Source organism: Peribacillus sp. V2I11, from assembly GCF_030817135.1.
Lineage (GTDB): Bacteria > Bacillota > Bacilli > Bacillales > DSM-1321 > Peribacillus > Peribacillus simplex.
This window is the reverse complement of the sequence record NZ_JAUSYW010000002.1, coordinates 57672-115342: the sequence shown is the minus strand read 5'-3', so window position 1 is coordinate 115342 and position 57671 is coordinate 57672. Positions and strand designations below refer to the sequence as shown.

The 57671-nt window shown below is 37.2% G+C and carries 50 protein-coding genes, 1 tRNA gene and 6 pseudogenes (2 of these 57 cut by a window edge); 39 read left to right on the top strand and 18 right to left on the bottom strand.

Features of this window, described 5'->3' with window-relative positions; genetic code table 11:
• Positions 1-187, top strand: partial view of a cupin domain-containing protein gene (locus QFZ73_RS27110; protein WP_307273529.1) — the 3' portion only. 227 nt of this gene lie to the left of the window's left edge; 187 of the gene's 414 nt are visible here — the last part of the coding sequence; its start codon lies off the left edge, out of view; its stop codon occupies positions 185-187.
• Between the two features lie 147 nt (positions 188-334).
• Here QFZ73_RS27110 and QFZ73_RS27105 read toward each other — a convergent pair whose 3' ends face one another.
• Positions 335-1861: a glycine betaine uptake BCCT transporter gene (locus QFZ73_RS27105; RefSeq protein WP_307273526.1), complete on the bottom strand. Its 1527-nt coding sequence runs from the start codon at positions 1859-1861 to the stop codon at positions 335-337.
• A gap of 677 nt (positions 1862-2538) precedes the next feature.
• Here QFZ73_RS27105 and QFZ73_RS27100 point away from each other — a divergent pair.
• The 6 genes from QFZ73_RS27100 to QFZ73_RS27075 all read left to right on the top strand — a co-directional run bounded on the left by QFZ73_RS27100 (position 2539) and on the right by QFZ73_RS27075 (position 11092).
• Positions 2539-3192 carry a TetR family transcriptional regulator gene (locus QFZ73_RS27100; protein ID WP_251432904.1) on the top strand — a complete coding sequence of 218 codons (654 nt, stop codon included), beginning with the start codon at positions 2539-2541 and terminating at the stop codon, positions 3190-3192.
• 1086 nt (positions 3193-4278) lie between these two features.
• A complete protein-coding gene (locus QFZ73_RS27095; RefSeq protein ID WP_307273522.1) occupies positions 4279-6711 on the top strand; it encodes a GcvT family protein in 2433 nt (810 codons plus the stop codon).
• A 26-nt stretch (positions 6712-6737) separates the two neighbouring features.
• Positions 6738-7889 (top strand): N-methyl-L-tryptophan oxidase, encoded by a 1152-nt coding sequence (gene solA, locus QFZ73_RS27090; protein WP_048883410.1) that lies wholly within the window; start codon positions 6738-6740, stop codon positions 7887-7889.
• A 76-nt stretch (positions 7890-7965) separates the two neighbouring features.
• Entirely contained in the window at positions 7966-9114 is a 1149-nt protein-coding gene (locus tag QFZ73_RS27085; RefSeq protein WP_307273517.1) for an aromatic ring-hydroxylating oxygenase subunit alpha, read from the top strand.
• A gap of 145 nt (positions 9115-9259) precedes the next feature.
• Positions 9260-10249: a ferredoxin--NADP reductase 2 gene (gene yumC, locus QFZ73_RS27080; protein ID WP_307273512.1), complete on the top strand. Its 990-nt coding sequence runs from the start codon at positions 9260-9262 to the stop codon at positions 10247-10249.
• A 357-nt stretch (positions 10250-10606) separates the two neighbouring features.
• A complete protein-coding gene (locus tag QFZ73_RS27075; RefSeq protein WP_307273509.1) occupies positions 10607-11092 on the top strand; it encodes a hypothetical protein in 486 nt (161 codons plus the stop codon).
• A gap of 110 nt (positions 11093-11202) precedes the next feature.
• Here the strand turns inward: QFZ73_RS27075 and QFZ73_RS27070 are convergent.
• Together QFZ73_RS27070 and QFZ73_RS27065 are read right to left on the bottom strand one after the other, a co-directional pair.
• Positions 11203-11276: transfer RNA gene (locus QFZ73_RS27070), tRNA-Trp, on the bottom strand.
• A 652-nt stretch (positions 11277-11928) separates the two neighbouring features.
• Positions 11929-13164, bottom strand: coding sequence for an IS110 family RNA-guided transposase (locus QFZ73_RS27065; RefSeq protein ID WP_307261933.1), 1236 nt, complete (start codon positions 13162-13164; stop codon positions 11929-11931).
• Between the two features lie 475 nt (positions 13165-13639).
• Between QFZ73_RS27065 and QFZ73_RS27060 the strand changes: the two genes are divergently transcribed.
• Both QFZ73_RS27060 and QFZ73_RS27055 read left to right on the top strand, forming a co-directional pair.
• Positions 13640-14143 carry a DinB family protein gene (locus QFZ73_RS27060; RefSeq protein WP_307273506.1) on the top strand — a complete coding sequence of 168 codons (504 nt, stop codon included), beginning with the start codon at positions 13640-13642 and terminating at the stop codon, positions 14141-14143.
• Positions 14144-14451: 308 nt separating this feature from the next.
• A complete protein-coding gene (locus QFZ73_RS27055; protein WP_307273503.1) occupies positions 14452-14946 on the top strand; it encodes a cysteine hydrolase family protein in 495 nt (164 codons plus the stop codon).
• A gap of 482 nt (positions 14947-15428) precedes the next feature.
• Here QFZ73_RS27055 and QFZ73_RS27050 read toward each other — a convergent pair whose 3' ends face one another.
• Complete coding sequence (locus tag QFZ73_RS27050; protein WP_307273500.1) at positions 15429-16139, bottom strand: DUF421 domain-containing protein; 711 nt, start codon at positions 16137-16139, stop codon at positions 15429-15431.
• 364 nt (positions 16140-16503) lie between these two features.
• Between QFZ73_RS27050 and QFZ73_RS27045 the strand changes: the two genes are divergently transcribed.
• The 4 genes and pseudogenes from QFZ73_RS27045 to QFZ73_RS27030 all read left to right on the top strand — a co-directional run.
• Positions 16504-16668 (top strand): hypothetical protein, encoded by a 165-nt coding sequence (locus QFZ73_RS27045; protein WP_307273497.1) that lies wholly within the window; start codon positions 16504-16506, stop codon positions 16666-16668.
• 108 nt (positions 16669-16776) lie between these two features.
• A complete protein-coding gene (locus QFZ73_RS27040; RefSeq protein WP_307273496.1) occupies positions 16777-17433 on the top strand; it encodes a DUF2238 domain-containing protein in 657 nt (218 codons plus the stop codon).
• Positions 17434-18037: 604 nt separating this feature from the next.
• Entirely contained in the window at positions 18038-18379 is a 342-nt protein-coding gene (locus QFZ73_RS27035) for a YmaF family protein (protein WP_307273494.1), read from the top strand.
• Between the two features lie 124 nt (positions 18380-18503).
• A pseudogene (locus QFZ73_RS27030) lies at positions 18504-18815 on the top strand (transposase); the annotation flags it as partial.
• Between the two features lie 67 nt (positions 18816-18882).
• On the opposite strand, the pseudogene QFZ73_RS27025 reads toward QFZ73_RS27030, so the two are convergent.
• A pseudogene (locus tag QFZ73_RS27025) lies at positions 18883-19014 on the bottom strand (recombinase family protein); the annotation flags it as partial.
• Between the two features lie 41 nt (positions 19015-19055).
• Here QFZ73_RS27025 and QFZ73_RS27020 point away from each other — a divergent pair.
• From QFZ73_RS27020 to ytfJ, 5 genes are all read left to right on the top strand, one after another.
• The gene (locus tag QFZ73_RS27020; protein ID WP_307273492.1) at positions 19056-19601 is read left to right on the top strand and encodes a DUF1697 domain-containing protein; all 546 of its coding nucleotides are present in this window, start codon (positions 19056-19058) and stop codon (positions 19599-19601) included.
• 547 nt (positions 19602-20148) lie between these two features.
• Complete coding sequence (locus QFZ73_RS27015) at positions 20149-20625, top strand: YsnF/AvaK domain-containing protein (protein WP_307273489.1); 477 nt, start codon at positions 20149-20151, stop codon at positions 20623-20625.
• 78 nt (positions 20626-20703) lie between these two features.
• Positions 20704-21234, top strand: coding sequence for a YsnF/AvaK domain-containing protein (locus QFZ73_RS27010; protein ID WP_286125511.1), 531 nt, complete (start codon positions 20704-20706; stop codon positions 21232-21234).
• Positions 21235-21780: 546 nt separating this feature from the next.
• Positions 21781-22140: a hypothetical protein gene (locus QFZ73_RS27005; protein WP_307273481.1), complete on the top strand. Its 360-nt coding sequence runs from the start codon at positions 21781-21783 to the stop codon at positions 22138-22140.
• Between the two features lie 481 nt (positions 22141-22621).
• Positions 22622-23062: a GerW family sporulation protein gene (ytfJ, locus tag QFZ73_RS27000; protein WP_307273478.1), complete on the top strand. Its 441-nt coding sequence runs from the start codon at positions 22622-22624 to the stop codon at positions 23060-23062.
• A 1243-nt stretch (positions 23063-24305) separates the two neighbouring features.
• Here ytfJ and QFZ73_RS26995 read toward each other — a convergent pair.
• Positions 24306-24422, bottom strand: coding sequence for a DUF3231 family protein (locus QFZ73_RS26995; protein WP_307273476.1), 117 nt, complete (start codon positions 24420-24422; stop codon positions 24306-24308).
• Positions 24423-25611: 1189 nt separating this feature from the next.
• Between QFZ73_RS26995 and QFZ73_RS29090 the strand changes: the two genes are divergently transcribed.
• Both QFZ73_RS29090 and QFZ73_RS26990 read left to right on the top strand, forming a co-directional pair.
• Positions 25612-25797 carry an aspartyl-phosphate phosphatase Spo0E family protein gene (locus QFZ73_RS29090; RefSeq protein ID WP_373459041.1) on the top strand — a complete coding sequence of 62 codons (186 nt, stop codon included), beginning with the start codon at positions 25612-25614 and terminating at the stop codon, positions 25795-25797.
• Between the two features lie 77 nt (positions 25798-25874).
• Positions 25875-26288 (top strand): isoaspartyl peptidase/L-asparaginase, encoded by a 414-nt coding sequence (locus QFZ73_RS26990; protein WP_307273474.1) that lies wholly within the window; start codon positions 25875-25877, stop codon positions 26286-26288.
• On the opposite strand, the pseudogene QFZ73_RS26985 reads toward QFZ73_RS26990, so the two are convergent.
• Both QFZ73_RS26985 and QFZ73_RS26980 read right to left on the bottom strand, forming a co-directional pair.
• A pseudogene (locus tag QFZ73_RS26985) lies at positions 26175-27339 on the bottom strand (IS110 family RNA-guided transposase); the annotation flags it as partial. The gene QFZ73_RS26990 and the pseudogene QFZ73_RS26985 sit on opposite strands and share 114 nt — an antisense overlap.
• Positions 27340-27451: 112 nt before the next feature.
• A pseudogene (locus tag QFZ73_RS26980) lies at positions 27452-28032 on the bottom strand (YitT family protein).
• Positions 28033-28857: 825 nt separating this feature from the next.
• On the opposite strand from QFZ73_RS26980, the gene QFZ73_RS26975 reads away from it, so the two are divergent.
• The 3 genes and pseudogenes from QFZ73_RS26975 to QFZ73_RS26965 form a co-directional block, all read left to right on the top strand.
• On the top strand, positions 28858-29289 hold the full coding sequence (locus QFZ73_RS26975) for a CBS domain-containing protein (protein ID WP_307273471.1): 432 nt from the start codon (positions 28858-28860) through the stop codon (positions 29287-29289).
• 372 nt (positions 29290-29661) lie between these two features.
• Complete coding sequence (locus tag QFZ73_RS26970) at positions 29662-29838, top strand: small acid-soluble spore protein H (RefSeq protein WP_251437098.1); 177 nt, start codon at positions 29662-29664, stop codon at positions 29836-29838.
• Positions 29839-30163: 325 nt separating this feature from the next.
• A pseudogene (locus QFZ73_RS26965) lies at positions 30164-30645 on the top strand (transposase); the annotation flags it as partial.
• Positions 30646-30751: 106 nt separating this feature from the next.
• Here the strand turns inward: QFZ73_RS26965 and QFZ73_RS26960 are convergent.
• Together QFZ73_RS26960 and QFZ73_RS26955 are read right to left on the bottom strand one after the other, a co-directional pair.
• Positions 30752-31219, bottom strand: a complete 468-nt coding sequence (locus QFZ73_RS26960) for a hypothetical protein (protein WP_307273469.1) — start codon at positions 31217-31219, stop codon at positions 30752-30754.
• A 584-nt stretch (positions 31220-31803) separates the two neighbouring features.
• Entirely contained in the window at positions 31804-32373 is a 570-nt protein-coding gene (locus tag QFZ73_RS26955; RefSeq protein WP_307273466.1) for a recombinase family protein, read from the bottom strand.
• Between the two features lie 467 nt (positions 32374-32840).
• Between QFZ73_RS26955 and QFZ73_RS26950 the strand changes: the two genes are divergently transcribed.
• The 4 genes from QFZ73_RS26950 (at position 32841) to QFZ73_RS26935 (ending at position 34949) form a co-directional block, all read left to right on the top strand.
• The gene (locus QFZ73_RS26950; protein ID WP_251437093.1) at positions 32841-33128 is read left to right on the top strand and encodes a LapA family protein; all 288 of its coding nucleotides are present in this window, start codon (positions 32841-32843) and stop codon (positions 33126-33128) included.
• A 131-nt stretch (positions 33129-33259) separates the two neighbouring features.
• A protein-coding gene (locus QFZ73_RS26945; RefSeq protein WP_307273460.1) for an IS3 family transposase occupies positions 33260-34380 on the top strand; the annotation gives its coding sequence in 2 pieces (ribosomal slippage) (positions 33260-33509 and positions 33509-34380; 1122 coding nt in all).
• Between the two features lie 30 nt (positions 34381-34410).
• Positions 34411-34635, top strand: a complete 225-nt coding sequence (locus tag QFZ73_RS26940) for a DUF3888 domain-containing protein (RefSeq protein WP_251437091.1) — start codon at positions 34411-34413, stop codon at positions 34633-34635.
• Positions 34636-34805: 170 nt separating this feature from the next.
• Positions 34806-34949, top strand: a complete 144-nt coding sequence (locus tag QFZ73_RS26935; RefSeq protein ID WP_307273453.1) for a hypothetical protein — start codon at positions 34806-34808, stop codon at positions 34947-34949.
• Positions 34950-35847: 898 nt separating this feature from the next.
• On the opposite strand, the gene QFZ73_RS26930 is transcribed toward QFZ73_RS26935, so the two are convergent.
• Entirely contained in the window at positions 35848-36549 is a 702-nt protein-coding gene (locus QFZ73_RS26930; protein WP_307273449.1) for an exosporium leader peptide, read from the bottom strand.
• The gene (locus QFZ73_RS26925; protein WP_307273447.1) at positions 36546-36737 is read right to left on the bottom strand and encodes a hypothetical protein; all 192 of its coding nucleotides are present in this window, start codon (positions 36735-36737) and stop codon (positions 36546-36548) included. Before QFZ73_RS26925 ends, QFZ73_RS26930 begins: the two co-directional genes overlap by 4 nt.
• Before the next feature lie 1365 nt (positions 36738-38102).
• On the opposite strand from QFZ73_RS26925, the gene QFZ73_RS26920 reads away from it, so the two are divergent.
• Positions 38103-38348 (top strand): M24 family metallopeptidase, encoded by a 246-nt coding sequence (locus QFZ73_RS26920; protein WP_307273445.1) that lies wholly within the window; start codon positions 38103-38105, stop codon positions 38346-38348.
• A 381-nt stretch (positions 38349-38729) separates the two neighbouring features.
• Here QFZ73_RS26920 and QFZ73_RS26915 read toward each other — a convergent pair whose 3' ends face one another.
• From QFZ73_RS26915 to QFZ73_RS26900, 4 genes are all read right to left on the bottom strand, one after another.
• Positions 38730-40331 carry an APC family permease gene (locus tag QFZ73_RS26915; RefSeq protein WP_307273441.1) on the bottom strand — a complete coding sequence of 534 codons (1602 nt, stop codon included), beginning with the start codon at positions 40329-40331 and terminating at the stop codon, positions 38730-38732.
• Positions 40332-40796: 465 nt separating this feature from the next.
• Positions 40797-41750: a proline racemase family protein gene (locus tag QFZ73_RS26910; protein WP_307273439.1), complete on the bottom strand. Its 954-nt coding sequence runs from the start codon at positions 41748-41750 to the stop codon at positions 40797-40799.
• On the bottom strand, positions 41747-42784 hold the full coding sequence (locus QFZ73_RS26905) for a proline racemase family protein (protein ID WP_307273436.1): 1038 nt from the start codon (positions 42782-42784) through the stop codon (positions 41747-41749). The genes QFZ73_RS26910 and QFZ73_RS26905 overlap by 4 nt, the downstream gene beginning before the upstream one ends.
• A complete protein-coding gene (locus QFZ73_RS26900; RefSeq protein WP_307273433.1) occupies positions 42781-43956 on the bottom strand; it encodes an NAD(P)/FAD-dependent oxidoreductase in 1176 nt (391 codons plus the stop codon). The genes QFZ73_RS26905 and QFZ73_RS26900 overlap by 4 nt, the downstream gene beginning before the upstream one ends.
• A gap of 372 nt (positions 43957-44328) precedes the next feature.
• Here QFZ73_RS26900 and QFZ73_RS26895 point away from each other — a divergent pair, with 372 nt between their 5' ends.
• The 4 genes from QFZ73_RS26895 to QFZ73_RS26880 all read left to right on the top strand — a co-directional run bounded on the left by QFZ73_RS26895 (position 44329) and on the right by QFZ73_RS26880 (position 47919).
• On the top strand, positions 44329-46002 hold the full coding sequence (locus QFZ73_RS26895; RefSeq protein ID WP_307273429.1) for a sigma-54 interaction domain-containing protein: 1674 nt from the start codon (positions 44329-44331) through the stop codon (positions 46000-46002).
• Positions 46003-46076: 74 nt separating this feature from the next.
• A complete protein-coding gene (locus tag QFZ73_RS26890) occupies positions 46077-46349 on the top strand; it encodes a (2Fe-2S)-binding protein (protein ID WP_144553580.1) in 273 nt (90 codons plus the stop codon).
• The gene (locus QFZ73_RS26885) at positions 46346-46678 is read left to right on the top strand and encodes a (2Fe-2S)-binding protein (RefSeq protein ID WP_307273424.1); all 333 of its coding nucleotides are present in this window, start codon (positions 46346-46348) and stop codon (positions 46676-46678) included. Before QFZ73_RS26890 ends, QFZ73_RS26885 begins: the two co-directional genes overlap by 4 nt.
• Entirely contained in the window at positions 46675-47919 is a 1245-nt protein-coding gene (locus QFZ73_RS26880; protein WP_307273419.1) for an NAD(P)/FAD-dependent oxidoreductase, read from the top strand. The genes QFZ73_RS26885 and QFZ73_RS26880 overlap by 4 nt, the downstream gene beginning before the upstream one ends.
• A gap of 161 nt (positions 47920-48080) precedes the next feature.
• Here QFZ73_RS26880 and QFZ73_RS26875 read toward each other — a convergent pair whose 3' ends face one another.
• Positions 48081-48626 (bottom strand): helix-turn-helix domain-containing protein, encoded by a 546-nt coding sequence (locus QFZ73_RS26875; RefSeq protein WP_251436217.1) that lies wholly within the window; start codon positions 48624-48626, stop codon positions 48081-48083.
• Positions 48627-48945: 319 nt separating this feature from the next.
• Between QFZ73_RS26875 and dapA the strand changes: the two genes are divergently transcribed.
• The 6 genes from dapA to QFZ73_RS26845 all read left to right on the top strand — a co-directional run bounded on the left by dapA (position 48946) and on the right by QFZ73_RS26845 (position 55666).
• Positions 48946-49824, top strand: coding sequence for a 4-hydroxy-tetrahydrodipicolinate synthase (gene dapA / locus QFZ73_RS26870; protein WP_307273416.1), 879 nt, complete (start codon positions 48946-48948; stop codon positions 49822-49824).
• 95 nt (positions 49825-49919) lie between these two features.
• Positions 49920-51398, top strand: coding sequence for an alpha-ketoglutaric semialdehyde dehydrogenase GucD (gucD, locus tag QFZ73_RS26865; protein ID WP_307273413.1), 1479 nt, complete (start codon positions 49920-49922; stop codon positions 51396-51398).
• A gap of 448 nt (positions 51399-51846) precedes the next feature.
• Positions 51847-53160 carry an MFS transporter gene (locus QFZ73_RS26860; protein WP_307273410.1) on the top strand — a complete coding sequence of 438 codons (1314 nt, stop codon included), beginning with the start codon at positions 51847-51849 and terminating at the stop codon, positions 53158-53160.
• A gap of 273 nt (positions 53161-53433) precedes the next feature.
• Positions 53434-53679, top strand: coding sequence for an AbrB/MazE/SpoVT family DNA-binding domain-containing protein (locus QFZ73_RS26855; protein WP_048689328.1), 246 nt, complete (start codon positions 53434-53436; stop codon positions 53677-53679).
• A gap of 1 nt (position 53680) precedes the next feature.
• Entirely contained in the window at positions 53681-54082 is a 402-nt protein-coding gene (locus QFZ73_RS26850; protein WP_307273399.1) for a type II toxin-antitoxin system death-on-curing family toxin, read from the top strand.
• A 540-nt stretch (positions 54083-54622) separates the two neighbouring features.
• Positions 54623-55666 carry a PucR family transcriptional regulator gene (locus QFZ73_RS26845; protein WP_307273395.1) on the top strand — a complete coding sequence of 348 codons (1044 nt, stop codon included), beginning with the start codon at positions 54623-54625 and terminating at the stop codon, positions 55664-55666.
• 410 nt (positions 55667-56076) lie between these two features.
• Here the strand turns inward: QFZ73_RS26845 and QFZ73_RS26840 are convergent.
• Positions 56077-56709 (bottom strand): annotated as a pseudogene (locus QFZ73_RS26840) (IS6 family transposase).
• Positions 56710-57418: 709 nt separating this feature from the next.
• Between QFZ73_RS26840 and QFZ73_RS26835 the strand changes: the two are divergent.
• Positions 57419-57671: the start of an electron transfer flavoprotein subunit beta/FixA family protein gene (locus QFZ73_RS26835; RefSeq protein ID WP_307273393.1), read on the top strand. 524 nt of this gene lie beyond the right edge of the window; 253 of the gene's 777 nt are visible here — the first part of the coding sequence; the start codon lies at positions 57419-57421; its stop codon lies beyond the right edge, outside the window.

Below are 57671 nucleotides of genomic sequence, written 5' to 3'. Positions count from 1 at the left end.
TTTTATAGAGATAAAAGTAGTTACAAAAGGGAAAATGGTAGTGCGTGATGTCGAAGGGAATAAATATGTAGCAGAAGTTGGAGATGTTTTAATCTTTTCTCCTAAGACAACAGTTATTTTCGATGGAGAAAGTGATGGAGAAGCAGTTTATTTTAAGAATGTGGCAGCTAATCCTTCTTATTTATGATAACCCCACCCCACTAAGTGAAAACTTGGAGTGTAGTCTTTCCTTAGTTCTTTCTTTCTAGCAAATACGAAGATTAATAAATTCCTATATAATAGACTCTCGGTAATTACCGAGAGTCTATTTGAAGTATAAAGAAGGAATTACTGCTTAAGAAATTTTTTCTTTTGGGATCGAGGTAAAGTCTTCTTTGACCTCTTCCTTTAAAGCCTTGAATAAAGACCAACACATGATAACCATAATAATCGCAAAGGGAAATGCAGCTGCCATGGAGGCAGTTTGAAGGACCTGCAAACCACCTGCCATAAGTAACACAGCGGCAACCATTGACTGAATGACTCCCCACGTAATTTTAATTTTATTTGAAGGGTTTAAATTACCTCTTTCGCTTAGCATACCCAACACAAAAGTGGATGTATCAGCTACCGTTATATAATAAATCATCATGACTGTAAAACCTACGATACTTAATAAAGAACTTGCAGGAAGATAATCAAAAAAACTGAACACGGATAAATCAACATTTGAAGTAATTTGCGTGGCTAATTCCTTTTGACCTAAGTTATGGATCATATGGAGAGCTGACCCACCAAAGATGGAGAGCCAAGCAAACGTACCAAGTGAAGGAACGAATAATACGCCAATGACAAACTCCTTTATCGTCCTTCCTTTAGAAATTCTGGCAATAAACATGCCTACACAAGGTGCCCAAGCAATCCACCATGCCCAATAGAATAATGTCCAACTCCCAATCCACTTGCTGTCACCAAAGGGCTCTAAGTTTAAACTCATATCAACGAAATCACTTAAATAGCCGCCCATCGTGCTAAAAAACACTTTGAAAATTGTAGAAGTCGGGCCCAGTACTAAGACTAAGAACATGATCAAAAACGATAGGATCATGGCCGTGTTGGATAAAAATTGAATCCCTTTTTCTAATCCAGTGGTTATAGAGATTAAGAATAGGATGGTTGCAACGGCAATAACGGTGATTTGAACCAGAAGAGTGTTTGGAATACCAAATAAGGCATTAAGTCCACCTGAAATTTGCATGGCACCCAAACCGAGAGAGGTAGCTATACCGAAGATGGTGGCAAAAACCGCAAGGATATCAATCGTTTTACCAATTGGACCATGAATTTTTTCCTTTAAAAGAGGATAAAATGCAGAACTCATTGATGCCGGTAAACTCCTGTTAAATTGGAAAAAAGCAAGGGCCAAACCAATAAGGGTGTAAATAGCCCAGGGATGGAAACCCCAATGAAAAAATGTATACTGCATCGCTAAATTAGCTGCTGCTTCTGTTTGTCCTTCTCCAGTAGGTGGACTCGTATAATGAAATACAGGTTCAGCAACACTCCAAAAGACAATTCCTACTCCTGAACCTGCACCAAAAAGCATAGCTAACCATGATGCTGTCTTAAATTCTGGTTTGTCTGTTTCCTTCCCCAACCTAATATGACCATATTTAGAGAATAATAAATAAACAGAAAATAGAACAAAAAAGAGGGCTGAACCAAGATAAATCCAGCCAAAGTAGTCTATGGTACCATTAAAAAAGGTAGTGGTAATCGTTGATAGGCTCTTTGTAAAAAAGATCGCCCAAATAATGAAAGCAACCGTTAATAGGACTGAAACATAAAAAACGATATTTTCGTTTATCCTCTTTTTACTCAAATTAACTCCTCCTTTACTTCGATAAAAGTGGCTCCTGAGAATTCGGTTGTGGGCTGCATCCCGTTTTCTGCTTATTTTTAATCAAATTATTCTAAAGATACTCAAGGTTTATTACTAGTTTAGTAAATAATGCAGTAAGTAAAATTAAAACTCTTAAAATCTATTGTGGAGTATTGAAAACATTATTTTTACATTCTCTGTTTCCTCCTATCAACAAGTAAACGCTTATGTTGTTTTAATTTCTATTTTTTAACAATGTCTAATCATGATAATACCATAATCAAAATTAGAAGAAAATGTGATTATGTTAAAATATCTAAAAATTCAAAAAATATAATAAGCTTAATTATTCTTATCCGTATGATTATACTACCCTTCAGAAAGTCTATTTAATAGGCTATCCCCAAAAATAAACATTACTACAAAATAAAAAGGATTCAAGTTAAGACCCTTTAAAATCCTTAAAAATAGCAAGATATGACAGTTACAAATAAAAGTAGAATAATAATATCAAAACATTATTTGGTATATATTCTAATAATAGGTAAAAATTAAGATCGCAATTTCCATATGCCCTCTCATAAATGAAGGATCCTTATAGGATCCTTCATTGCTGCTATAGAATGCATTTTTATGTTACACTCAAAATTAATTATCATAAATTCGAGGTGGTTAATATGAAAAAACAAACAGAAAAAAATAAAGAAACGCAAACTGTCCGAATGATGTCTTACTTTATTAATGCAACTGCAGATATTATCACAGATGAGGGAATTGATAGAGTTACTATAAGAAAAATCGCTGATTTAGCAGGTTATAACAGTGCAACGATTTATAACTACTTTGAAGACTTATCCCATCTCATTTTCTTTGCTTCTATGAGATTTGTAAAAAAATACACGGATGCTTTACCAACTTATCTTTTGAGAGCAAGAACACCCTTGGAAAGATATTTTTTAATTTGGGAATGTTTTTGTAAATATTCTTTTGAATCTCCACAAATCTACTATGCGGTATTTTCGGCTAATTTAGGTACTCATCCGATTAACCTGACAAAATATTACGAATATTCCCCGACTGATTTGGTAGCATTTCCAGATGATATAAAGCCAATGCTTTTAGAATCTAATTTATCTAAGAGAACTCTTATTGCCTTTAATCAATGTATCAGCGAAGGATACATTCAAGAGAAGAATGCTGAACGGATCGCAGAAAGTCATTATTTAATCTGGCAGGGCATGCTTACCATGTTTATCAATAATAGATCTACTTATACTGTTGATGAAGCAGCAGAAGTAACTGTTAATCATATTCGTAATACCATTCTTTAAACAATAATTGATAAATCAAACGACTTCTTGTTTCGACTTTTGGGACATAAATCATAAGAATGATAAATGGAAATGCTGCTGCAAATGATGCAGGGTGCTTCTTAATAACTGCACGACAGATATAAGAACTCAGAGCAATTCCTTAGCCGAATCGGCAGATAAGCCTGGAATAAATTAATGCATCTAAAACAAACCCTTTGATTGCACTTCCTGAAGCTCCCTAAAAACGTTCCCCATGCTTTCCACCATACCTAATAAAATAATGTCTAGATTGAAGCTTAAGAATTTTCCTAATAGGTTTTTTCTTAAGCTTGTACATAAAATTGGTCTAGATAGATTCCTAATGTGTTGGTAAACACTTAAAAATTTGAGCTGTCATCCTACTATCGCCTAAATGATCATAAGCGAAATGGTAATCAAAAATATTAGTATTTGATATAACTTTCATTCCCAAATCAATGTTATTAACTAATTCACCCTCTTTTTTAGAGAGCGCTTACAATAATTATCACTAATTTATATTTTAAATTTTTAAAATATTTAAAATATTATTTACTTTGTTAAAAAACGGTAATATAATTATCTTAATTATTAAGTAATCATGATTATTTAATAAAATTATAGAGTTGAAATAAGGGGGTTTTCTGTACAGAAGATTGAATTTATATACTTATCATATTATTCAGAAAATTTTCTTGGTGATTTAAGATTCAAAGAACTAGAAATGTAAGTACATCCTTATGCAGATTTTCAAAGTAAAAAAGTTTACCATCCTCCTAGAATACATCTTGCAACTTCCTCAAGATTACAAAAAATTGCCCCATCTTAAATTTCAGCTTATCAGTCTGTAAACAATGCTACTATTTAAAAGTTTAAAAGGAACATTGTACAACTATTATTTTTTTAGTGTAATCGTGCAGGTCAATTAGAAAAATCGGTCAACGTTTTTCGCATGTCAATTTTCAACTTCTTTTGGTATACAAGGAGCAATCGTTATTGAATGTGAACATAGTAATCCTTATAACATATTAAGAATAACCCAACTAGTTACTATGTAGGTAAAAGAGGGGAGTGGGACGGAGAGTTATGGGACAAAAGAAAATTGTCATCATAGGTGCAGGTGTTGTTGGATGTAGTACAGCCTATTATTTAAATAAAATGGGGCAGCGAAACATAACTGTTATTGAACAAGGACCGTTATTTGAAACAGGGGGATCCACATCGCATGCTCCGGGGCTTGTGTTTCAACTTGGTTTTTCCAAAGTGCTAACAAAATTGGCCTCTCAAACAGTAGAAGCGTTCAAAGAGTTAAGTCATGAAGGTCAACCCTCTTTCTATTCGGTAGGTAGTCTTGAAGTTGCAAATACTCAGGAACGTTTAGACGATTTGAAACGAAAAGCAGGCGTTGCTAAATCATGGGGAATGGAGACATTTGTTCTTTCACCAGAAGAATGTGCCCAAAAAAACCCGTTACTCAACTCAGATAACATTTATGGTGGTCTTTATGTACCGTCAGATGGAATTGCCAAACCTCTTCGGGCTGTTGACCAAATGGCTCATTTTTCTAAATCTTGCGGAACTAAGTTTTATGGTCACACAGAAGTAACGGACATCGAGGTAGTGGATGACCAGGTAAAGGCAGTGGAAACAAGTGCAGGACGGTTTGAAGCGGACTTGATCATTTGCTGTGCCGGATTCTGGGGACCTCGTATTGGAGAAATGGTAGGCGTCACCATTCCACTTCAACCAATCGCTCATCAATATGTATTTTCGAATGACTTACAAGAACTTGCTGCTGAAACGGAAGAAGTATCAATGCCGATTATCCGTCATCAGGATAGTGCTATGTATTATCGCCAAGTATTCAATGGGATAGGAATCGGGTCTTATCAACATCGACCATTGCCTGTTGAGGTCAGTGAAATTACGAAATATGGCGAAGCGAAAGAAATGCCATCTGTAAAGCCTTTTACACCTGAAGATTTTGAAAAGCCATGGGAAGATGCTCAGGAACTCATTCCTGCATTAAAACAAGCCGGCGTGAAAAGAGGAATAAACGGGATATTCTCCTTTACACCAGATGGGATGCCGCTGCTAGGAGAATCACAAAAAGTTCGTGGTTTTTGGGCTGCAGAAGCTATATGGGTAACTCATTCTGCCGGCGTTGGGAAAGAAATGGCTGAATGGATTGTAAATGGAGCACCAACCCTCGATTTGGAGTTGTGTGATATTAATCGTTTTGACACTTATGCACAAAGCCCCGCTTATTATAAGAAACGCTCTATTGAAAATTATGAAAAAGTATACGATATTCATCATCCGTTCATGCAGCCGGAAACATCACGCGACATGCGTGTAAGTCCATATTATATGCGTCAACAATCACTAGGGGCTTATTTTAACGAAAAATCGGGCTGGGAACAGCCACAATGGTTTGAAGCAAATGATTCGCTTGTTGCAACGTATGAAAAAAGCATCTTGGAGCGCAAAGGATGGGCTGCCCAGTATTGGTCACCAATTATCGAAGCTGAACATCTGCATACTCGTCAATACGCTGGACTTTATGATGTGACAGCAGTAAAAAAACGGTTGGAAATCAGTGGAGAAGGAGCGCTTGAGTTTCTACAACACCTCACAACAAGCACGATTGATATTCCAATCGGACAGGTGACGAGTACACTGATGCTTCATGAATTAGCTGGTATAAAAGATGAAATAAAAGTGATTCGTACCGCAGCTTCAACATTCTTTGTTCTTTGCACAGGAGCAGTTGAAGCTAGCTGGATTAAAAAACAAGTACCTGTATCCAGCCAGGTTGTGATTCAAGATCTAACGAACGGAATGTGTGGTCTTAGCGTAATAGGTGGAAAGGCGAGCGAGATAATGAATTCTCTTGATTCTCGGGCTTTTGTTAAAAGTGAATGGGAGATTGGACAGGCCAAAGAAGGATTTATCGGTAATGTTCCAGTACTCGCAGTGTACGATTCCTATGCCGGAACAAAGAGATGGGAGCTATTCACAACATCCGATCAAGGATTAAAGTTATGGGATGTCCTATTTGAAGCAGGACGCCACTATCAGATCATTGCTGCAGGAGACCGTGCACTTGAAAGTCTTCGAATCGAATCACTTTCACTAAGAAACGGTAAGGACTTTTGGAGTGAACATAATCCTTATGAAGTAGGACTCGACCATTTGGTCGACCTTAACAAACCAACTTTCATAGGGAAACAATCATTGCTTGACCGCAAGGCAAATGGACCTAACCTATTGTTAACTCCATTACTACTGGATGATCCTTCAATGGTTGTTATGGGGTATGAACCAGTATTTGATGAAGATAAGGTAGCAGGTTTTGTAACAAGTGCTGGCTATGCATACAACTTTGGTAAGGGGATTGTGTATGCCCTGTTATCACCTGAAACTGTCCATAAAAGTAGCCAATTGAGTATTGAATACTTTGGGAAACGCTATACTGCAACAAGAATGACCCAATCCGCTGTGAGGGCTCATCAGTAAAATCAAAACAGCCAGGAGGATTATATATGTCGACACATTATGATGTTATTGTTATCGGTTTAGGAGCCATGGGCAGTACAGCTGCTTATCAATTAGCAAAGAGAGGTCAGCGTGTGCTTGGGCTTGAGCAGTTTGGTCCCGCACATGATCAAGGATCCAGTCACGGCGGATCACGGATCATTCGACAATCTTATTTTGAAGATCCAGCTTATGTTCCATTATTACTTCGTGCATACGAATTATGGGATGAGATTAAGCGAGAGAGCGGAGAAGAGATTATGACGGTTACGGGAGGATTAATGATGGGTCCTCCAGATAGTTTAACTGTATCCGGTAGTATTAAAAGTTCGAAACAGTGGGACCTTGCTTATGAAGTGCTGGAGGCAACTGATATTCGCGGACGTTTCCCGGTGTTTAACCCATCACCTAACACAATCGCATTATACGAAGAAAAGGCTGGATTTGTCAGACCAGAACGTAGTGTATACACCCATCTTCTTCATGCAGAGAAGCATGGTGCCGACCTTCGATTCTTCGAATCTGTTCAATCGTGGGAAGCACATCCTTCTGGTGAAGGTGTCCGTGTTGTGACAAATAACGGAACATATGAAGCTGGAAAAGTGGTCATTTCTGCAGGAGCCTGGGCACCACAAATCTTGAAAGACTTAGGGGTAAACTTACAAGTAGAGCGACATATTCAAATGTTCTTTGAGCCAACAAGAGGAATTGAGCCGTTCCGTGTTGGAAATCAACCGATTTATATATGGGAAGCAGATGACAATGTGCAATTATATGGTTTCCCTTCTGTAGGAATAGGTGCAGAAGGAGCAAAAGTCGCCTTTTTCCGCAAGGGAAAACCGTGTACACCAGAAACCATTGACCGAAATGTGCATAGCGATGAAGTGGACATGATGAGAGAGTATCTGGCCCAAGGAATTCCACAACTAAACGGTCGCTTTTTACAAGGAAAAACATGTATGTATACAAACACACCGGACGAACATTTTGTCATTTCTGCACATCCCAATCATCCACAAGTGGCAGTTGCAGCTGGATTTTCTGGACATGGATTTAAGTTTGCAAGTGTTGTAGGGGAAATATTAGCGGATTTAGTGATAGATGGAAAAACAAATCATCCCATTGATTTATTCAGCCCGCAGCGTTTTGCCTATCAGTAAGTTTTTTACAATAGATAAAACACCTTGTGTCAGACTGACGTTACATGATTCCAAAAGGACCAAGGAGGAATAATAGATGGCAATGGATCAGAGTATCTTAAATGATAAAGGGAAAGTCAGATCTACCTTAAAAGGAGAATTTTATACATCCCCGGAAGTTTATGAACTAGAAAAAAAGAATATTTTTGCAAAATCTTGGCTTTTCGTTGGCTATGAGTATGAGGTATCGGAGCCAGGCCAGTACATTACAATGAAGGTTGAAGGCGAAAATATTCTGATTGTTAGGGGAAAAGACCGTGTGCTGCGAGCTTTCTTAAATGTATGTCGTCATCGTGGAGCAACACTCTGCAGCGACTCTTCTGGAAAGACAGGGATTATCCGATGTCCATATCATTCTTGGAGTTATGGACTTGACGGTTCCTTACTTGGAGTACCCAAATCGAGTGAATGTCGTGAAGAGTTAATAAATAATGATAGCTACGGTTTAGAAGAAGTGCACCTTCAAACATGGCATGGTATGATCTGGCTGAACTTTTCTGAAAATCCAATGCCGGTTGAACAACAATTAGACACACAAATTTTTGATCGTTTCGGTGAACTTGAGACATTTGGTAGATATCAAATCCAAAATCTAAGAGTCGCTCATCGCAAAGAGTATGATGTGAAAGCAAACTGGAAGATCATTGTAGAAAACTTCCAGGAATGTTACCATTGCTCTGCCATTCACCCTGAACTGACAGCGGCACTTCCTGAATTCAAAACAGGCATTGGAACACAAAACGCAGTCGGTATAGGGGCAGAATTCAATGAAAATTTGGAGGCTTTCTCCATAAGTGGAAAAGGATCTCGGCCAATGTTAAAAGGGTTGCTTCCTGAAGATGACCGTATCTATTATGGAATGACCATTATTCCTCATGTATTCATCAACTTAACGCCGGATCATGTGATAACTCACCGGATCATTCCGATTAGTACGGATCGATCGATTGTGATTTGTGATTGGCTATTTGATCCAGAAGAAATGGCCAAACCAGATTTTAATCCACTGGACGCAGTTGAATTATTCCATCGTGTAAATGAGCAGGATTTTGAAGCTTGTCAATGGTGTCAAGAAAACATGGGATCAAAAGCATACAGAGATGGCGGAATCTTAGTTCCGATTGAACATCATGTTTCCCGATTTTACAATTACGTTTTAGAGTCAATCGGTACGGAAGTTGAATAACAGATACTTATAAATTGGTGATGTAATAAAAAAGGCACCTGCTGAAAACAGGTGCCTTTTGTGAATCCAACGGTTGAATTGGTGGAGTACGGTTCCTTATTGTTACTGAGATTTAATCAAGATACTTTTAAATGGGGGGATATGTGTGAAAGAAGATACTAAAGTATACGATATAACAATCATAGGTGGTGGACCTGTAGGATTGTTTACTGCTTTCTATGGTGGAATGCGTCAAGCGAGTGTAAAAATAATTGAAAGCTTGCCACAACTTGGTGGGCAACTTACAGCTTTATATCCTGAAAAGTACATTTATGATGTTGCTGGATTCCCTAAGGTCCGAGCACAAGAATTAATTAACAATTTAAAGGAGCAAATGGCTAAGTTTGAATCAACAATCTGCCTTGAACAAGCTGTAGAAACGGTTGAAAAACAAATAGATGGGGTATTTAAATTAACAACAAACAATGAAGTGCATTATTCAAAAACGATTGTGATTACCGCTGGAAACGGTGCATTTCAACCTCGAAAAATTGAAAATGAGGAAGCTGCTCATTTTGAGAATAGTAACCTTCATTATTTTATAAATGACCTGAATACATTTGCTGGACAAAGAGTACTTGTATGTGGAGGCGGGGATTCAGCAGTGGACTGGGCTCTTATGCTTGAACCGATTGCAGAAAAAGTATCACTAGTTCATAGGCGAGATAAGTTCCGTGCTCATGAACATAGTATTGAAAATCTTTATAACTCAAAAGTGGACGTACGCACTCCTTTCATTCCAAAGGAATTAACTGGTGGTGAAGGAATTGAGCAAGTAGTTTTAGAAGAAGTAAAAGGCAATCGAAAAGAAATATTAGATGTTGATCATGTTATTGTGAACTATGGGTTTGTTTCTTCATTAGGACCCATCAAAACCTGGGGCCTAGAAATCGAGAAAAATTCTATTGTCGTAAATAGCAAAATGGAAACAAACATCGAGGGAATATATGCTGCGGGAGATATTTGTACATATGAAGGGAAAGTGAAGCTAATCGCAAGTGGTTTTGGTGAAGCACCTACTGCCGTTAACAACGCAAAGGCTTATATGGATCCGAAAGCACGCCTCCAACCGCTTCACAGCACTAGTTTGTTTTGAAATCCGTGATTTGATTTTATTTGACTCCGACGACTTAAATATTAAAACCACTATGCTGTTCCCTATCCGGATAGTAAACGACTTGGAATGAAAATTGAAAATCTTATTAGGGGATTTTTAGAATCAGAAGAGCTAAAAAATCAAAAGATGATAAATACCAATCATTGTTTACAGGTATTCACTTTGAAAAAGCGTATATAATACGCTTTTTTTTGCATTTTATAAACACAATAAAGTTGATTTCCTTCAAGTAATTGATTTACTGGAAATTTAGTGGGAGTTATAATGGAATTATAATCCAAAATAAATAGATAAGAAGAATTAAAGTCAGTTATTCACTTTTAGGAGGAAAAAGCTTTGTTTACTTTTAAAAAAATCACCGTAGGATTCCTGGTTATATGGAGTCTCGCTGCTTGTGACAACGAACAAGTAATGATCATCAAACCTGAAAGGGTAGATTTAAAAGAGGTGCAAAAGCCTACACCACAAGACAATGTGCCATCTTACGAAGCACCAAAGTATCATATATATGGAGGTTGGATGAACGATGAATCTTATATACTTATCAAAAGTGATGGTGACGGTAGATCCAAGTTTACACTGGAAAAAATCCCGAAAAAGGGAAAAGGGAAAATCCTAAAGTATTTCCAGTTACCAGAATCAACTGGATCAAAACTAACCGGTATAATATCTAGCAAAGAATCGAACAACACTTCTTTTCTAACCTTAGAATTAAATAAAGAAAAAACGGAAATAACTGTTACGTTACCTAATGAAAAACCCGTTACATATAAAGAAGCAGAAATGGAGCCGCAAGAATTTAATCCTGATTACGAGTGGTAAATAAAACTATAAAAGTGAAAATGCACCTCTGGAACAGTAGGAGGTGTATTTTAGAGGCGGCAATCGGAATCGACCTGTGCCTTAACACTTGGCTATGCCGCTATATATATTGGCAAGGACAGTAGAAATTGAACCCACACCGAAGGTTTTGGAGACCTCTGTTTTACCTTTAAACTATGCCCTTAAATACTAGTTTGATCCTGGCAACAACCAAACTAGTTTAGTCTGTTTTTTTAATTTCAATCTAGATTAGATTAGATCAGATTGTATTGGATTATTATCCGTATTATTATTTGGAACCATGGTTTATTCCTTTTAATAATAAAATATGTTTACTGATAATTACCCCGTACTAGTTCTGGAGAAATCTGAGCGGCTATAAAAGTTTTATTTATTTTAAAATATACCTCGGTAGAATATAGGTTTTATTTGACATCCCAAAATAGCTAATAACTCATTATTCATTTTAGTAGGATGTATTTTGGAGAGGGTGGATGAACAAAACCCTTACGGATGATATATTGCTGCAAAAAGGGTGGGAATGTGATGACCACGGTCCTGTTGAAATCGTTACAATAAACTTAATAAAAAGAGCCTCATACTGAAGTTAAGTTGAAGATCAGGCTGCCATCTGGCATGCATAACGGGTGCATTACTTCATTAAGGGAGTTGCTTTGGCAGCTCTCTTTCTTATGGCACTAAACCAGCTAATAGTTAGTCAACATTTTTCAATGAAAACTTAAAATATTTCATGCTATACTAAATTTGTGCATGCCAAATAACCTTCCAATGAACTGTGTTTGGAAAGTTTTGTACTATTTAGTTATACTTTTAAACTAGGCTAGATCTTGGAAAGTCGAATGGTTTTGTAATAGTGCATAAATCCATTGTAGAAGCTTATTGGCACATGCTATCACAGCTACTTTAAAGGGCTTTCCTTCTTCACGTTTCTTATCATAAAACTCTCGTAATCTCTTGTTCCGAGGGATGATTTTATCTGTCGTTTTCTTCTTGCGACAATCACGAATGGCACAACGAACGGCCATATATAAGGCATGTCGTAGTCTACCAGAACCTCTTTTGGTAATCCGATTTACTGTGCCTTTAAATTTACCTGATTCAAAGATACTTGGATCAATTCCGGCAAATGCCACTAGTTTTTTAGGGTGATTAAACCGATCAATCTCTCCAATTTCAGAAATGATCGTTGCAGCGATTTTTTCACCGATTCCAGGGATGGATTGGATAATCTTATATTCTTCAATTTCTTTTGCCAAAGCATCTATCTCGTCTTCAAACCTGGATAGGTGCTTTTGGTATTCTAGAAGCATTTTTATATACATCTCTAGGCTTAAAATGTGACTCTGATATAAAGTTCTCTGAAAAGGATTTCGAGCTGAGGCAGCCATAAGTTTCTCTGCCTTTGTATTCGCCCACTTTCTAGAACGACTTGGACAAAGTTCATTAATCCTATTTGCTACAGTTTCTTCACCGACTACTAATATGTCTTCAGAAGTAGGGAATTCTAATAGAGTAAGCAAAGAAACAACCGAATACAAATCTCCAAAAACCCCTCTATATTCAGGAAATACTTGATCAAGAACAGCCTGAAACTGTAGTTTTGTTTGTACATAGATACCTGTTATATTTGCATGTTGTCTTGAAAGATTACGAAGATTTAAGAGTTGTATCCCTCGTTTTTTATAAGGCTCTAAATCCTCTTTATAGTACAGCTCGCAGAGGTGACGTGCATCGATTAAATCTGTCTTTACTTTCCGTAAACTAGAGCTCTTCGCACGATAAGAAATGAGTGGGTTAACGATAATTAATAAGTAACCTCTCTCCTCAAAATACTGCACAATGGGCGTATGATAATGCCCAGTAGACTCTAAAACGACCGGAGGTCGAATTCCTGTTATGTTTTCTATCTCTCTAAGATATTGGTGTAAGCTCTCTAGTTCTTCAATGGTATGTGCTACTTTAAAACTTCTTTTATAAGGCTTCTTTTTATCCAAGAACGCTTGAACCTGACTTTCACCTTTCGCTACATCCAGACCAACCACTGGATTCATTTTTTATCTCCTCCAAAAACATATTATTGCCGGTAACCCCTAATCCTTCTTGTAGTATCATAGCTTCGCTTGTTATACGAGATCTAGTCTCAACCAGCCTAATCATGTTTCTACAAGTAGGGGGCGAACTGTTTAGTTGACGGGGTCCAAGCCCCACGGGCAGGAACGTTCTACCCCGGCTACCGTTATCATATATCGATATAAAAATTGTTCAACCAGAAATAACTGGCTGACCTTTATAATACGATCGGGGCAGGTTAGTTGAAGAGTGCTCTTTGACCTTTATTCAACAATTGGGCCAGATTGTAGCATAACGGATGAAGAATATTTTGCTAAAGTAGGAAGGGATTGTGAAGGAGTGTTATTAACCTTTAGGGTAGCTCAATAAAAAAACAAATTAGGTAAAATGAAATTGTAACTTGGTGTATAGTAAAAAGAAAAATTCCCCTTTATATCTAAGGGGTGGGAGGATGCTATGGAAAAGCTAGAATATGAATGGGTAAAACAAACACGTCAGATTTTATTAGACCAGTGTAGAGAATTGAATGAAGATGACTTTACTAAAGAGTTTGAATTTGGTTTTCAGAGTATTAGAGATTCTTTAGTTCATGTGGCAGGTTGCTATCATGCTTGGGTAGGTTCTTTTGTACTTTCAGAAACATCATCACCATTATTTACGAAGGAAGTAATTAATAATATGAAGATAGATGATATTCAACGCTATTTTCAACAAGCTGATGTATATGTAGAGAGTGTGTTTGAACAATTCAAAAACAAATTTGATGAGTTTATCGAAAAAGAGCCTTCTTGGAAAACAGGCAGTGGGTTTGTAAGAAAAACGCCACATCAATTACTAATTCATTCAATTACTCATGAATCGCATCATAAAGGGCAAATTGTAGCAATGCTACGTCTACTTGGCCATATACCTAAAAATACAGACATATTGGGGTTGCCTGAAAAGGAATTCGCTAAATAAAAATAAGGAAGTCTTCCGCAATAGGGCGCAATTCTGCAGCAAGAATTGTGCTTTTTCTTTATGTTTAGGGCGCGATTGCTTAAACAAAGGTAATCGTCTTTTGTTATTGAAGTAATGGGCTATTTAGTTCAATTTGGTAAGATGATTAAAAAAGCTCTGACTCGAGACTTTTGCTAAATCATCTTCTGTTAATAAACGAATGGTACCATCCAAATCATCTGCACCCTTTGAGAAAAGAACATAAGGAAAATTTTATGATATCGTTAAGTAAATTAATTATTAAAAAAGGTATGAGGAGAATAATAATTATGGAAAATACAGCATTAATAATTATTGACTTGCAAATTGGTGTTCAGCCTGAAAATGTTCCACTTTATAACTTAGCGAATGTATTAAATGGGGTTAATCAAAGAATTCGTTTATTTAGAGAAAAAAACAATCCTATAATTTTTGTTCAACATAATGATAGTGATCTGGTTCTTAATTCTCCAGAATGGCAACTATTTCCGGAATTAGATGCTAAAGATACAGATATCTATATCAACAAAACACATGCAAACTCATTTTACAAGACTGATTTGAATGAACAACTAAGGAAATTAAATATAAATAAACTTGAAATTTGTGGCGCACAAACTGAATATTGTGTAGATACAACTATTAGAATGGCTCATGGATTAGGATATAAATTATTTATGAAAAAAGGGTTAACTACCACCCTTAATAGTGAACTTCTAGGAGCCAAAACGATCATTGAACATCATGAGAATCTCTGGAATAATAGATTTTTAACTTTTTTATAGAAATGAATTGCTTTTATCAAGATGAGTAGTCCTTAACAAATACCCTGCTCCGATGGCCATATAATTTTTTTGGTATTTAAAAATATGGGTTCACTCTAGCTAATGGGTGCCTATCTTCAATAAGATTAGATTAATGATCTTCAGCAATCGGGCGCTTTAATGAAGTAACTAAAGCCTAATTTCTCGGTGTTAAAAGCGAGAAATTAGGCTTTTTTATATTTGGATTTCCTTACCGTTGTAAATCTGTATTTTCCTGATGTTACTCCCTTAGCGTAGGAAAAAAGGCTTTTTTTATCCTGAATTTCTCTTAGCGTATGTTTTCCGCGTTTTGTTGGTAGGACCCCATGCCCATCAAGGTAAGATATCATAATACCCCTAGAACGAAAATTTTGTGCATCTTACTCGTTTTTATCGTTTTGGGGTAATTCGTTATTGTTAGCTTGATGGCGATGTGGCGGTACCCCTAAAAGATAATTATCGTCTTATTCTTGATCAATTGGAGACTGCAAATGGTCATTAAATGTATCAAGGTAAAGTTGTCCATTTGCACCTAAAACTCCATAGGTCACGTCGTTTACCCACAAATTGCGTTTCTTTAACTCTTTCTCTAGCCACGAGAGAGTAATTTTATTCTCCTTCAAATTTTTATCAATGATTTTTCCATCCATAATTAATTCAATGGGAAGCCTGTATTCCGGACTGGACGCGATCCATAAATCTTGTCTTGTCACGGTACGATACTGAGGCTTTTTCAATACACTTAATGTTCCGTTAATTTCAAGAATAGCAAAAAGAACCTCCTCAATATCAAATACATTTTTTTCTCGTAGTTCTTGATTTAAGTAATCTAAGGTATAACGCATCTTTCTCATATTATGTTCTAATATTTTTCCATTCTGAATGACAATGGTTGGATCTCCAGCAAAAAACTTACGAGCCTTTTGGCTTTTTAAGCAAATATAGGCAATAAGAAAAGTTATACCAACAAAGATACCGAAAGAAAGCAAGAGATGGTAGGCTTTAATATGAGTATTAAACGCTAAATTCGCTACAATTGCACCCATTGTGATAGCAATAACGAAATCAAAATAGGTCATTTGAGCAAGAGTTTGTTTACCCAAAAAACGGGTAGTAATTATCAAAATAAAAAATGCTCCGAACGTACGAAGGATGATTTCAATATAATCAGGCATATTCTTCCTCCAGATGAGTCAACCATTTCCTATATCATTATAGTCAGGGTCTTTTTTTATAAACATCCGTTTTTTTGCATACAACTAGAAATCCTATCCAAAGGAATCCATTTAGAATACTCGGTTCAAGAAATCATGATTTGGTATCTAAATAGGAACCAGACTTATTGGTTCCGATAGATAGCGCACTTTATGTTAAGTAAGGCTTATAGTGACATAAAAAATTAATCTTTTCGGTGCAACCGTACAAAGATGTACGGTCTTTTTTTGCTTTAAGAGGTGATCACACACAGTTTAAACCAAAAAGAACGCATACTATACATTAGGTTTAACTTACCAGGTATATATAAAGGAGAAAACGCTAATGACTAAGAATAAAAATAATGTAGAAGTGAGAAGGGAACCAGGAGCGCAACACCGTATTTATATGAGGGTAATTCCAGAAATCAACGGGGTGTTTATGAATGGGACAAGGAAAATGAAATCCTATAATTTTAATAGAGAACATTACATACAGGAGAGTTTCTAAGTTGTTATAGTAAGAAGCAAAGTTATGAACGGCTTTCAAAAGAACACAAAAAGTTATGAACTATTGTTAGACCGACGCTAAAAACTCCCCCCTATAGGAGTGAAAAAAGTGATAAGAGGTAAAAGTACAACGATTCATCTATTTTTACTTTTGGTTGTTACAGCAGTTTTTATATGGTCAATTATAAATCCAGCAGGATACTTGAACTGGGCATTGGAGGTTAGTCCTGCCATTGTCGGACAAATCATCGTAATTGCAACATACAGTAAACTTCGCCTTACTACTCTCTCTTATATCATTATTGCCATTCTAACGATTTTAATGTTTGTTGGCGGCCATTACACATACTCAAAAGTACCCCTTTTTAATTGGATAAAAGATGTTTTAAATTTAAATCGAAACGACTACGATCGATTTGGACATTTTCTAAAGGGTTTGTTTGCGATTGTAATAAGAGAAATATTATTACGAAAAACTCCAATAACCAAAGGCCCTTGGTTATTTTTCTTCACTATAAGTATCGCGCTTGCGATCGCTTCCCTGTACGAAATCATCGAATGGTTAAGTACTAAAATAACAAAAGAAGGAAAAGTAGTTAAAAACTTTTTAGGTATGCAAGGTGATATTTGGGATGCACAATGGGATATGTCGTTTGCCTTAGTTGGTTCGATTCTTGCGTTACTCTTTTTTTCAAAACTACATAACCAGCTGTTAAAAAAAGAATTAATAAGAGAGTCGAGGAAAAGTCAATCTAAAAGTGATTGAAGTAAAGTATCAGAATGTTTTACAAATGCGTGCAAAAAGAAAAAGCTCCCCTCAAATGATATAAAAGGGATGTACCATTAACGAGCGTTAATATTATCCCCTCCAATCCTTTGGGTAAAAGAAGGAAAAATTGCAAAAAATTCGCGATATACATATCGCGAATTGCTTCCAAGAGGTCTATGACTAAACGTCCAGAGCACCTGGTTATTCCCTTCTAGGAAGGGAGAACGCCCCCATTACCCCTACTCAGACCAACAGGCGGCTAAATAAGGTAGCAGAGTTCGCCGGCGTGGAACATGTCGGGTTTACAAGGCAACAAAGGATATTGCCATGCTGCAAGGGATTTTACATCATTCTCATCCTTCTATTACCTTACGATATATTGGCATTACCGAAGAAGAAACGAACAACGTATTGAAAACATTTAGTGTGTTTCACTAATAATGACCTTTTTTTACTTTCTGTATTTCTCTTATTGATTCTATTAATCTCCAATTTCTCTTTCTCCTATAGTTAGTTATGTATTCTTATTGTTTTTCGTCATATATTCTTACCAATTCTAATACACTGTACCGAGTCTTATATAAAAGGAGGGACTACCTTTATGGGTAAAAGAGATGGTAGAAAAGATGGTACAAAAAAACAGAAACATGTGCATGAATTTTTAGGCAGTACCAAGTTGGCAGAAGAAGACGAGGAGAGACATAATCATCGTTTTGCAGGGGTTACGGGTGAAGCAATCCCCAGGGGGAATAGTCATTTCCATGAAATAGAGACTAATACCGACTTTTTTGATCACCATCATGAGGTCGTAATAAGAACAGGCCCTGCTATCCCTGTCGGTAATGGCAAACATGTACACTTTGTGGACGGAATGACTACAGTAGACGATGATCATGACCATGATTTTGAATTTGCCACTTTAATTGATAAGCCTCTTATATAAAGTTAATAAAAAAGATTGCCCTCGAGGGCAATCTTTCAGACTGTAGGCAAACTCGATGGAAATCGAGTTTGCCTACAGTCTTTTTTGTTTTAAAATGGAAGTATTAAAACTTGAGGTGATGAGGATGCTTTCTGATTCTATTCAGCGAGATCAACTTGAAATGATTACTTTAGATCAACTGGTGCCAGCGAACCATTTGGTTCGTAAAATTGAGGCTGCCATTGACTTCTCTTTCATTTATGATTTGGTGAAAGATATGTATTCAGAGGTAGGACGCCCAAGTATTGATCCAGTTATTTTAGTTAAACTGACATTCATTCAATATACCTTCGGTATTCGTTCAATGCGTAAAACAATTGAAGAAGTTGAAACAAATATGGCTTACCGTTGGTTCTTAGGCTATGGATTCCATGATAAAGTGCCTCATTTCTCAACGGCTTAGTGACAGGGTTGCTGCTCTAGACCGCAAAGTAAATGTGGAGGGAATAATAATATACTCCTTATTAGTTTATTTCTCCTAGTTTTCTTCGATTGATTGCCCTATATAGAGAACCTTGCAATATTCCAGTTGCTGAAACTATCTCTTTTATAGAATATTCTTTACTGTCATACATCCGAAGTGCAACAGCAAGCTTCAAATGTTTTATATAAAATGCAAACTAATAGGAGGATTATCATGGTCTATGTCGCACTGCTTAGGGGAATCAATGTTGGTGGGAAAAACAAAATTAACATGAAGTTGCTTAAACAAGCTTTTGAACGAGTGGGTATGAGCTCTGTAGCTACATATATCAATTCAGGTAATATTATTTTCACAGTGAATGGCCAATCAAAAACAATGATATCCCATATTTTAGAAGAGACTATACATACAAACTTCGGATTACAAATCAAAGTTTTAGTCCGTAGTTTTGATGATTTTAAAAAAGTCATACACTCCCTTCCAGAGTCATGGACGAACGACCAACAGATGAGAAGCGATGTGCTGTTTTTATGGGACGAAATTGATGATGAGTCAGTGCTTAATAAGCTGGTCATCAAACCAGAAATTGATACGGTGAAATACGTTCCTGGAGCCATTCTATGGTCGGTTGAAAAAAAAAATATTACCAAATCCGGTATGACTAAACTCGTTGGTTCAAAGCCATACCAACAAATAACAATCAGAAATGTAAATACAACTCGCAAAATATACGAACTTATGCAAGCTGCAGAGGTGTGAATTACATGATACTAGCAAGAACTATTTTCTAGTAATTGGAAACTATCTGACGGATAACTATCAGAACCCTGTCACTGGGCCTATAACACTCGTTATGGTAACAAAAAAGGTTAGGTACTTTTTTAGATATCCAACCTTTTTTTGCCGATAAGACACTTTATGAAAGTTCTGCAATAAACACCAGTTGAATTAAATTAATCGATTTTCAACAATAGGGCGCACTTCTGGAACAAGAAGGCGCCCATATTAAATCCAATATAGCTTTTCCTTTCAGATGCTACATGAAATTGGGTGTCTTCTTGAACTGGTCTAGCGATTGACCTTATAGTACGATAGGGCGCGTTAATCGAGGATGAAGGCTAACGACTCTGAGGTTTTTTAAAAGTTTAATCAAAATGTATCCCTAATAAAACATTGGATGTAAATACCAAATGGCTAAGTAAAGCCTTTTTAGAAACAAGCACCAAAATTCAAGCGCATATTTTCACTCACACAGGTAACATTACTACTTGTACGATCCAAACACATCCCTTAGGAGGTTTTCATCATGGGCTTTTTTGATTTATTTAACGAAGAAGGAACTCAAAAGGAATCTCGAAAAAAGGTACGTGAAGTAGATCGCACTGCCGATACAGAATTTGCAGCAGAAGACGTACATCTTGATCTTCGTGCTGAAGAATTGGACATCGACAAACACCGTGTGGAGACTGGTGATGTGACGCTTCATAAGGACATTGTTGAGGAAGAACAATCAGTGAATGTCCCTGTTTTACATGATCAAGTCGTTATTGAACAAAGAGCCGTTGATCACGAACCAACAGATGAACCAATTACAGAAGAAGAAACGGTTCATATTCCAGTAACTGCTGAAAAAATTGATGTAGAAAAGCATACGGTCGTCACTGGTGAAGTCTCTGCTCATAAACGTTCGGTTCAGGAAACAGAACAAGTACGCGACGTACTTCGTAAAGAAGTTGCAGATGTTGAATCGCATGGTAATACAGATATTATCAAAGAGGACTAATTGTGCCTACCTACTTAACTTCTAGTTAAGTAGGTTTCTTTCCATCCTCATATATAAAAAAGAACTTCAGGAGGTCCTATGGGAAAGTATATTACTATTGGTGCGATAATCGGTAGCATAATCGGTTGGGTAACAGGTTTTACAATCGTAACAGGACTCGTTATAGGAGCAATCGTAGGCGGCATTAGTTATACAATGAATTCGAGAAGGAACATCGACAAACCGACTAAAAAAACAAATGAAATTAAAGAAAAAACGCTTCAATTACGAGAAGAGCAGCTGGAAATAAAAAAAAAACGAGTACAAACGGGGGAGGTAAAGGTTCATAAAGAAGTCGTCGAAGAACAGAAAACGTTCACTGTTCCTATTAAGCGTGAAGTATTAGTAATAGAAGCAGGAAATGAGGAGGAACTTCGAATTCCTCTAAAAGAAGAAGAAATTGAAATAAACAAACACCCCGTGCAAGTAAATAAAGTATTGGTTACAAAACGTCAAATAGAAGAAATAAAACAAATAAAGGAAAAGCTGAAAAAAGAAACAGCACAAGTTTACGTTACAGGTGATGATGCGGATGTCATAAAAAAGCCGCCTTCTGTAACAAAGGACTAACCATTTCCCGCCTTATTCGGGTAGGACAGGTGAAGGCGCTAACCAACCCCTGCTCCTTTTACGTAACCTTCGAGACCACCTTCGCTTCCAACAATCAACAGCGCTGCATTGATAACACTATTGCAGTCAACTGCATTACAATCGAATGAGGAAGGTAACTCATCAAACACAATCGAATGAACTTTTTCATGTTCCAGAGCCTCATCAGCCTACATAAGAACTCAAGATCTTCTGTTTTTTCTCTTTCAAAGAAGTGGTACCGTCTCCCCAATAGGAAGACAAAGATAATTTGTGGTGAAAATTCACTAAATATTGCTTGATATAGCTTGGATTTTTTCATGGCATTTTTATTCATTCTCTGGTGAGATAAACTAGATTGAATTTCTCTGTCAGTTACAATTTATATATATTCAGTTTGTACATTTTATTGATTAAGAAATTAGTCCATATCAAAACATTGCCAGCATCATCAAATCCATGATAGCAAATATTAGATGAAGGGAAAAGTTTTTGCTTTCCAAATATAAAAAGAGGAAGTGCTTGAAAATGAATAACTGGATAACCGCGCTTTTGAATTGGAGAAGACAAAACATTTTAAAGATGTTTGGCAGGAAAAGAAACAATAGAGGCATGATGTGGGTGTCTTTATTAGGTCTTGGAGTTAGTGCAACCGCATTTGGATTAGGTAGGAATCGAAACAGAAATATGCTTCGTCCTGTTCAAAATGTAATGAATAATATTCGAACTCGAACAGCTGGCCAAATGCCAAACGCTACTGCTATAACAGAGTTTTCAAAGCAATTAGTACCTTACAAAAAATCCTTTAAAAAACAAATGAATTTCAGTTCACATAAAAATGCCTACTACAATGTAGGCATTTTTATGTGTAGAAATTGGAACCAGTAAAAACCGAATCAAAATTTTCTCTTGGTAAAAGACAGATTACTGTTACAACTAATAATAATCATACATGTTTTCGACAAAAATATAGCTACTTTTGACGGATATCAATATCATCAGCAAATCAATTGGATAAAAATTTCCAGAAAGTTGATTGATTGACTTAAATACTTTATAGCATCATAAAAATTATCTCCTTACATTATAGATACAAATAAAATTCCCTCTTAAGCAAGAAGTTGTAAAAATCGGGAAAATAGAAATCTTTGGAATAAAGGAACGGAGTCTAGTAAGAGTCCTCTTCACTTTCAAGCAGTTGTTTCACAAACTGCTCATACATGTATTTTTTAATTTCAATCGGGCATCCTGTTATCAGGAATTAAACTGATTAAATTCTGGAAAGGTGGATGGCCGAATTTTAGAACAAAACTGCTTTCTGCCCTATCTTATGATAAATCAAAATCTGTATAGAAAAGAGGAGAAGTATATGTCTGAGCACCCAATTCAAGGACTGATGACAACTGCTATGGAAAATCTGAAAGAAATGATTGATGTTAACACTATTATAGGAGACCCTGTTGAAACCCCTGATGGCAGTTTGATACTAACTGTTTCAAAGGTTGGTTTCGGATTTGCTGCAGGTGGAAGCGAATTTATGCTTAATGGAGATTCAAGTGGCAGCGGTCAAGGACAATCAAAGGAACAACCTTTCGGTGGAGGAAGTGGAGGCGGTGTTTCCGTTACCCCCATTGCCTTCTTAATTGTGAATTCCAATGAGGTGAAAATGGTTCATCTTGATGAAAGCACGCATTTATATGAAAAGATACTCGATCTTGCTCCTCAAGCAGTAGATAAGATTCAGCAGATGTTCAATAAGAACGGCGATGACAATAGCAGTCAGAATCAACAGAATCAAAGCTCAATCTGAAAGGTTATAATGGACCAAAGCAGGATTTAGAATTCGTAAGTGAAAGACGTTAACTTTTACTCTGAGAAGGTTTAACATTTTTCACCCTCAGAAATTATATCTTTCTGAAGTTAGACAGGTCTCTAGCTCCTGTGCTCGGGACTAGAGATCATAAGCCAATCCGTCAAGAAAGTTAATGAACACAACCTCCTGCTGGCTCCCCTTATGCTTGTCGCACCTAACCAAGGTGCTATACTTATTTAGAAATGACTGTTTTTAATTTTAGCTATTTCCAATAGGTGTTCAATACTCTTTTCGACACTACTCTGATCGTTCGGAAATATTTATATGTAATTTACATTACAAATTATTCCTTAAGTTGATAGCTATAGGCTTTCTGTTCTTTATAAAAGGTTATTTATATTGTGTTAAAAAGATTGAAAATCGCGTTTATTTTCGATTTTAAAGCGAATATTAACCAAAACATCCTTAATTTCTAAAAAATTTGGGGTGTTTTAGTGCTGAAAATGCAACTTTTAAATTTGCCCAATGTACTCATTTTGTTATTTAAGAAAATCAATGATGTTAAAATTCGCTTAAAGAAAAATACAAGAGATTCGTAATGAGTGGAAACAATTAATTAGATATCGTAGTCCTCAATAGGCCATGATAGCTGGGTGTTCAGTTAAAGGGCCATTTAATTGAGTAAATAAATCCATATTTCTCATTTATGACAATGAGAGATTGGGATATTTATTACTGGAATATCCTTAACGGTATAATTCTCATTTTCCTGACGCTACACCTATGTACGGAAAATATTAAAATTTCTATAATTTTTATAAGGTAAGCCAATACTTAATCCAGGAATCAAAAACACCATAGGTAAAAAAACAGGACCGAATAGCAACCCGAATACCTTTAGACTTTAAGAATATATCAACTCTGTTGTTACGATATAAGCACGACAAACGGAAGAAAGGAATAAGGTAATTTTTCTCTTCCTGCAGCCCAATTAAGCGTCTCATATAGAAAACCATATAGAGACAGGAATAAAACATGAGCGAGTCATAATTGACCTGGTCAATATCACCTTGAAAGCTGTAAATAATCCCTTTATTAAAATTCGATTGAACGTTGATTAAACTTCAAATACTATCAAAAGCAGTCCCTTAAGAAATTTACCATTTAAAAGTTGTTCAAAGCCTGAAAAGGCAATACTCCAAAGGACCTTCTCAATTCGTCCTTCCCTTGTTGACATCATTCACTGCTTATTAGCTAACTGATCTCTTCTATCCGGTGTTTGTGGCGGTTGCTCTAGCCAACCGTTATTAATCATTATATTGGCTCCACCTTCTACATATTGTACAATTTCCGCCATTAATCGAGGATTAAGAGAAAGAAAAGAGGCTGACAGGGTATATTCAGATCTCGTTCCTTTTTTTCCTTTCCTTCCTTATTGAATATTGTCTTTATTTCTTACGTTTCAATTTTATCTCCGCGACAGAACCGATGAATTTTGTTGTTTTTGCATGGCAGCGGAACTTTTGGTTCCTCTTTCGAGGTTTTCTTTTTCCTCCGATTTAACTTCCTTAAAAATCGATCCCATGGAAGATACAAATAAATTTGAATAGATCTAAATAATTCCCACTGCATTTTAATGGTGTGTTAATGGTATTTTATTTGTTTTATTATCCCTTTGATGTACCGTTTTATTGAAGGGATGATTCATTGTTTAATGACTTAAAAAGGAGGAATAATCTGTTTATTCGGACGAAAATCAAATTGGCACGATAATTGCAAAGTTATATGGTAAGCCGCTAAACGATGGTGAACACGTATCTTTTATGTAAGGAAAAGGAGGAAGAGAAAAAACGAAAAAAAGACCAAGCATCTTTCAAGCGATTGTTCCAGTTTTTACGCAACGGGAAGTAAGACCCCCAGTTTAAAATTTCGAGGAAACCAAGAAGGATAAGTGGAGGATAACTGCCCGTAAAAGGGGCGGGAAACGATTCGTTACTTTTCGATCTATTCAGTAGACATGATGTGAATTAACAGTGTTAGACACCTAATATTCATCAAACCGAGTGGCTAAAAAAGAAGGAGTCATTGCCTTACCCCTGAGAGGCCATATCTAAAATATCGGTCTCTAACGTTAATAAATTTTGGCTATGTTAAAGGCTAGTGTTGATTTTAGGTGGAGGGCAAAAGTCTATACTCATTTTATATAGATAGGGGGTCCAGTCCCGAACATGCAGATTTACAACGCTAAGCTATTCATAGGGTTAAAAATGAATGATTTAACAACGATAAGACTTTTGAGACAGGTCATATGAGACACTGGCACCCCTTATTTGTCGCAAAATTGGTTACGTATCAATAGATTAAACCCTATTGATACAAGGTTGTCTGCCTTAACGTTGTAAATCCGCGGTAATCCTGATGCTACCCCAGATAGATTAATTTTTATATTTTAACAATATTCAATAAACAGTAGAAAGGAAGTAAAATCAATGGTTTTGGGGACTGTATTAGATTTAAGGGAGACTATAGACGAATATCGCTAGAGTATGTACGAAATAGTAAAGAAGAAAAGCATTTCTGATCCACATGTGATAAAAATTAGTCAGCAATTAGATGAAAAAATCATTATGTTGCAAAAAATCATGTACCATCCTCAGCCTTTATCAACAGCAAAGTCTCTTTATCATGATGAAAACAAGATCGAGCCTATAACCATTACTCATAGTAAATAGTTTAGCCGAAATAATCAACAGCAAACTTTAACAAAGCTTAAATTTTAATACTCGTAAAAGTCTAAGGAGGAATTGAAATGAGCAAATTTATGTTAGGTCGTTGGGGTGTCTGTGCGCTTGCCGCAGTCCTGTTTTTTTCCTTCGCGATCATCGGAGCAAGCGGAGCCCCAAAAGAAGCGGCCACTTCCAAGATGAAAGAGGGGCCTAGGGTGATTTTGGCTATTCACGGTGGAGCCGGTGGCGGAACGGTACCCAAAGATCAACAGGACGAATACCGGAACACCATGCGTTCAGCATTGGATGCCGGGAAAAAAATAGTCGACTCAGGGGGTTCAAGTGTCGATGCGGTGGAGGCTGCTGTCCGAGTGTTAGAGGATTCTCCTCTGTTTAATGCCGGAAAAGGAGCAGCTTTCAACGCCGAAGGCTTTAAACTCAGGGTTATTCATCACCAGACTCATGGTCGCAAGGAAGAGGTAACGCCGCAGGCGTGATCTTCCACGTTTGGAAAGAACAATTTGGCCTTTCCACTTCCCAGAGCTTGCTTCAGCGAGATGCAATCCTGCATGACGAAGGAGCGCATTCCCGTGAGCGAACCCACTCAGATCTCCAGCTTCTCCTAAGATTCCCGCTAGTGAAATCTCGCTGATTCCTTTAATGGCAAGTATTTGCTTAACGAATGGAATCTGTTCCAAGACGTTTGTGACTTCTTGCGTCACTCTTTCGAGTTGGGATGAAGCGAGATCATATTCCTCTAATAACTGTCCCAAGTGAAGTTTATACGCATCAAGGGCTTGTTTCGTACCAATTGAACGCTTGGCCAATACAAGCAGGGAACGGGCTTTTTTATGCCCGGAATGTCGTTTCATACATGACTTCCAACCGGTTACGATATCTTGAGGCTGTAAGGAACATAATTCAGCTGGGGTAGGAAAGAGGCGTAGGGTTGCGATTGCCCCTTTACATGATACGTCTTTAAACACTTGTCGGAGCTCGGGAAAGACAACATCCACCCAGCGATTAATTTGGTTGATGGAGCTAACAAGAACGCTTAACGATTACATCTCGGTTAGCCATAAGGACACGAAGTTTTTCAAATGATTCTGAAGTGGAACGAACGAAGGCATAGTAGCCATTCTTCACCATGTCAGCGATGACAAGGGCATCTTTTTTATCACTTTTGGATTGCGTATTATCACGATTTTCTTTGTTTCTTTTGACATGGTGAGGATTGACGGTGACGACATCCATGTTTTGTTTGACTAGCCACTTTGAAAGGTTTATCCAATAATGTCCGGTAGGTTCCATTCCGACTATCGTTGTGTCTAGGTTTTTCATGTGTTTTAGTTCCTGGATCCAGTTTAGTAATCGAGTAAAACCCTCTTCGTTATTTTCAAAAGACAAGGGTTTCCCGACCACAATGCCCCGAAAGTTTACAGCACGGGCCACGTGTATGTGTTGGGCAATATCCACACCAACAACTAGATGTTGATCCGTAATTCTCTCAATTAGTTGATTTTGTTTGTTTTGCATTTTAAAATTCATAGTAGGGCTTCCTCCTTAAGACTTTGAGTTAGATTGGTCTCTATACTCGTATCTTACTGAGGGGCTCTATTTTTTTCAAACCTGATATTTAACGACCTACAGGAATGCTCCCTCACGTGACAATCTGCATCGTTAATTTGACGTGATTAGTAAAGATGGTATCAATCATTTTACCCGTCAAATAGATAGATAAAAGGGTGTATAATACGATATCCCAGTTGAAAACAGCTCCAGAAATAAAAACAATTATGCCATTCATACCGGTGAGAAGAAGGCCAATACTGACATTACTGGTTTGGGAAATCATAATAGCAATAATATCCAAACCGCCCGATGTTCCAGAATACTTTAAGATAAGACCTGCTCCGATACCGGCAATGACCCCACCAAAAACTGTCGATAGCAATATATTGTCGGTCACTTCAACAACTGGCAACAAGTATAAGAAGACCGAAAGTGAAACGACACAAATCAATGTACTGATCGTGATGGTTTTCCAAGTTTGTAGTAGCCTAAAATGACTAACGGTAAGTTAAGCATTAGATTCAATAAGCCAGTATTAAGTGGGGTGATTAATCCAAGCAAAATAGCAATACCACTAATTCCACTACCTAAAATTTCATAAGGAACCAGAAAGAAATTAAAAGCAAATGCAACAATTAGCGAACCTGCAATGACAATTAAATTTTTCATAAACATATGAACTCCTTTAAAAAATCTGTAAAAAAAGCAACAAAAAAGGGACGAATAATATCGGGGTCCAACCTCATTTTCGATATGAAAATAGGTGGTTAGAAATATCTCCTGAAAATGGTTTTAACCCCTTTTCAAACACATTCCTTTGGATGGGGTCGGTTGATAATCCACTTTTACGATGCCGTTGCTGCTTGAGAATGCTTTGTTTACGGTTATGTCTGTAAATCCTGCTGTTTGAGCAACTTTTGTTGCGTCTATTTTGGTATTGCCTTTTTATCAAAACAGAATTTAACTTCATGATAGTTGAAGAATAAAAAATGCTGCCGAAGCTGTTGAATGACAATAAAGTTGTATAAAAACACCAGTCATGTTATTCCATTAAAGGGTCATTTAATTGAAAAAGGCTTATTAAACAAACGAGGCAGTTTATACCCGAGGTTACTCAAAAGCAAAGGAGTCAGACCCCTTTTGAACCAGCCTCGGTTCTTTTTTTTAAATATTACCTTATTAAAAAAGTCATGAACTTTGGAGTGCCAAGAGGGTTTTGGGTATGGTGACCCTATTAACACCTTAAATTCCTTCCACTACGTTATAGTCAGCCTTTTACCGTTGACAGGGCGTTTTTTTATTTCTTTTACGATTATTGGGGATTGTACCGATATTAGATGATCTAGAGAGTGTTTATGCCGCGAAAGTAGTTTTATAATGAGGGTACTCTCATGTAAACTTGTGGAGGTTGCCCTATTTGTAGGAATAATTTTTAAAAAAACGGTGAAAAATACCATAGTTGATAAAAATTATTAATAAAGGCGGATGATAAACATGACAACGGTACGTGACATTATGACTAAAGATGTGAAGGTATGTGCACCACATGATTCTGTAACAGTAGCAGCAAGAATTATGCGAGATATCAATTGTGGTTCTGTTCCAGTTTGTGAAGGTAGGAAAGTCATAGGCATGATTACAGATCGTGATATTATTTTGAATTGTGTGGCAGACGGTAAAGATTGCAATACTATTCATTGCCATGATTCTATGACTACGAATGTAATAACTTGTGCTCCGAATACAGATGCACACGAATGTGCTCGTATGATGGCCGATCATCAAATCCGTCGTATTCCTATTGTAGAAAATGGTGAAATTGTTGGTATTTGTGCTATTGGTGATCTTGTAACAGTGAACATTCATATCAATGAAGCCGGTGAAGCGTTAAGTCACATTTCTGAATCTACTCATTTAGAACATTAAATCGATGCAAAGGTATGGAGCCCTGAGCGGTCTTTGTAGGACAGGAAACTTTATTTTACTAATGTCGACTCCTATTCAATAGAGTTTTCCTTATTGGGGTCCTACTAACAAAAAGTGCAGAAAACATACGCTAAGGATGGAACCCCGTCATATTGGGCTTTTGCTATAATTTAATTTGTTTGAATTAGTTGAACAAAGAATACAGAATGGTTTCTGAACACACCTAGGCTTAACAAACATAGGTTTATAGGTTTTTTTTAACAAAACCTTAGCGTCTATTTCGCGTTTTGTTACCTGGATCCAATAATAAGAATAATTAAAGAATTGGAAGTAAACATTATAAATGTTTCAAATCAAATGGAGGTCAATATAATGAACATACAACGAGCACAAGAGATTGCTGCTTCACCAGTTATGGCTAATGTAACCTACAATGAGGTTCCAATCTATATTCAAAATGTGGATGAAAATAATGAAACAGCTAGAATCTATCCTCTTGATGAACCAAAGAATGAACAAGAGGTTCCTTTATCTAATTTAAAAGAATAATTCGTCAAGTAAGAGTGTGTTTACTTGGGTCACTCTCTTGTCGTAAATGAATGCATAAAACCCCATTTCTTATGCAGCATCCAGACTTCTTCAGAAGCCGAAAACGTTTATTCATCCACACGATGTAAAAAAAGGTGCATAAACTATAAAAACGGACTTGATTAAACCCCTTGAGCATCAAGGGGTTTAATAATTGCTAACTTCCGTTAAGAACATTATGGGGTACCACCACATACCCATCAAGCTAAGTTAAAACAATACCTCCAAAAATGAAAAAACGCTATGCTTATCTTAAGAAGTTTACGAGAAAGGATGGTGTTTTTTTATGAATCCTATCATCTCCATTGTGAACTGACACTTTTTGCACAAGAATTACAACGCTTTTTATCTCCAATAGTCCTACAAGAAATCGCCAAACAAGTTGGTTTTGTACAGCGATCTAGTAAGTATCAAGGGGATGAACTCATCGCCCTTTGCGTTTGGCTCAGCCAAGAAGTCGCTAATACATCGCTAACGCAGCTATGTAGTCACTTAGAAGCTTCGACGGGTGTACTAATGAGCCAAGAGGGACTCAATCAACGCTTTAATCCAGCAGCTGTCGCATTCCTCCGAGAAGTCTTTACCTCACTCCTAACACAAAAACTCTGTTCCAATCAATCGCTTTCTTCACACATGATTTCTACTTTCAATCGTATCCGTATTTTAGATCCGACAGTGTTTCAACTGCCTGATCATTTCGCCACTGACTATCAAGGTTCAGGTGGAAGTAGTAATAGGGGTCCCGGCAGAAAAATGCGGAAAACATACGTTAAGCATATTTCCATGACGATTATCTCATCTTGAGGTCATACTCCGATAGCAGTATGCACTTCAGCTTCATCACTCAAGAATCCCAATACCGTACGTGGGAGTGTCAATTAGTTTTCTCTAATTCGCAACCTGTTGGAAAATCCTCTTGTTGCATTGCTATGTTGCCATTATTTAATTTTTTTATTGTGTAATACTTTACTTCATCTGTATAATTGTCAATTAACTTTAAGTGTAATATTTCATCTTCTTGACTTTCAATTAGGTAAGCGTCCACTGTATCGTCCATTAAGACAGTTTTTGTAGCGAAATCTTCTTGACCTTCTTGACTTTCAATTTGGTAAGAGTACTCTGTATCGTCCATTAAGACAGTTTTTGTAGCGAATTTCACGATATCGTATTCACTCGTGCAGCGATCTGTAACATCTGATTTCCCATGTGCGAAACCATGTTTTTTCACCCAATCTCCTTCTAAAGAAATATCTTTATTTCCGCCGCATCCAGCTAGCAAAGCCAAACAAGAAAACACCATTATCACCTCTTTTTTCAAGTTATCACATCCCCAATCTTCCATTATTTTTCTCTTTCTAAAGACATAGGCGTCAGTTGATGGACGTTGTTTACTCGTTATCCTTTCTGAGAAACCAAACCATCTCCTTTTCCTGAATCAATCCGTTAAACTACTCTTAAAATAAGCTGAAAGGGTTAGTAAGAAATAATGAGTGAGAAAATAGTGTAATCGACCTTATCATTCTGATCAGGATGACCGAGGTCGATTACTGTTGTTGTAAACTCTTTTTTACTGTTTAGTGGACATAAAATGCGTTCTCGATTTACGTTGAATAGGTGTGTGCGCAAACCAGAACGAAACTAATACACCATGGATCGTGATTGGACCAGGAATTTAAACACTCTTTCATGTAATTTTTGTACCAAAATGAGAACTATGTATCTTAATATTTTTAGATAATCTTATTTGGCAAATACATGCTTACCAATCTTAGTTATAGTTTGACCTTGTTAATATCCATTCATCTGGCGGTATAAGGATTGTAATAATATAATGATCCCATAAGTAGGGTACCAACCCTTTAAGGCTTGATGATAGGGTTCTTGCTGTAGACCGCAAAGTAATTTATGGATAAGGAAAAAATGCTCTTATTTTTTTATTTCTTCAAGTTTTCTTCGATTGACTGCTCTATATAGAGAACCTTGAGATATTCCTGTTACCGCCACTATCTCTTTTATGGAATACTCTTTACTATCATACATCCGCAGCGCAACAGCAAGCTTTTCTTTATCTAATTTAGGTCTACCCAATTCTTTTCCACGCTTTTTACTTGCTTCGAGTCCCTCCTTTACTCTTTCAGCAATGAGGTTTCTTTCTAATTGAGCAATCACACACATCATTTGGAACATTGCTTTACCTGTAGAGGTTCTTGTATCCATATTTTCCTTTAAAGAAATGAATTGCACTCCTATCTCTTCCAACTGTTGAATAATGTTGAGGATATCCAATGTTTTGCGTCCTAAACGGGATATGCTTTCCACTACAACTGTATCGCCTTGTCTTATTACATCAAACAGTTGATGAAGTCCCTTTCGATCTTTAATGGTACCTGTAAACTTCTCCTTCACTATTTTTTCACAACCATATTCAGAAAGTATAATAATTTGCCGATCTAAGTTTTGGTCAATAGTAGAGACACGTGCATATCCGATAATCATATGTAACCTCCAATATACTTGTATATTTTAATTTTACTAGAGGTATCTTTATTGTAAAGGTATTTGGAAATCTTTTTGGTAATTATTTTTGGTAACCGGAGATCTTAATAAAATCAAAGGCAAGTAGATGGATGAACAATCGTTACAAAAATACTGGTTTTTGGTAATCTAGTTGAGTAAAAAAAAGTTGTTTAATTTAGTGTTTAAAATTTATGTGTGCTTGAAGGTGATTAAATGACCTCTCAAACACGTTAGTTATTCAAGAAAAGGGCCAGATTGTTGAGGAATGTTTTCACGAAATCGTGTTAGAATTAAAATTGAAATTGTGAAGACTTTTACATTAACTATTAGGTTTAGAGCTCAATAAGACAATAAAAATGAAACTAATTTTAAGCATGCTACGTATATAATAGTTAAAATGTTTTCACCATTATTACTTTAAAAACTTATAAATGAGGTGGTGGCTTATGAAAAGTCAATGGAACTTATTATTAGCACTAATTGTCGTCTTAATTATTGCGATTTTTTCAGTTATCAATGTAGAGCCTGTAACTGTTAATTATTTGTTTGGAAAAGCTGAATGGCCATTGATCCTTGTCATTATTAGCTCAGTTTTATCGGGAGCCCTATTGGTTGGATTAATGGGTATGATGAAAATTTATCAGCTTAAAAGAGCTTTGAAAAAGTCAAAATGTGAAAATAGAGACCAAATAGATAAAAAAGAGATAAATGAAAGTATAAAAGCAAGTAGTTAAATAAAGCATTTAACTAAATAGCTAAGATTCATTAATAGTACTTATTAAAATAGTGAATCGTCTACACTTATCTGGACAGAAGTTTAAAGGGCAGATACACTTAACTCACTACAGATAAGGGAGCACTCAAAATGACCAAGCGAGAACGCCGTACGTTCACTTCCGAATTTAAACAACAGATCATTCAACTCTACCAAAATGGGAAAAACCGAAAGGCTCTTATTGAAGAATATGAACTTACTCCTTCTTCTTTAGACCGGTGGATACAACAGAGTGAAAACACAGGTTCTTTTAAAGAAAAAGATAACCGTTCTCCTGAGGAACAAGAACTTATTAAACTACGAAAAGAACTGAAGAAGTTACAGATGGAGAATGATATTTTAAAGCAAGCCGCGCTGATACTAGGGCGAAAGTAAATGTAATTAAACGGAACAAAGATAAATACTCGGTATCAGCAATGTGTGGCGTCCTAGAGCTTTCACGGAGCACCTATTACTACGAAGCAAAAGAACGAACCTCAGAAGACGATGTCACAAACGCCATTTTAGACATTTTTGATAAAAACCGTAAGGCGTACGGAACACGTAAGATTAAGGTTGAATTAAAGAAAAGAGGCCTTACGGTCTCCAGAAGGCGAATTGGCCGAATCATGAAAGAACAGGGGCTTGTTTCCTCTTATACAATCGCTCAGTACAAACCGCTAAAGACCTCATGTAACGAATCAGTCCAGGCAAACGAATTAAATCGGGAATTTCTACAAAAAGAAGAGAAAAAAGTAGTGGTAAGCGATTTAACATATGTCAAAGTCAAAAATAAATGGCATTACATATGTGTCTTTGTCGATCTCTTTAATCGTGAAATTATTGGATTTAGCACAGGACCTAACAAGGATGCGAAGCTTGTGGCAAGAGCGTTTGCATCTATCAAAGGGAACCTCCGTGATATTCAGCTCTTCCACACAGATCGAGGGAATGAATTTAAAAACAAGCTGATTGACGAAACGTTAACCATATTTGAGATTGGTCGTTCACTAAGTATGAAAGGTTGCCCTTATGATAACGCTGTCGCGGAAGCGACCTTTAAAATCATTAAGACTGAGTTCGCCAATCAAACAACATTCGCAAGCTTAGATCAGCTAACACTCGAATTTGGAGACTATGTGAACTGGTTTAATAAGCTGCGAATTCATGGAACTTTAGGCTACGTAAGCCCTCTAGAGTTTAAGAAGTTATCCCTTAAAAAAGTTGTTTGATTTAGTGTTGACAATCCATAGGGCGCAAATTTGAACAATGATGGACTGTTTCAGCAGTCCATTTTTCTTACTTGGGCTTCGTATGACACAGAAATACTCAAAATTAAGCAACTGTACGGAGTTGGTGGAGGATATGAGATAACTCTAAAAGTCCACCCTTATTATGATGCTCATAATAGTTATGGAATAGATGAGGTTGTTGTAGATACAAGGGGTGAGTTAATAAATTATAAGCACATAAAAACATATCCTTGAACTTCAACTAACGGATGCGGTCTTCATTAAGAAGGATCGCTTTTTCTGATGGAACTAAAGGGGCAGTATAGTTGAAGAAATAAAAAACGGTTAATGATTCCAAACAAAATGCTATTATGAATCTAAGATTTTTAGAGGTTGGTTTTTAATAATAGGAGGAAGTGTAAAATATGATTGAATATATAGGTGGTAAAGAATATTGGAACGGACGTAAGTGCGATAGTAATTTTGTATTTCGTACATTAGCAGATATGTTCCCTCAAGATTATGAGTTATATATAAAAGAATCAAAAGAATACAAAAAAAGAATATAGTTCTACACTGTTCTAATTGTAATTATGATTGGGTGAATTATGAAACCGATATTTCTACGGCCCAATGTCCTACCTGCAAATCAATGAAGTTTCTAAAATTATAAGCCCTTATTTAGACTTTGTGATTGTGAATAAATGTACTTAAACTAACGGGTGCGTGTGCGGCCGAGCCTAGGTCGTATCATATAGCGGGTGGGATTCCGGTCGAGTAAGAACTAGCCATTCGCTCGTAGCGAGTTTTGGAGGGCTAAAGGTAACTTTAGTCTTTAAGCGTAGACAGTTAGGTGGCGGGCCGAAAGTCAAATGGTTGAAGGGATTGAGCTCCATAATGTTAGTAAATCGAGAGGGCTGATGCTTTACGCACAGCAGAAAGCTACATTTTATCCTTCGTTAAGGGCAAGATGGATAAAACCTCTCTGGAGTCAGAGACCTTGGCACGTTACACATCGATATGATACGGAAACTCGGGAGACCCTATCGGTCTTTTCTTGTTAGAAGAGTATGGTGTACAAGCGATAAAAAGCAAGGAAACCAAATGCTGTGTAGGGGGTCGGATAGCAGCGTAGTACCAATGAAGTTGGGTAATGCCGATGGAGGAAAGGCTAGCTACCAGTTATCGCCCTTACTAGGGAAACATTTACTACACTCAGAGGTAGGGATAAATGGAAACAAAACTACTAAGGATAGCAGAATTAGCAAAATCTGAATCTGAGAGATTAGCTGCATTTTAGGGAATGGTAACTAGGAGGAGTCGTGTGAAGAAGGAATGAGACTTCGCTTAATTTACCTGTGTAACCAAAACCACCACCGTCATTAAGCATCAGAAAGTTGTAAATCGGAAAAAGCCCACAACATTTAGGTTGGGGCTCTTCTTGCTCCTATTTACTGACTTTGGCAGCTAGTTGGCGATTTTTGTGACTACTAATGAGGGATACCTATATGTTACATTGGCAGATGCAGTAATAACTCTAATACTTAGCCTATCGTTTGCGGCTAATCGCAGTTGGATTGTTCTTCCTATCGTGTTTCTAATTTCAACTTGCGATGGGTTACCGCCTGGTCCGCCTGTAATACGATTAAAGGATTCAAAAGTGCTTTCAAGAACTGGAGTTGTATCGTTTATGAATAACCTGAACTGCACTTCGGTATTAAACGCCAAGTTAGAAGCATTAATAAGTCTAGCTGTTAAATCCATGCTGATCTCATATACCCCAGCAGTCAAAACCTCAAGATCAGTATAAGGGCCAGGACCAGGAGGAAATGGAGCTGTTCCTAATAACGGCCCAGGAGTAGTGAATACAACCTTTTGCCCCAAGGCAGGTGGAATTACCTGAGACACTGGGACAAAAGTTCCAGACGGATCGTACAATGATCCATAAGCCAAAGCACCCCCTGGCCCCTGAGGACCTTGAGGACCTTGTGGTCCTGGAAGTCCTTGAAATCCTTGAGGTCCTCGAGGACCTTGTTCACAATCCTTACATTTTTTATGATCGTTTTTATTAAGGAAATGCTCGTTTTTATTAAGGAAATCATCGTTATTACACTTATAGGTCGTGTCAACAAATCTACGACCTTGAATTGGCTTTTCTATTTTACTCACCCTTTTTCCTCATTGTTCACTTTCCGAAAAGTCGAGCAATGAAGCTTTTTTTTTGTTTTTTCCGCTTCTCTTTCTGCTTTAATAGTTTCTATTTCCTCTTTAGCAGAGGATACAAGGGGTCCTATACGTTTTACAGTAAGTGACGGAGATCTATAAGAAACACTTCCACTCACATTTTGAATAAACACAAACACGTTTTCTCCTGCATTTAACTCCACTTGGACGGTCTTACCTATAGTGTTAAACCATGAAAGTTCTCCAGTTTGACATGTCAATCCTGTAACGATTTCGAAAGAGGAACTTGGAATGGGCCCTATGACACTTCAGTTAATCGTGAATAAGGCAGTTTCAAGTTCATTAGTAATAACAACAAGGGCGGCACTTATTTCATAGACACCACTAAGAGAGACAGTGATCTCATTTGTTTCCGGATTCGGGATTGTATTTAAACTAAATCCTGGGAAATCAAAATCTATACGGACACGATCCTGCCCTGTTCTAGTGCCTTCCCCATATAACGAGCCAAAAGCTGGAGTGACACCAGGTCCTGGAAATCCTTGAGGTACCAGAAGGTTTTTAGGAGGTTAAAAAAACACTTCCTTTCATCAGTATTAGTACTATTATATTTAGTTTTGAGATGAAAGGTTTGTACTACATAAAAAAAGGCTTTTCCCCCCCTCTATTCGGTGGGTAAGTTCCATATGTATTTAGCTAACTAAATTGGGGTAACTCCCTGCTTATTTTTTTGCCCTTCTCCTGGCGAGTTATGGCCACCCCACCGCAAAAATTTTTAGAGAGAAAACGGAATAAATGGAAACCTCGAAATTCCTAACCACCCCCTCTCTTATATGGCTTTCCTGTATTGAATTGAGTAGGGAAGTAGCTGCTTATCGATAGATAAATTGCCTAGAATCGCCTTCAGCGACATGCATTTAGAAGTTCCCCCGTAATTGGTACCTCGATTAGCATTTTAGTGACCGGCTGCTGTTTATGGTTAGGGTTATTTACCAAATAATACCACTACTACTTTTCGGAAATGGTGCGTCTATTTTCCGAGTACCAGTCACTGGGGGTAGGAGGGGGTGGTCCCCCCAGGGGTGGCTTCCGGTATTCCGTACCTTCCCTATAGGGAGCAGTTGGAGGGAGGGTTATATCCTGCCCGCGTAGGTCCTTGACTCTAATCTAATCCCTTTTCTCTTCTTCTTCTTTCGTTATTCCTATTGTGCTAGTTAGGTCATATCCTGCATTGTACATGGGTTGGGTATGAGGGAGTGTGATCCCGTAGTGCTGGCCTGGTGCCTGGCGCTGGTATGTGGCTACTATCCATGCCTATCACTATGTACATGGTAGTGCTGATAAGAACCCCCTAAGAAAAGTGCCTTTAGAAAAGGAGTCCGATAAGGTACACTTTTACGAACGGGGTTTTTTTTATGAAATCGCCTATTTTTAACGTTCGTTAAAGTTTTAATATATTATACGAACGTTCATTATTTTTCAACAATTTTTACGAACGTTTTTGATAATGGAAAGAATGCAGAAGTTGGTGTAGGAAAATGGATATTCGTAGATTTGGATACATTGATATGGGTGTTATTATTGATGGATACTGTTCGGATATTACACGGACTTTCGTGGTAGGAGAGGAAACAGCTAAGCATAGGGGAATTTATGAAACTGTCCTTCAATCAACTAGAGCAGGAGTGAATACAGTAAAATCGGGTATTCGAATTGGAGATATTGATATTGCTGTGCGTAATGTAAACAAGGAAGCTGGGTATAAACAATATTTTAATAAATGAATCGGCCAAGGTCGTGGTGCAAGAACAGGTATAGATTATCAGCCATGGTTAAAAATTCAAGAAGAGGTAGATGACTTTTTTCAGTATCATTTTGATGATGGTGTCAAGCCTTCCGGAGAGCAGCTTTTGCGGAGCGAGACGACGACAAGATCATTTATACCTTCTCGAGATTACTATTTCAACTTCGTTAACTTCAAATGCAGTGTTTGTGGTTCCTTTTAATTCTGTAATTCGCTTAGCATCCTCTATCACTTTATGTACGTTTAGAAAAAATAGCTCAAAAAAAAGAGACTCCCCATTGTAGGGAAGTCTCTCATTGTCACGAGGACCCAAGTATCTTTTTACCTCTTGGTTTTATGCCTAATTTTTTCAATGAGCATATTACCCGACATTGGGTTTGGCTTGGATAGGCTCATACGTATCAACGTCATCATCATCAAATATCGCCTTCGGCAAACCAGTGTGGCTAGCCCAATAATACGTGATTAGGGAAACGCAGCCAACAATGATAAGATCCCAAGGGTGTTTTACAGATTCAGTACCTCCAAATAACCCGAAATACGAAATAACAATCATGGATGCATAATAAAATACCAGCCATAAAGATGACTTTATTTGTTGTGCAAAACTTACTTTTTCAGTAGGTACCCATTTCTTAAAAAATAAATAGATGACAAACATGACGATTTGCGAACCAAGCAGCCAAGAAATAGTTTTCCAACCAGACCAGTATACAATAAAGGACGCAATAATAAATGAAAGTGGCCCGAGAATGACCATTCCTTTCAAGTAAAATGGACGCGGTAAATCAGGTGCGTTACGCCGAAAAGTTGCAGCTGCAATTGGAGCAATTGCATAACTCAACACAAGAGCTGCTGAAACAACACTGATTAAGGATTCCCATGACGGAAATGGCAACGTCCAGAAAACTGACAAGATAAATGATAACCAAACGGCAGGACGAGGAATACCTGACTTTTTGTCAACTTTTCCAAAAACTTTAAACAATGTTCCACTACGTGCCCAGCCATATACAATACGAGGGGTTGTAGACATATAAATGTTACCTGTCCCACTTGGAGAAATAATGGCATCCGAAACGATAAAAAAGACAAGCCAACCTAGTCCAAGAACAGCAGCAATATCTTTGAATGGTAGGCTAAAATCTTTACCAACCCCTGACCATCCATTTGCTAACATATCTGTCGGAATACTTCCGAGAAAAGCGATTTGTAATAGCACGTATACGATCGTAGATAGGACAACGGATAAAATCAATGCGATTGGTATCGTCCGTTGCGGATTTTTTGCTTCACTTGCAACAGAAACAATAGGTGTCAAGCCTAAATAAGCAAAAATTACTCCCCCAGTTGAGATGGCCGACTCAATTCCAAAAAAACCGGACGGTGCAAATCCTTGAATGGAAAAATTACCGGATTTCATTTGTGTTAATAAAACTATGATGGTAAGAGCAGGAACAAAAAATTTAAAAATCGTAACAATTGTATTTGTCTTCGCAAACGTTTTGACACTCCAATAATTAAGAAGGAAAAAAACACATAATAATCCGAATTGCACTAACCACCCAGTCATTGTCGGTAAGCTTGATCCCGCTTGAGTTAAACTAGGCCACCAAGCTGCCGCATATTGTCGTGCTGCTTCTACTTCAATGGCAATAAGGCTTGAATAAGCAATCAAAGTAATAAATCCAATAAGATATCCTAAAAGTGGTCCATGGGAATATACTGGATATCGTACAACTCCCCCTGCACGTGGGATTGCCGCACCAAGCTCACAATAAACTAAGCCTAATAAAAGAATTGCAAATCCACCAATAATCCATGAAAGTATACCTGATGGTCCTGCAAGTGCACTGACATGACTAGCCGAAAAAAGCCATCCTGAACCAAATATTGCCCCAAACCCTATAAATGTAAGATCAGACAAAGAAAGCTGCTTTTTGAATTTCCCTTGAGTTGTCATCCAAATCACCTCTTCAATTTTATAATCAATGTATCGGTTTTATTTGTAATTACACATCCTTATAGTCACTTGACAAGCAAACAAACGATGAGATTCGACTGAAATTGCGAGGTTACTATAAAAAAATTCCGCCTGATTATCAAAACCTTGTTATACGAGTTTTCACATCCTCATTCTGAATCTCGGTGATAGAATGAATTTCAAATGTTTAAAGAAGTAAAAGGTTTTGCCACTTCGTTTTTAACTAGTAATAATTTTACTAGCATCCTATGTATTCTCACCACCACAAAAACTATTAGATAGAAAAAACGGATAGTTCTATAATCAATTAACATCCGTTTTTTCTTAGTCTAGTAAACAGGTGCCTTAAAGGTAGGCAACAGCTTAGGAGGTTCGATTTGGTATGTTTGACAGTGGTTGTTGTTTACCTAACGGCACCGAATATAGGTACATGGTTCATTTCAATTATTTTAATAAAAATCCGGCAGGCATAGGATCTGTCGGATCTAATACAAATAATTGCATTCCCGTAATGAAGCCACGACTTGTCAAAGTGAACTTATATCCACTCTCTGTTTGTTCGGCTACCTGTACTGTTAGAGAGCTGTTAAAAATACTTTCATTTACGAATGGCGATTCCGTAAACAATCCACCTTTAGAAAGTAAGTTTGTATAACATGCCATTGTCGATTCAAAGCCAGGAGAACGAACAATATACTGGTCTTCACGGAAAGTAATCGTTTTAATCCGCCCATCTTCTAGATGAGAATCATCCATTAAAATGACACCTTTTACAGGAATCTTTGACTCGAGATCCTGAAGCACTGTTTGACTCCATTTCTTCAATTCAGTAAGTTCCTCAAAACGAATCTCTGCAGAAATAACACTTTTCTCAAACACTGCATATAATTGGCCAGCTTGCACGAGGGAGAACTGTGTATTTAAATGCGGATTTGACAATGGGATGTTTGTTTGGACTACTTGACACGGTTCACTTTCTATCACCACTGAAACCACTTCATCTCTTCCCATAATAGCGGTAACCGAAATCACACCACTGACCGTTTCGATTTTGTATTCACTTGACTCCCTTGGTTGCAAATGACCACATTCCAGTAAAGTTGTAATCACAGCAACGATTCCACCGTAATGAAAAGGAACCGTTCCTTCATGATTTAAAAATAACACCGCGGCATCTGCCTCTCGGCTAATCGGTGGAACAACAAGACAGCCATTTAAGCCTGCAAACCCTCGCGGTTCATTCAATAAAAGATTAATTTCTTCTGTATATACCTGTGGAAGCTGCTCATTTAACTGTTCCAAGTTCTGATAATGAATGAATGGCGCATCTTTGATAACTCGGAACGCCTCACCGGCTACGTGTACATCTGTTGTTGAATATACCTTTTGAATCTTCATTTTATGTCCTCCGTTTCATGTTCCATCGGGGGAATGAGCAGAAACCCTTCTTTAAGCGGATCTTCTTCGTGATAGAAGAATCGGTGCATCCCCATTAGCCAAGCTGAACCCGTAATTTTGGTCACTACAGCATCAACGTCTCCCACATACGTTGTTTCCAGTACGCGTCCTCTAAATAGAGAACCCACAATGCTTTCATGAACAAATTCTTCACCAATTGAAATTTCTTGATTAGCATATAACACTGCCATTTTAGCAGAAGTGCCAGTTCCACACGGGGAGCGGTCAATTCCTCCTGGAGGAACAACTACTGTGTTTTTCACATCTGCTTCCGCATGGGTCGGTTCGGTATAAAACTCAACATGAGTTAACCCTCGAATAAATGAATATAGCGGGTGAACGATTTCAGTTTTTTCATTAATGGTATTTCTTATGTTAATCGCTTTTTCAATTATGTTTGAAGCATTCTCTGGGATTAAATCCAATCCAACCGATTCAGCATCAATGATTGCGTAAAAATTGCCACCATACGCAATGTCAGCATTTACACGTCCAATTCCCTTAACATCAACGGAAACACTTTTTAAAAGAAAGGCTGGGATATTACAAAAAGATACTTCTTTTGCTTTTCCATTTTCCAAAGAAATTTCCACTTCAACGAGTCCAGCAGGCGTATCCAATTTTAATGAAGTAACCGGCTCCTGAATGGGTATTAATCCCGATTCAACTAGAGCGGTACACACACCAATTGTGTCATGCCCGCACATTGGCAAATATCCACCCGTCTCTATGTAAATCACGCCAATATCTGCTTCCGGATGGCACGGGTCCGTTAACAAAGCACCCGACATAACATCATGACCACGCGGTTCGTTCATTAAAAGCTTGCGGATCCAGTCATACTCCTTTTTCATATGGAGCATTTTTTCTGACATTGTTTCTCCAACTAGTTTCGGGAGACCACTAATCAGCGTCCTCGTTGGATTCCCGCCTGTATGTGTATCAATTGTTGTAAAGACTCTTTGTGCCTTCATCTGCTCAACACCCTTTCTTTAAAACGGTTAAAGCTAATCGGTTCAACGGGAATGGACGTTTCTTTTTCATTGATTAATTCTTCCACTATTTTCCCTGTTACTGCCGCTAGGCTGATTCCGTCACCTTCATGACCGGCCGCAATATAATAATTTGGAACTTTGTCCACCCGTGAAACGATTGGCAAATGATCTTCCGTCCATGGACGTAACCCTGCGTACGAGCGAATCACCATCATATCCGCCATTTTCGGATAAAAGCGTATGGCTCGGTTTGCTATACATTTGATGACTTCATTGTTTATTCTCGTATTGAGGCCAACGAATTCCCTGCTGCTTCCGATTAAAAAATTTTGACTTTCCGTTGGTTCAAAGACAAGGGCTACTCCGTATTTTTCAGTTAGTGGATCAACACGGCGCTTCCCACCAAACTTGGAAATTAAATAACCAAACTCCATTACTTTTCGAGATCCCACATGTTGTTGCCTTGAAGCAACGATAATATGCCCTTTTCTCGGTTCAATCGGTATCGAAAGATCAAGCATCTCTCCTATTCGAGGTGCCCATACCCCAGCCGCATTGACGACATGATCCGCGGTAAAAACTCCGTTTGACGTTTCTACAGTAAATGAACCGCCTTCTTCTTTTTTCATTTGTTTTACTTCGGTATTTTTCAAGGTTTTAGCACCTAATTTTTTTGCTTCCTCAAGAAGTGAAAAAGCTAGAAGATAAGGATTGACTGTAGAATCAGTGGCACATTCCAAGCCTCCTAATAAATCATCTGCAAAAAAGGGAGAATCCTGACGGATATCCTGCCGGTCAAGCATTCGGAATGGTAAACCAGCTTCTTTTTGACGGTCGACCCATTTCTGTGCGGCTTCCATCTCCTCGTCTGACTCACAAACGAGGATGCTCCCCGGGGCCCGATATTCAAAAGAATGCTCCAGGTCTCTGCTTAATTCATCCACTAAATTCTGACTAAACAACGACATCTGACTATCAAAACCTGGGTCTTTATCAATCGCCAAAATATTGCCGTCACATCGTGAAGACGTACCACTTACAAATTCCCCTTTTTCAATTATTGTTACGTCTCTTCCATATTTAGAGGCATAGTAGGCAATCGAACAACCAATTATTCCTCCACCAATTACTAAAACGTCACAGTGTTTCACATAACATTCCTCCCCTCGACGAAATGGCTTCAACAACTAATAAAGCAATTAGTGTGCCAACTAAAGTGAAGCTTCCACTATGGGCAAAATCTCCACTGATGGTTAGAGAGACGTTGGATATGACAGAAGGGAGAAAGCAAAAGCACTTGGTCGAAGAAAAGCGATAACTTTTATAGACGTGCGTTTTTAATCTTTGTTTCTATAATCAGGCATTTATGGACAGCTTTCCCCTATATTTTCGTCTATTTCTAGAAGTGAAGGACTTACTTCCCTTTTATCTGAGGTAATTGTAAAAATATTATAAATATTTTAAAAATGAGTGTATAATTTTTTTTACAGTGTTAATATTTTTTTACAGTCTGGGAGGGTATCATGGCATTTTCATTACCGTCAGTGAGAGAAATAATAAAACGTCTTCAAATCGATACACCGTTCGATAAGCATCACCTTGAACAGAAAAACGGTGAATTTTATTATTGTTCAACAGCAAAAACACTTAAACATCCATGTAAGGTTGTATATGAGGATGATACATTCTTCACCTTGATTCAGGCGTTTAGTCATCATTCCACAGCTGTGATTCTAGATACAAACAAAAACCCTATAGGCTATATAACAGCCCCACAAATGATCAGTCTTCTTCATGATTCTTACCATCAATTAAAGGCCTTTTATGAAACCGTCATTCAAACGTCGGATGCCTCAGTCACTGTCATTGATGACGAAGAGCGCGTTTGTACATGGACAGAAGGAGCAGAAAAAATATTTTCAGTCAACCATCAAGATATAATCGGGCGACCAATTACCGATTTTTTTGACTCTAATAAACTAAAAATCTTGCAATCATTGCATGATGGGAAAACTATAGTAAGCCAGTATCATCAGCCTCGATCTGATTTGTTTGTTTTAATTAACGCTAACCCAGTTTATATTAATGGCCAGATTATCGGGGCAGTCGTTTCAGAAACGGATGTCACGAATCAAGTCGTGCTTAATGAAAAATTATTTAACATGTCCACCGAAGTACACCGTTTAGAACAAGAAGTAGCAAAGTATAAGGACTCGCCTGATCCCTTTAATTCCATAAAAGGGAAGAGTGCTGCCCTTCAAAGGGCAGTGCATTTAGCGAGAAAAGTGTGTTCTGTTAAATCAACTGTTCTAATCCTAGGCGAAAGCGGTGTTGGAAAAGAAGTGTTTGCTAAATCCATTCATGAAGCGAGTGAAGAAGCAAACGCACCTTTTATTTCAATTAACTGTGGCGCGATACCTGAGTCTTTATTTGAAAGTGAATTATTCGGATATGAGCGGGGGGCCTTCTCCGGTGCTAACCCTAAAGGAAAAAAAGGTAAAATAGAATTGGCAAAAGGAGGTACATTATTTCTTGATGAAGTAGGTGATATGCCGCTGGAAATACAAGTAAAGCTTCTACGCGTGCTACAGGAGAGGAAATATTATCGTGTCGGTGGAGAAAAAGAAATTGATATCGACTTCCGTATCATCGCGGCAACCAATCGTGATTTACAAGAATTAATGAGAGAAGGGCATTTTCGTGAAGATTTATATTATCGCTTGAATGTAGTCAGTCTACACATCCCTCCATTAAGAGAGCGGAAAGAAGATATTATCGAATTAACCCATTATTTTTTAAACGATTTTTCATTGAGTTATCAGCGGCCGGTTCATGAGTTTCCTCCAGATGTAATCCATGAACTTATTCGTTATGTTTGGCCTGGAAATATTCGCGAACTTCGTAATGTTGTGGAAAGGCTTATCGTATTCGCGACAGATGGCGTAATAAAAAGAGATTATTTGCCCTTTAATACAAATAATATCAGCTTTGAAAACACCCCAAAGATTGCATCTAATGTGCTTAATGAAAATGACTTCGTCATTTCATCGCTACAAGAAGAAATGGATCAACATGAGAAAAAAGTAATTGAAAGAGCGTTGCAGATTTTAGATGGCAATAAATTAGAATGCGCAAAACAACTAGGTATCACAAGAGCCACATTATACAATCGATTAAAGCGACTAGGCTTAAATTAATATTCTTATTCCGCTAAGTTGGCACGTTTTTTGCATAATATCCTTCATATGAAGAAAATGAAGGAGGAATTCAAATGGCTAACAAAGAGAGCATTGTTATTTGCCGTTGTGAGGAAGTTACATACCGACAACTTCAATCAACAGCAAATGAGCATAAATGCACAGCAAGAGAATTAAAATTAAGAACAAGAGCCGGAATGGGCTTTTGTGGAGGCCGCACGTGTAGGCCGACATTAGATAGGATTATTGAGAGTGTCATCCCAAATATGTCACCTGGTGAAATTCCGTTAAAATACCAGCCACCAATTCGACCGGTGACATTTGGAACAGTAGGTGAAAATCAATGACTAGAATAGTAAATCATCCTATTTTAGGGAACTTAGATGATAGAGAACAGATTTCTTTTCAATTTGATGGAGTTACATATGAAGCGTTTAAAAATGAAACAGTTGCTGCTGCTCTTTTAGCAAATGGAATAAGGAAACTGCGCGTTCATGAAGATAGCGGAACACCTAGAGGTATTTATTGCAATATCGGTCACTGCCTGGAGTGCCGTGTAACTGTCAATGACCAAGCAAACGTCAGAGCCTGCTTAACAGTTGTAGAAAAAAATATGGTCGTTGAAAGCGGCAAACAGCATCCGAATATTGTAAAAAGGATGGTGGAACAGCGATGATTGATGTAATTGTGATTGGAGGGGGACCAGCAGGATTAGCAGGAGCTATTGCCTGTGCAGGCTCTGGTCTCAAAGTGACCGTAATTGATGAATTTATAAAGCCAGGTGGTAGATTGCTCGGACAACTTCATCAAGAACCTTCTGGTGAATGGTGGAATGGAATTAAAGAATCCGAACGTCTTCATCAAGAAGCAAAAAATTTATTGGTCGATATCCAATGTGGTGTATCTGTTTACAACTTAGAGAAAGAAAATCATCTATGGAATGTACATACAAGTCTAGGTACACTAGAAGCACCATTTGTACTATTGGCCACCGGAGCCGCCGAATACCCTATCCCACTATCCGGTTGGACCCTTCCCGGTGTAATGTCGATCGGCGCGGCACAAGTAATGACTAATGTCCACCGCATTCAAGTTGGCAAAAAGGGGGTCATCATCGGAGCGAATATTTTAGCATTCGCTATTTTGAATGAATTGCAATTAGCTGGCATAACGATTGATCGAGTTGTTCTTCCAGAAAAAAGTGTCCTTAGCCAAAAAGCGGGTGAACCTGAGGAAGTTATGAAATCACTCTTAAAAGCAGCTCACCTCGCACCATCGCCGTTATTACGAATCGGGAGCGGGTTCATGAAAAATGATTGGATCAGAAAAATCGGGTTGAATTTTTATCCGAAAAACGGCATGAAAGTGAACGGTACTCCCCTCCAACTTCGTAAAGCTGCAACCGAAATTATCGGTAAAGATCAGGTGGAAGGAGTTCGTGTTGCAGATATTGATGCTAATGGCAATATTGTTGCCGGGTCAGAAACAATTTATGAGGCAGATTTTGTCTGTATAGCAGGTGGGTTGTATCCGCTGGCAGAGCTTGCTGCCGTTGCCGGATGTCCATTTCAATACGTTCCTGAACTTGGCGGCCATGTGCCCCACCATTCAGAGGCCATGGAAACCCCTCTGGATGGGCTATTTGTAGCCGGCAATATAACAGGTATCGAAAGTGGTAAAATTGCCCTGGCCCAAGGAACGACTGCAGGCCTATCAATCATCAAACATGCCGGAAAAGGATTGAACACAATTGATGAGCAACTGCAACAAGCAATACAAAATGTCCGTTATGTTCGCAAACAAGCTGCAATCCAATTTAATTCTGAGATTGACAGTGGAAGACGCAAAATGAATGAGCTTTGGGGAAGTATTTACTTAAAAAATAACGACATAAGTTTCCCGGAAAAGATTGTATAAAACCTAAATTAAAAAAACTTTCTGTTAATTTATGGATTATATGCAATGACAGTTTATTTATAAATTCTTTACAATTTTGAGAAGAGTTCACTCATGGGTGAACTCTGCCATCTTTTATACTTCAATGCCACTTGTTTTGCCTCAAAGGTAATTTTTTGATATTAGATAGGAATAGATGAAATGCATAAAAACTTTACATCGGAATCCGTGTGATTAATCCAATTATGTGGAGTAGTTGAATCTAAATGAATACAGTCAAAAGGGTGCAAATCGTGTTCTTCATCATCAATTAATACAGTAAGACTACCTTCTAAAACATAAAGAAACTCTTGTCCTTTATGTGAATAAGAACTCCCCCTATTATCACCTGGTTTTAGCATGACTAATAAAGGAGTAAAAAGTGGATTTTCTAAATTGCCACCTAAATCTTTATAAATAAAGCTATTCGGTCTATTGTTTAAATCACTCAAGGCGTTTCGTACAATCGTGGATTTAGTCTTTTTCACTGGATTTGAGAAAAAGAAGCTTGGATTAACATCAAGTGCTTCAGAGACCTTTTTTAATGATTCAAGTGTAATTGATGATTTTAAGCGTTCTACTTGGGATAAAAAACTGATAGAAAGATTGGTTTTATCTGAAACTTGTTTTAATGTAAGCTTTCGTTCTTTTCGTAGCTTTTTTATTTTAATCCCTATGGAATCGTCCATTCTGCATACTCCTTTATATTATTTTTTGCTTTATTATATAAAACTCTCTTTTACTTAAGAATTAAAGTAGTACTTTAATTTTATTATAATCCTAATGAAGATCATGCTCAAAATCAAGCAGATAGAAACAGATTATTTCATACTTCATGGAAATTGTAGTTTCTACGAGATTATATTTTGAAAAAATAGAAAATTCTGTTTACAAAAGAATGGACTTTATGATAGTATCATCAATAAATAAAGTGACACTTCAATTTTATGATATATTTTAAGTGTAACTTTAATTTAATAAAGTAAATCAAATTAGGAGGAATTTATTATGGCAAAATTCAATGGAGTTTATGTAGCACTTGTTACCCCTTTTACGGAAGATTTTCAGGTTGATTACGACAAATTGACAGAATTATGTAATTGGTTAATTGAACAAGGAGTAGATGGGCTTGTTCCAGGGGGTTCTTTAGGAGAATATGCTACTCTAACAGGCGAAGAAAGAGCAAAATTAATAGAAACTGTAATAAAAGCTGCAAATGGTCGAGTTCCTGTTGTAGTCGGTTCAGGTGCACCTTCAACTGCTCAATCTGTTAAATGGGTACAGCATGCAAAAGAACATGGTGCAGCAGGTATTATGGCCTTACCTCCAATCAACTATAAGCCTCTAGAAAATGAAATTATTGAACACTACAGAGCACTATCTGAGGTTGGTCTACCAATCATTGCTTATAATAATCCAAAAGATTATCCAACCGATTTAACTCCTGATTTACTAGCTGAAATTTCGAAATTTGAAAATGTAGTTGGTGTCAAAGAGTTTTCAGGTGACGTACGCCGTATGCAAGAAATTCTAGAAAAAACCGATCTTGAAGTAATGGTTGGGGTAGATGATCTTGCTCTTGAAGGAGCTTTAGTTGGAGCTACTGGTTGGATTTCTGGTGTACCCAATGCTTTGCCAAAAGAAGGTGTGGAATTATTCCAGTTAGCAAGAGAAGGGAAAATTAAGGAAGCACTTGAGCTTTATAAGCACCTATTACCTCTTTTCCGTTATGATGCTAGTCCTCAACTGGTTCAATCTATTAAATATATGATGGAATTAGCTGGTAAACCGGTAGGTCCTACACGTCCACCTCGTTTACCATTGAGTAAAGAACATTATCAAAAATTAGAAGAGGCTTTCAATTATTCTAAAAAAGTAACGATTTAATTTAAAAAAAGTATAAAAAGTTCTATCTGAATGGCGTGCATTGATCTTTAATAATCCTGTAGCCATTCAGATAGGATTCAAGAAGGGGTGTTAGGATGGCTGTAAGTACAAAAGCAACAACATATTTAAACTTTATAAATGGTCAATGGGTAACTAGCTTAAATGAACAAGTAAAAGAGAGCATTAATCCCGCTAATAAAAACGAGATTGTAGGCTATGTTCAAAATTCAACAAAAGACGATTTAGATAAAGCAATACAAGCAGCACATCAAGCAAAAAAATTCTGGAGAAAAATTGGGCAGGCAGAAAGAGGGCAATTTTTATTTAAAGTAGCAAACATTCTTGAGGTGAACTTGAATGAGATTGCCGAAACCATGACAAAGGAAATGGGGAAAACACTTCCTGAGGCAAAAGGAGAAACAGCGCGTGGCATTGCAATCCTTCGCTATTATGCTGGTGAAGGTATGAGAAAGGATGGAGACGTAATTCCTTCTTCTGATAAAGATGCACTTATGTTTACAAAACGGACACCAATTGGGGTTGTAGGTGTCATTACTCCTTGGAACTTCCCTGTTGCGATTCCAATTTGGAAAATTGCACCTGCTCTCGTGTATGGTAATACAGTCGTGTTTAAACCAGCAACCGAATCAGCGGTAACGGCGGCGAAAGTGGTGGAATGCTTTGCTAAAGCGGGACTTCCAGAAGGAGTATTAAATTTCATTACAGGCTCTGGATCAGTAATCGGTCAATCTTTAATTGATAACCCTCTATTAAATGCCATCACGTTTACTGGTTCAGAGACTGTTGGTGAGGGTGTGGCAAAATCCGCAGCTGCACGTGGTATTAAATTTCAATTAGAGATGGGTGGGAAAAACCCAGTAATTATCACTAAAGATGCCGATTTAGAAGCAGCGGTAGAAGGCGTGATCAGCGGTGCTTTCCGTTCAACAGGTCAGAAATGTACCGCCACAAGCCGGGTAATTGTAGAGGATCCAATTTACGATGTTTTTGTAAAAAAATTGGTTCAAGAAACGAAGAAAATTACTGTAGGAAATGGTCTAAAAGAAGGAATCTGGATGGGCCCATGCGCAAGTGAAAGCCAATTTAATACAGTAAGAAAATACATTGAACTTGGAAAAGAAGAAGGCGCTACTCTCATTACTGGTGGGGAGACATTGACAGGTGGAGAATTTGACAAAGGTTTTTATGTTTCTCCAGCTATTTTTGGAGATGTAGAACCGGATATGAAAATCGCTCAGGAAGAAATCTTTGGTCCAGTTATTGCCCTGCTTCGAGCCACTGACTTAGAAGAAGCCATTGAAATAGCTAATCATACAAAATATGGATTGAGTGCATCCATTTTTACATCTAATATAAGCTCTTTGCTTGAATTCATTGATGACATTGATGCAGGTCTCGTTCGAATTAATGCAGAAAGCGCGGGCGTAGAACTTCAAGCGCCATTTGGAGGAATGAAAGCATCTAGTACTGGATCAAGGGAACAAGGGGAAGCGGCGAAAGAATTTTATACAGCTATAAAGACAGTCTTTATTAAAGGTTTGTCAAATGATTAACAAATGGTAATACGTAGAAGAATTTGCAAAATGATCTCATGATTTAAAGGAAGTAAAGTGAATGAAGTTTCACGGCATCATCCCTTCAGTGGTCACCTTATTGACTCACTGGAGATATTGATTTGAATTTGAATCCCAAATGGCGCTCATTTCAGGGTACAGACAGCATTTCGGAAAAATTGTACGTTAAGACTATAAAGGTTGAAATAAAATGAACATATCAATAACGAGAGTTTTTGGGGTTAAAATTCAACGTCCTTGAACTTCAATTCAAATCACTATTTTAAGAACAAGAACTCTTTCCAGAAAACAAAGTATCCATTTTACAAGTTCCCCGTCTTCGTTCTTAGTGCACATAAAATGATCATATTCCTTGTTCAAATTTGCCCAGCTTACCAAATTTCCGTTTTGTTATCGTGAGCCCTTGTAAAGGGAAAGGGGTAAGACTTTGAAAATTGCATCGAATACTAATCAAATACAATATCCGGTAGAAACGACGAAAAAATTCCGTTGGACGATTGTTTGTTGGCTCTTAATAGGCGGAATAATTAACTATCTTGATCGCACTAATTTATCAATTGCGACACCAGAAATTATGAAAGATTTAGGTTTCTCGAAGACAGATATAGGTCTGTTAGGAGCAATCTTTTCCTGGGTCTATGCGTCCATGCAACTTCCAGCCGGGTGGCTTATTGATAAGTATGGAGCAAAAAGAGTATATTTTGTTTCGATCATTTTATGGAGTGTTGCCACAGCTTTAACAGGAATGGCGAATACGTTAGTTATGTTTATTATTGCTAGGATCTTCCTTGGAATTGGGGAGGCACCAACTTGGCCGACAGGTGCGAAAATTACTTCCGAATGGTTTCCAAAAAAAGAAAGAGGTTTGGCTACGGGATTTTGGGATTCTGCCTCCAAATGGGGACCAGCAATTTCTCCACCGATTCTTATTTTCTTAATGGTTACATTTGGATGGCGGGGTTTATTTTTCGCCACCGGTTTAATTGGTATAATCTTCGGGGTGATTTTTCTCATCTTTTATCGTAGCCCTGAGAAGAGCCGCAAACTTACTGAGGAAGAACTGAATTACATTTCATCTGATCATGAAGAAGAAAATGAAAAAGAAAAAGAGAAAATTAAATGGGGAACCCTCTTTACATATCGAACGGTGTGGGGGTTGATATTAGGTTACTTTTGTACAATCTGGATTTGGAATATTTTCCTGGTCTTCTTACCACTCTATTTAATTGAGACCTATCATATATCTTTAACGGAGCTAGGTGTCTACGCAAGTATTCCGTATTTAGGTGGTGTTTTTGGCAACATATTTGGTGGATATTTAACGAAGAAAATGGTGGACCGTGGTATGGCCTCTCCAATGAATTCAAAACGTATCTTAATTTCAACAAGTGCTATATTGACAGCTGTTGTTGTCGTGATTCTTCCGTTTGTTCATAGTATCATTTTCACCGTTGCCTTAATGACTCTCGCCATCTGTTTTATTTCATCAATTACAGGCGGATCTTGGGCGCTTGCTGCGGACGTTTCACCCACTTCTGTCGTGGCATCTACTAGTGCAATTATGAGTTTTGGTGGATACTTTGGCGGTGCATTCTCTCCGATTGTAGCAGGTATGATTGTGGACACTACCGGTTCTTACACGTTAGCATTTATTTCGGGTGGAATTATTGCCGGATGTGCGGCTCTTTGTTTTTGGGGCATTGTGAAAAAGCCTATTGAGGTGAGAACAAATTTCAGATGATAAACTGTAGCTTGGGCAGCTGGTCCAACCTAAGGTAACATGATCATAACGTGCTCATAAGATATTATTGGCTATACCATTTTATACTAAAGAATTGTTAGGATAATGGAGGATGTTCAGCTTGTAGAATAAGGTCCCATTTAGGGTCTAAAACTGCAAGTCTTTTTATGTAATCAAAAAAGTAACAGATTCCAGATAAAAGTAGTATAAACCATAAAGACTAATGTTATAATAGTAATAACAATTATAACTTTTTTTGAAGGAGGAACGTTAATGGCCATTAGGAAATTAACTAAAGTCGGAAATAGCTTGGGTATTACGTTTCCAGTTGAAATGTTGAAAACGGCAAATTTAGCTTTTGGTGACGAATTAGAGGTTGAGTTCAAGGGTGAAGAAATCATTTTAAGGAAAAATAAAAATGTGAAATTACCTAAAGGCGTAGATGCGGAATTTATGGAAATGTTATCAGATGTTATAAAAGAACATGACGAAGCATTCAAGGGTTTGGTGGATAGATAATATGACGTTTGATATTATCTATCTTTCCACTAATCAAATTATTGCGATCAATGCCATTCAAATAAAAGTTTATTCTCCTACTGAACAAATCGGGGTGAAAGATCCCGGTCTCCTTGATTCTGCAGTGAACAGACCCAGACAAACTGTTTTCGAGAATGATGCTTACCCATTTATTCATGAAAAGGCTGCAGCCTTATTCGAATCCATTTCTAAGAATCATGCTTTCCACAACGCAAACAAGAGGACAGCACTCGCTTCCCTTATTATGTTTCTGAAGATCAATCATTATCAATGGCTAATGGGAATAGAAGAAGAACAGGATTTTGTTGTAGATGTAGTCAACCATAAGTATGATTTTAAAGCTATCGCAAGAATCATTCAAGAGAACATAAAGGCTTTATAAAAGGGTTCGAGATTCATTGAGCCTTACCGAAGGTTGGTTTTTTCTAACATTGTTAAAGATGGAAATATGCAGCAAATTCATGCTGGGCATTGGAATACAATAAGTGATTATTCTAAAAAAGGAGGAACAAGTCATCTGGATGACTTGTTCCTCCTTTTGATTCTTTATAAAAGAAATACCTAAATTAGATTTAACAACTTTAGACATTATCTCTTTTGGTCATAGAAAGTTGTATAAGGCGTTATACACTTTTCCTAATATTTTTTAAAATTATTAAACCTGGAAGTCTGTATAAACGTTTGAATAAACTACTTGCAAGGTGTAGAAATATGCTTTTATTTAAATGGATCCTTTTAAGTCAATTGGAGTCCTAAATTTAGCAAAAACTTCTCTATATATGACGAGTTTCTTCTATGTTTCTAACAGGTCATAATTGCCCAGAACCATCTGTTGGAAGTTTATTGTTTCCAATTAGCAATCCCAATAGATATTTTCTTTACGAAGAATCGAAAAGAGTGGAGGAACTCCCGAATAATCTTTTTGGATAAGCCAGATCAAATTCCTCCGTTAAGCATTGACGAAATATCAATTTTGTTCTTTAACCGTCAGAACCCTGTTTATATTGATGTATATGATCAACAAACATACAGATATTTTATATACCCCATCATCAATAGAACCGTTTTTTTTGGCTGCTTGATCATTACTCTTCTTAGACCTCTTTCACATCTTGAGCGGATTACCATTGAGCAAGGAAGCTCAACCCTTGCTTTAGAATTAGCAAAACAGCATACATTGACTGAAGTATATTACCAAAAGACACATGAATATTTTACCGAGTTATTAGAATATAGAGAGTCAGAATTAATTTTAACAAAAGGGAAAGAACTTGGTTTAAATATGAATTCTATCATGTTTGTCACCTTATTTAAAATAAGCTCCTATCAAGATTTGCAAGTTTTAGAAGCTATCATTCATCGATTGGTCTCGATTATTAAACAACAAATGGCTAGAACCGAAAAGATAGTTTATGGCTTTCATAATAAAGTTACACTTCTAATTTCTTTATCAAGTTCAGATTCAGATCATATTTCTTCAATTACTAAACTGCTTGATTCAATCATTAAGGAATGGAACAGAAAAGACGGACCGCCATTGAATGCCGGAATCGGCAATTCTTATTATGGTGTTGAAAATATCCGGAAAAGCTATGATGAAGCTGGTAAAGCTCTTTCGTATTTAACAGAGCAGAACAGGCCTGGTATGATAAGATATGGAGAAATTGGACTTAATCGCTTTTTCTTAAATCAAAAGTCCGAAGAAATAGAAAGGTTCTTGAACGAAATATTTTCACCATTATGGTCTCATAAAGCAAAGAAAAATGAATTAGAAAAAACATTGTTAGTCTATACGGATTCAAATCGTTCTGCAATACAGGCAGCTGAAAAATTACATATTCATATTAATACACTGTACCAACGTCTAAAAAAAATTGAAGAAGCCTTAAATTTAAGTTTCAATAATACTGAAGATATGTTAAAAATTGAGTTAGCCTGTCACTTGAAGAGAACTTTTAATGCATAGAGATGAATTTACTTCAAAAGTTTCCTTATAAAGTCTAAGCATGAAACAACGTTCAAAAGGTCGGTGTTTTTCATTATTTACATTAAGGGTTCCTACCAATGGAGTTACCCCATGTCCATCAAACGAAGTTAAAATCATACCTCTTGGGGTTCCTGTATCAAGCTAAGTTAAAATTATACTGTCAAAAAGAAAAACGCTATGCTTATCGTAAGAAGTTACGAGAAAGGATGGTGTTTTTTTAATGAATCCTATCATTTCAAATGAACTGAATCTTTTCGCAAGAGCTACAATACTTTTTATGGTTCTGGTGCAAAAACTACTCGATAGAAACATAGAGTATCAATTTCCTTTGAATGGCTAACTTATGAAGCTAATCCAAATAATTTTGGTTTTTGGACAGACTTCACCCCTTAATGAACCAGCTTCTTTTTAATCAGATGCATCGCTTCTATACCACTCAATATGTAAGTAGCTGTACGAAATGATTTTAACCCTAACATCGAACGAACTCAGTTCTTTATAAAACGATGATCTTGTTCCATAATGCTCTTAAGATATTTTACCTACCTTATTTGGGTGCCTACTGGCATCTTTTTCTCCTTTTTCAACTCTTCAATCGCAATAGTATAGGCTGGGCTCTTGTCTACTGTGATAACACGGGGGTTTGAAACATGAAAAGACTGCAAAGCTTTCTTGAAAAAGCGCTTTGCAGCCTTATAATCTCGTGTGTTGCTTAAATAAAAATCAATCGTATTTCCTTCTGAATCAACGGCACGATATAGGTACGACCATTGACCTTTAACTTTCACATACGCCTCATCGACTCGCCAAGAATCATTGGTTGGCTTAAGATGACGCCGTACTCCAGGACCATACTGGTGAACCCAGCGCATGATGGTTCTATGAGCAATAGATAGCCCGCGTTCTTCAATCATTTCGCCTAAATCACGAAAACTGAGGTTGTACCGTAGGTACCATCTTACGATTAAAGAAATAATATCAGGTTGATAATATTTCCACTTGAATAGATTTTGCTTTTCCATACTGATCACATTCTTTTAATTAGAGTACTAGTATCAGTATGTCCAAGTTTGGGAGATTACTTGCTGATATTCTGAAGTTTTTGCACCAGAACCCTCTTTTTTTGTACAGTAAAAACATCCACAGCTTTCCTGATTTTAAGACATCATAAAAAATGAAGGTAAACATACATGAATTAGATGTAGGTGTGGAAATATCTTTTATTAAATCTGGACTATTTTTCATTTCTTCAATCTTTAAACCATTTTCGAAGTGGTTTTTTTAAGAGCGCGCCATTTAATTGAGTCCTAAATTCAGCAAAAGTCCCTCTGAATATGACGACTTTCTTCTATTAAAAATAACTAGGGGACTTTTGGTGCTAAGAGAAGATGGTTTGGGTGTTTTACATTTTCGGGCTTAGGAATTTAGGGGCACCCAATCTGCATGTTTCAAAAATGAATCACTAGTTCCAAGAATGATTTATGATTGTTTTTTTGTAAGTAACATTATTATAAGTAATTGAAATTATCTAAATTAAAAGATTGTTGAAGTAGAGACATTTTTTATTAGATAAGTTTCTCTTAATCTAATAAAAATAGAGTGTTTTTTCATGTTGGCACGGTTCTTGCAAAATATGAAGTGAAACAATTAACTAGGAGCAATTTCTTCAATGAACCATAGGAGAAAAAAGTTTTTATCCACTGTGTAAAAGCCTAAACAAGGAGGAAGGTTATGAACATTTATGTTTTGTTAAAAAGAACATTTGATACAGAAGAAAAAATTACAGTCTCTAGTAGTGGTGCCATTAATGAGGAAGGAGCAGAATTTATTATCAATCCATATGACGAATATGGCGTAGAAGAAGCGATTCAGCTTCGTGACACTCATGGCGGAGAAGTCACAGTCGTAACTGTCGGAAATGAAGATGCTGAAAAGCAGCTGCGTACGGCTTTAGCCATGGGTGCAGATAAAGCAGTCCTGATTA

Bases quoted from the DNA above. Each gene is read 5' to 3' on its own strand.
- QFZ73_RS26855 (WP_048689328.1), top strand. From the start codon at position 53,434: ATGGCCATTAGGAAATTAACTAAAGTCGGAAATAGCTTGGGTATTACG.
- QFZ73_RS26890 (WP_144553580.1), top strand. From the start codon at position 46,077: ATGGCTAACAAAGAGAGCATTGTTATTTGCCGTTGTGAGGAAGTTACA.
- QFZ73_RS26960 (WP_307273469.1), bottom strand. From the start codon at position 31,219: ATGGAAGATTGGGGATGTGATAACTTGAAAAAAGAGGTGATAATGGTG.
- QFZ73_RS26950 (WP_251437093.1), top strand. From the start codon at position 32,841: ATGAAAAGTCAATGGAACTTATTATTAGCACTAATTGTCGTCTTAATT.
- QFZ73_RS26975 (WP_307273471.1), top strand. From the start codon at position 28,858: ATGACAACGGTACGTGACATTATGACTAAAGATGTGAAGGTATGTGCA.
- QFZ73_RS26905 (WP_307273436.1), bottom strand. From the start codon at position 42,784: ATGAAGGCACAAAGAGTCTTTACAACAATTGATACACATACAGGCGGG.
- QFZ73_RS26955 (WP_307273466.1), bottom strand. From the start codon at position 32,373: ATGATTATCGGATATGCACGTGTCTCTACTATTGACCAAAACTTAGAT.
- QFZ73_RS27020 (WP_307273492.1), top strand. From the start codon at position 19,056: ATGGTCTATGTCGCACTGCTTAGGGGAATCAATGTTGGTGGGAAAAAC.
- QFZ73_RS26875 (WP_251436217.1), bottom strand. From the start codon at position 48,626: ATGGACGATTCCATAGGGATTAAAATAAAAAAGCTACGAAAAGAACGA.
- dapA (WP_307273416.1), top strand. From the start codon at position 48,946: ATGGCAAAATTCAATGGAGTTTATGTAGCACTTGTTACCCCTTTTACG.
- QFZ73_RS29090 (WP_373459041.1), top strand. From the start codon at position 25,612: ATGTACGAAATAGTAAAGAAGAAAAGCATTTCTGATCCACATGTGATA.
- QFZ73_RS26895 (WP_307273429.1), top strand. From the start codon at position 44,329: ATGGCATTTTCATTACCGTCAGTGAGAGAAATAATAAAACGTCTTCAA.
- solA (WP_048883410.1), top strand. From the start codon at position 6,738: ATGTCGACACATTATGATGTTATTGTTATCGGTTTAGGAGCCATGGGC.
- gucD (WP_307273413.1), top strand. From the start codon at position 49,920: ATGGCTGTAAGTACAAAAGCAACAACATATTTAAACTTTATAAATGGT.
- QFZ73_RS26910 (WP_307273439.1), bottom strand. From the start codon at position 41,750: ATGAAGATTCAAAAGGTATATTCAACAACAGATGTACACGTAGCCGGT.
- QFZ73_RS27065 (WP_307261933.1), bottom strand. From the start codon at position 13,164: ATGAATCCAGTGGTTGGTCTGGATGTAGCGAAAGGTGAAAGTCAGGTT.
- ytfJ (WP_307273478.1), top strand. From the start codon at position 22,622: ATGTCTGAGCACCCAATTCAAGGACTGATGACAACTGCTATGGAAAAT.
- QFZ73_RS26935 (WP_307273453.1), top strand. From the start codon at position 34,806: ATGATTGAATATATAGGTGGTAAAGAATATTGGAACGGACGTAAGTGC.
- QFZ73_RS27015 (WP_307273489.1), top strand. From the start codon at position 20,149: ATGGGCTTTTTTGATTTATTTAACGAAGAAGGAACTCAAAAGGAATCT.
- QFZ73_RS26880 (WP_307273419.1), top strand. From the start codon at position 46,675: ATGATTGATGTAATTGTGATTGGAGGGGGACCAGCAGGATTAGCAGGA.
- QFZ73_RS26885 (WP_307273424.1), top strand. From the start codon at position 46,346: ATGACTAGAATAGTAAATCATCCTATTTTAGGGAACTTAGATGATAGA.
- QFZ73_RS26850 (WP_307273399.1), top strand. From the start codon at position 53,681: ATGACGTTTGATATTATCTATCTTTCCACTAATCAAATTATTGCGATC.
- QFZ73_RS27035 (WP_307273494.1), top strand. From the start codon at position 18,038: ATGGGTAAAAGAGATGGTAGAAAAGATGGTACAAAAAAACAGAAACAT.
- QFZ73_RS27050 (WP_307273500.1), bottom strand. From the start codon at position 16,139: ATGCCTGATTATATTGAAATCATCCTTCGTACGTTCGGAGCATTTTTT.
- QFZ73_RS27045 (WP_307273497.1), top strand. From the start codon at position 16,504: ATGACTAAGAATAAAAATAATGTAGAAGTGAGAAGGGAACCAGGAGCG.
- QFZ73_RS26920 (WP_307273445.1), top strand. From the start codon at position 38,103: ATGGATATTCGTAGATTTGGATACATTGATATGGGTGTTATTATTGAT.
- QFZ73_RS26915 (WP_307273441.1), bottom strand. From the start codon at position 40,331: ATGACAACTCAAGGGAAATTCAAAAAGCAGCTTTCTTTGTCTGATCTT.
- QFZ73_RS27085 (WP_307273517.1), top strand. From the start codon at position 7,966: ATGGCAATGGATCAGAGTATCTTAAATGATAAAGGGAAAGTCAGATCT.
- QFZ73_RS27005 (WP_307273481.1), top strand. From the start codon at position 21,781: ATGAATAACTGGATAACCGCGCTTTTGAATTGGAGAAGACAAAACATT.
- QFZ73_RS27060 (WP_307273506.1), top strand. From the start codon at position 13,640: ATGGAAAAGCTAGAATATGAATGGGTAAAACAAACACGTCAGATTTTA.
- QFZ73_RS26990 (WP_307273474.1), top strand. From the start codon at position 25,875: ATGAGCAAATTTATGTTAGGTCGTTGGGGTGTCTGTGCGCTTGCCGCA.
- QFZ73_RS27095 (WP_307273522.1), top strand. From the start codon at position 4,279: ATGGGACAAAAGAAAATTGTCATCATAGGTGCAGGTGTTGTTGGATGT.
- QFZ73_RS26995 (WP_307273476.1), bottom strand. From the start codon at position 24,422: ATGGCGGAAATTGTACAATATGTAGAAGGTGGAGCCAATATAATGATT.
- QFZ73_RS27055 (WP_307273503.1), top strand. From the start codon at position 14,452: ATGGAAAATACAGCATTAATAATTATTGACTTGCAAATTGGTGTTCAG.
- QFZ73_RS27100 (WP_251432904.1), top strand. From the start codon at position 2,539: ATGAAAAAACAAACAGAAAAAAATAAAGAAACGCAAACTGTCCGAATG.
- QFZ73_RS27010 (WP_286125511.1), top strand. From the start codon at position 20,704: ATGGGAAAGTATATTACTATTGGTGCGATAATCGGTAGCATAATCGGT.
- QFZ73_RS26970 (WP_251437098.1), top strand. From the start codon at position 29,662: ATGAACATACAACGAGCACAAGAGATTGCTGCTTCACCAGTTATGGCT.